This is a genomic window from Deinococcus sp. Leaf326, assembly GCF_001424185.1.
GTDB lineage: Bacteria > Deinococcota > Deinococci > Deinococcales > Deinococcaceae > Deinococcus.
Map to the genome: position 1 here is coordinate 53,865 of NZ_LMOM01000002.1, position 54,823 is coordinate 108,687.

Annotated in this window: 60 protein-coding genes and 1 CRISPR repeat array (2 of these 61 only partly in view); of the genes, 25 read left to right on the plus strand and 35 right to left on the minus strand. The window is 65.1% G+C overall.

Features of this window, described 5'->3' with window-relative positions:
* From ASF71_RS04080 to ASF71_RS04170, 18 genes are all read right to left on the minus strand, one after another.
* Positions 1 to 162, minus strand: partial view of a hypothetical protein gene (locus ASF71_RS04080; protein WP_156372597.1) — the 5' portion only. It extends 183 nt beyond the left edge of the window; the window shows 162 of its 345 coding nt (coding positions 1–162); its start codon is at positions 160 to 162; its stop codon lies beyond the left edge, outside the window.
* Positions 163 to 324: 162 nt separating this feature from the next.
* Complete coding sequence (locus ASF71_RS04085; RefSeq protein ID WP_056295439.1) at positions 325 to 1,623, minus strand: TROVE domain-containing protein; 1,299 nt, start codon at positions 1,621 to 1,623, stop codon at positions 325 to 327.
* A 312-nt stretch (positions 1,624 to 1,935) separates the two neighbouring features.
* Positions 1,936 to 2,502: a VRR-NUC domain-containing protein gene (locus ASF71_RS04090; RefSeq protein WP_056295443.1), complete on the minus strand. Its 567-nt coding sequence runs from the start codon at positions 2,500 to 2,502 to the stop codon at positions 1,936 to 1,938.
* Positions 2,499 to 2,909 (minus strand): hypothetical protein, encoded by a 411-nt coding sequence (locus tag ASF71_RS04095; protein ID WP_156372598.1) that lies wholly within the window; start codon positions 2,907 to 2,909, stop codon positions 2,499 to 2,501. The genes ASF71_RS04090 and ASF71_RS04095 overlap by 4 nt, the downstream gene beginning before the upstream one ends.
* Before the next feature lie 92 nt (positions 2,910 to 3,001).
* Positions 3,002 to 3,583, minus strand: a complete 582-nt coding sequence (locus ASF71_RS04100) for a hypothetical protein (RefSeq protein ID WP_056295447.1) — start codon at positions 3,581 to 3,583, stop codon at positions 3,002 to 3,004.
* Positions 3,580 to 3,831 (minus strand): hypothetical protein, encoded by a 252-nt coding sequence (locus ASF71_RS04105; RefSeq protein ID WP_056295451.1) that lies wholly within the window; start codon positions 3,829 to 3,831, stop codon positions 3,580 to 3,582. Before ASF71_RS04105 ends, ASF71_RS04100 begins: the two co-directional genes overlap by 4 nt.
* 27 nt (positions 3,832 to 3,858) lie before the next feature.
* On the minus strand, positions 3,859 to 4,161 hold the full coding sequence (locus tag ASF71_RS04110) for a hypothetical protein (protein WP_056295454.1): 303 nt from the start codon (positions 4,159 to 4,161) through the stop codon (positions 3,859 to 3,861).
* Between the two features lie 18 nt (positions 4,162 to 4,179).
* A complete protein-coding gene (locus ASF71_RS04115; protein WP_056295457.1) occupies positions 4,180 to 4,458 on the minus strand; it encodes a hypothetical protein in 279 nt (92 codons plus the stop codon).
* Entirely contained in the window at positions 4,446 to 4,880 is a 435-nt protein-coding gene (locus ASF71_RS04120) for a hypothetical protein (RefSeq protein ID WP_056295460.1), read from the minus strand. Before ASF71_RS04120 ends, ASF71_RS04115 begins: the two co-directional genes overlap by 13 nt.
* Before the next feature lie 441 nt (positions 4,881 to 5,321).
* On the minus strand, positions 5,322 to 5,735 hold the full coding sequence (locus ASF71_RS04130; protein ID WP_056295469.1) for a hypothetical protein: 414 nt from the start codon (positions 5,733 to 5,735) through the stop codon (positions 5,322 to 5,324).
* On the minus strand, positions 5,732 to 5,959 hold the full coding sequence (locus ASF71_RS04135; protein ID WP_056295472.1) for a hypothetical protein: 228 nt from the start codon (positions 5,957 to 5,959) through the stop codon (positions 5,732 to 5,734). The genes ASF71_RS04130 and ASF71_RS04135 overlap by 4 nt, the downstream gene beginning before the upstream one ends.
* Positions 5,946 to 6,377 carry a hypothetical protein gene (locus ASF71_RS04140; protein ID WP_056295475.1) on the minus strand — a complete coding sequence of 144 codons (432 nt, stop codon included), beginning with the start codon at positions 6,375 to 6,377 and terminating at the stop codon, positions 5,946 to 5,948. Before ASF71_RS04140 ends, ASF71_RS04135 begins: the two co-directional genes overlap by 14 nt.
* Positions 6,378 to 8,180 carry a hypothetical protein gene (locus tag ASF71_RS04145; protein WP_056295478.1) on the minus strand — a complete coding sequence of 601 codons (1,803 nt, stop codon included), beginning with the start codon at positions 8,178 to 8,180 and terminating at the stop codon, positions 6,378 to 6,380.
* Between the two features lie 339 nt (positions 8,181 to 8,519).
* On the minus strand, positions 8,520 to 9,104 hold the full coding sequence (locus ASF71_RS23440; RefSeq protein WP_056295479.1) for a hypothetical protein: 585 nt from the start codon (positions 9,102 to 9,104) through the stop codon (positions 8,520 to 8,522).
* Entirely contained in the window at positions 9,101 to 9,598 is a 498-nt protein-coding gene (locus tag ASF71_RS04155; RefSeq protein WP_056295482.1) for a hypothetical protein, read from the minus strand. Before ASF71_RS04155 ends, ASF71_RS23440 begins: the two co-directional genes overlap by 4 nt.
* On the minus strand, positions 9,595 to 10,296 hold the full coding sequence (locus ASF71_RS04160; RefSeq protein ID WP_056295485.1) for a Rha family transcriptional regulator: 702 nt from the start codon (positions 10,294 to 10,296) through the stop codon (positions 9,595 to 9,597). The genes ASF71_RS04155 and ASF71_RS04160 overlap by 4 nt, the downstream gene beginning before the upstream one ends.
* Before the next feature lie 14 nt (positions 10,297 to 10,310).
* The gene (locus tag ASF71_RS04165; protein WP_056295487.1) at positions 10,311 to 10,622 is read right to left on the minus strand and encodes a hypothetical protein; all 312 of its coding nucleotides are present in this window, start codon (positions 10,620 to 10,622) and stop codon (positions 10,311 to 10,313) included.
* On the minus strand, positions 10,623 to 10,988 hold the full coding sequence (locus tag ASF71_RS04170) for a hypothetical protein (RefSeq protein ID WP_056295490.1): 366 nt from the start codon (positions 10,986 to 10,988) through the stop codon (positions 10,623 to 10,625).
* A gap of 105 nt (positions 10,989 to 11,093) precedes the next feature.
* On the opposite strand from ASF71_RS04170, the gene xerC reads away from it, so the two are divergent.
* Complete coding sequence (gene xerC, locus ASF71_RS04175; RefSeq protein ID WP_056295493.1) at positions 11,094 to 12,062, plus strand: tyrosine recombinase XerC; 969 nt, start codon at positions 11,094 to 11,096, stop codon at positions 12,060 to 12,062.
* Between the two features lie 180 nt (positions 12,063 to 12,242).
* Here xerC and ASF71_RS04180 read toward each other — a convergent pair whose 3' ends face one another.
* From ASF71_RS04180 to ASF71_RS04200, 5 genes are all read right to left on the minus strand, one after another.
* Positions 12,243 to 12,680, minus strand: a complete 438-nt coding sequence (locus ASF71_RS04180) for a hypothetical protein (protein ID WP_056295496.1) — start codon at positions 12,678 to 12,680, stop codon at positions 12,243 to 12,245.
* Complete coding sequence (locus ASF71_RS04185; RefSeq protein WP_056295500.1) at positions 12,671 to 12,856, minus strand: hypothetical protein; 186 nt, start codon at positions 12,854 to 12,856, stop codon at positions 12,671 to 12,673. Before ASF71_RS04185 ends, ASF71_RS04180 begins: the two co-directional genes overlap by 10 nt.
* Positions 12,853 to 13,305 carry a hypothetical protein gene (locus tag ASF71_RS04190; protein WP_156372599.1) on the minus strand — a complete coding sequence of 151 codons (453 nt, stop codon included), beginning with the start codon at positions 13,303 to 13,305 and terminating at the stop codon, positions 12,853 to 12,855. The genes ASF71_RS04185 and ASF71_RS04190 overlap by 4 nt, the downstream gene beginning before the upstream one ends.
* A 46-nt stretch (positions 13,306 to 13,351) precedes the next feature.
* Positions 13,352 to 14,308 (minus strand): hypothetical protein, encoded by a 957-nt coding sequence (locus ASF71_RS04195; protein WP_056295506.1) that lies wholly within the window; start codon positions 14,306 to 14,308, stop codon positions 13,352 to 13,354.
* Between the two features lie 2,088 nt (positions 14,309 to 16,396).
* Complete coding sequence (locus tag ASF71_RS04200; RefSeq protein WP_056295509.1) at positions 16,397 to 16,693, minus strand: hypothetical protein; 297 nt, start codon at positions 16,691 to 16,693, stop codon at positions 16,397 to 16,399.
* Between the two features lie 272 nt (positions 16,694 to 16,965).
* Here ASF71_RS04200 and ASF71_RS04205 point away from each other — a divergent pair, with 272 nt between their 5' ends.
* Positions 16,966 to 17,154 (plus strand): hypothetical protein, encoded by a 189-nt coding sequence (locus ASF71_RS04205; protein WP_056295512.1) that lies wholly within the window; start codon positions 16,966 to 16,968, stop codon positions 17,152 to 17,154.
* Positions 17,155 to 17,192: 38 nt separating this feature from the next.
* Here ASF71_RS04205 and ASF71_RS04210 read toward each other — a convergent pair whose 3' ends face one another.
* Both ASF71_RS04210 and ASF71_RS23445 read right to left on the minus strand, forming a co-directional pair.
* A complete protein-coding gene (locus ASF71_RS04210; RefSeq protein ID WP_056295515.1) occupies positions 17,193 to 17,501 on the minus strand; it encodes a hypothetical protein in 309 nt (102 codons plus the stop codon).
* Positions 17,498 to 17,770, minus strand: coding sequence for a hypothetical protein (locus ASF71_RS23445; RefSeq protein WP_156372600.1), 273 nt, complete (start codon positions 17,768 to 17,770; stop codon positions 17,498 to 17,500). Before ASF71_RS23445 ends, ASF71_RS04210 begins: the two co-directional genes overlap by 4 nt.
* Positions 17,771 to 17,912: 142 nt before the next feature.
* Here ASF71_RS23445 and ASF71_RS04215 point away from each other — a divergent pair, with 142 nt between their 5' ends.
* Positions 17,913 to 18,488, plus strand: coding sequence for a hypothetical protein (locus tag ASF71_RS04215; protein ID WP_156372601.1), 576 nt, complete (start codon positions 17,913 to 17,915; stop codon positions 18,486 to 18,488).
* A 436-nt stretch (positions 18,489 to 18,924) separates the two neighbouring features.
* On the opposite strand, the gene ASF71_RS04220 is transcribed toward ASF71_RS04215, so the two are convergent.
* Entirely contained in the window at positions 18,925 to 20,391 is a 1,467-nt protein-coding gene (locus ASF71_RS04220; protein WP_156372602.1) for a hypothetical protein, read from the minus strand.
* A gap of 180 nt (positions 20,392 to 20,571) precedes the next feature.
* Here ASF71_RS04220 and ASF71_RS24875 point away from each other — a divergent pair, with 180 nt between their 5' ends.
* From ASF71_RS24875 to ASF71_RS23450, 14 genes are all read left to right on the plus strand, one after another.
* Positions 20,572 to 21,477, plus strand: coding sequence for a hypothetical protein (locus ASF71_RS24875; RefSeq protein WP_056295524.1), 906 nt, complete (start codon positions 20,572 to 20,574; stop codon positions 21,475 to 21,477).
* A 173-nt stretch (positions 21,478 to 21,650) separates the two neighbouring features.
* On the plus strand, positions 21,651 to 22,013 hold the full coding sequence (locus tag ASF71_RS04230) for a hypothetical protein (protein ID WP_235514121.1): 363 nt from the start codon (positions 21,651 to 21,653) through the stop codon (positions 22,011 to 22,013).
* Entirely contained in the window at positions 22,010 to 22,297 is a 288-nt protein-coding gene (locus ASF71_RS04235; protein ID WP_056295532.1) for a hypothetical protein, read from the plus strand. Before ASF71_RS04230 ends, ASF71_RS04235 begins: the two co-directional genes overlap by 4 nt.
* Positions 22,298 to 22,326: 29 nt before the next feature.
* Positions 22,327 to 22,587: a hypothetical protein gene (locus ASF71_RS04240; protein ID WP_156372603.1), complete on the plus strand. Its 261-nt coding sequence runs from the start codon at positions 22,327 to 22,329 to the stop codon at positions 22,585 to 22,587.
* Positions 22,584 to 22,907: a hypothetical protein gene (locus ASF71_RS04245; RefSeq protein WP_056295540.1), complete on the plus strand. Its 324-nt coding sequence runs from the start codon at positions 22,584 to 22,586 to the stop codon at positions 22,905 to 22,907. Before ASF71_RS04240 ends, ASF71_RS04245 begins: the two co-directional genes overlap by 4 nt.
* The gene (locus ASF71_RS04250; RefSeq protein WP_056295543.1) at positions 22,904 to 23,179 is read left to right on the plus strand and encodes a hypothetical protein; all 276 of its coding nucleotides are present in this window, start codon (positions 22,904 to 22,906) and stop codon (positions 23,177 to 23,179) included. The genes ASF71_RS04245 and ASF71_RS04250 overlap by 4 nt, the downstream gene beginning before the upstream one ends.
* Positions 23,176 to 23,793 carry a hypothetical protein gene (locus ASF71_RS04255; RefSeq protein ID WP_056295546.1) on the plus strand — a complete coding sequence of 206 codons (618 nt, stop codon included), beginning with the start codon at positions 23,176 to 23,178 and terminating at the stop codon, positions 23,791 to 23,793. The genes ASF71_RS04250 and ASF71_RS04255 overlap by 4 nt, the downstream gene beginning before the upstream one ends.
* The gene (locus tag ASF71_RS04260) at positions 23,790 to 24,164 is read left to right on the plus strand and encodes a hypothetical protein (RefSeq protein WP_156372604.1); all 375 of its coding nucleotides are present in this window, start codon (positions 23,790 to 23,792) and stop codon (positions 24,162 to 24,164) included. The genes ASF71_RS04255 and ASF71_RS04260 overlap by 4 nt, the downstream gene beginning before the upstream one ends.
* Complete coding sequence (locus ASF71_RS04265) at positions 24,161 to 24,403, plus strand: hypothetical protein (protein WP_056295552.1); 243 nt, start codon at positions 24,161 to 24,163, stop codon at positions 24,401 to 24,403. The genes ASF71_RS04260 and ASF71_RS04265 overlap by 4 nt, the downstream gene beginning before the upstream one ends.
* Complete coding sequence (locus ASF71_RS04270) at positions 24,400 to 24,858, plus strand: DUF6283 family protein (protein ID WP_056295555.1); 459 nt, start codon at positions 24,400 to 24,402, stop codon at positions 24,856 to 24,858. Before ASF71_RS04265 ends, ASF71_RS04270 begins: the two co-directional genes overlap by 4 nt.
* The gene (locus ASF71_RS04275; protein WP_056295558.1) at positions 24,855 to 25,214 is read left to right on the plus strand and encodes a hypothetical protein; all 360 of its coding nucleotides are present in this window, start codon (positions 24,855 to 24,857) and stop codon (positions 25,212 to 25,214) included. The genes ASF71_RS04270 and ASF71_RS04275 overlap by 4 nt, the downstream gene beginning before the upstream one ends.
* Positions 25,211 to 28,705: a ParB/RepB/Spo0J family partition protein gene (locus ASF71_RS04280; protein WP_056295560.1), complete on the plus strand. Its 3,495-nt coding sequence runs from the start codon at positions 25,211 to 25,213 to the stop codon at positions 28,703 to 28,705. The genes ASF71_RS04275 and ASF71_RS04280 overlap by 4 nt, the downstream gene beginning before the upstream one ends.
* 56 nt (positions 28,706 to 28,761) lie before the next feature.
* A complete protein-coding gene (locus ASF71_RS04285) occupies positions 28,762 to 29,337 on the plus strand; it encodes a DNA cytosine methyltransferase (RefSeq protein WP_056295565.1) in 576 nt (191 codons plus the stop codon).
* Between the two features lie 51 nt (positions 29,338 to 29,388).
* Positions 29,389 to 29,535, plus strand: coding sequence for a hypothetical protein (locus ASF71_RS23450; protein WP_156372605.1), 147 nt, complete (start codon positions 29,389 to 29,391; stop codon positions 29,533 to 29,535).
* A 369-nt stretch (positions 29,536 to 29,904) separates the two neighbouring features.
* Positions 29,905 to 36,818: a CRISPR direct-repeat array (repeat unit 37 nt; unit sequence GTTTCAATCCTCGGCCCACCCGAAGGCAGGCCGTGAC).
* A gap of 187 nt (positions 36,819 to 37,005) precedes the next feature.
* On the opposite strand, the gene cas2 is transcribed toward ASF71_RS23450, so the two are convergent.
* From cas2 to ASF71_RS04320, 7 genes are read right to left on the minus strand one after another with little or no spacing between them, the layout of a single operon-like run.
* Entirely contained in the window at positions 37,006 to 37,299 is a 294-nt protein-coding gene (cas2, locus tag ASF71_RS04290) for a CRISPR-associated endonuclease Cas2 (RefSeq protein WP_082505511.1), read from the minus strand.
* Positions 37,296 to 38,324: a type I-C CRISPR-associated endonuclease Cas1c gene (gene cas1c / locus ASF71_RS04295; protein WP_056295568.1), complete on the minus strand. Its 1,029-nt coding sequence runs from the start codon at positions 38,322 to 38,324 to the stop codon at positions 37,296 to 37,298. The genes cas2 and cas1c overlap by 4 nt, the downstream gene beginning before the upstream one ends.
* The gene (gene cas4, locus ASF71_RS04300) at positions 38,321 to 38,932 is read right to left on the minus strand and encodes a CRISPR-associated protein Cas4 (RefSeq protein ID WP_056295570.1); all 612 of its coding nucleotides are present in this window, start codon (positions 38,930 to 38,932) and stop codon (positions 38,321 to 38,323) included. Before cas4 ends, cas1c begins: the two co-directional genes overlap by 4 nt.
* Before the next feature lie 29 nt (positions 38,933 to 38,961).
* Positions 38,962 to 39,852 carry a type I-C CRISPR-associated protein Cas7/Csd2 gene (cas7c, locus tag ASF71_RS04305; protein ID WP_056295573.1) on the minus strand — a complete coding sequence of 297 codons (891 nt, stop codon included), beginning with the start codon at positions 39,850 to 39,852 and terminating at the stop codon, positions 38,962 to 38,964.
* Positions 39,852 to 41,717, minus strand: a complete 1,866-nt coding sequence (gene cas8c, locus ASF71_RS04310; RefSeq protein WP_056295576.1) for a type I-C CRISPR-associated protein Cas8c/Csd1 — start codon at positions 41,715 to 41,717, stop codon at positions 39,852 to 39,854. The genes cas7c and cas8c overlap by 1 nt, the downstream gene beginning before the upstream one ends.
* Entirely contained in the window at positions 41,714 to 42,448 is a 735-nt protein-coding gene (cas5c, locus tag ASF71_RS04315) for a type I-C CRISPR-associated protein Cas5c (RefSeq protein ID WP_056295579.1), read from the minus strand. The genes cas8c and cas5c overlap by 4 nt, the downstream gene beginning before the upstream one ends.
* Before the next feature lie 24 nt (positions 42,449 to 42,472).
* Positions 42,473 to 44,854: a CRISPR-associated endonuclease Cas3'' gene (locus tag ASF71_RS04320; protein ID WP_082505513.1), complete on the minus strand. Its 2,382-nt coding sequence runs from the start codon at positions 44,852 to 44,854 to the stop codon at positions 42,473 to 42,475.
* A 199-nt stretch (positions 44,855 to 45,053) separates the two neighbouring features.
* Here ASF71_RS04320 and ASF71_RS04325 point away from each other — a divergent pair, with 199 nt between their 5' ends.
* A complete protein-coding gene (locus ASF71_RS04325; RefSeq protein WP_056295588.1) occupies positions 45,054 to 45,512 on the plus strand; it encodes a DUF4375 domain-containing protein in 459 nt (152 codons plus the stop codon).
* 194 nt (positions 45,513 to 45,706) lie between these two features.
* Here ASF71_RS04325 and ASF71_RS04330 read toward each other — a convergent pair whose 3' ends face one another.
* Complete coding sequence (locus ASF71_RS04330) at positions 45,707 to 47,458, minus strand: GON domain-containing protein (protein WP_162243080.1); 1,752 nt, start codon at positions 47,456 to 47,458, stop codon at positions 45,707 to 45,709.
* A gap of 518 nt (positions 47,459 to 47,976) precedes the next feature.
* Between ASF71_RS04330 and ASF71_RS04335 the strand changes: the two genes are divergently transcribed.
* From ASF71_RS04335 to ASF71_RS04365, 7 genes are all read left to right on the plus strand, one after another.
* Positions 47,977 to 48,744: a ParA family protein gene (locus ASF71_RS04335; RefSeq protein ID WP_056295594.1), complete on the plus strand. Its 768-nt coding sequence runs from the start codon at positions 47,977 to 47,979 to the stop codon at positions 48,742 to 48,744.
* Complete coding sequence (locus tag ASF71_RS04340; RefSeq protein ID WP_056295596.1) at positions 48,741 to 49,649, plus strand: ParB/RepB/Spo0J family partition protein; 909 nt, start codon at positions 48,741 to 48,743, stop codon at positions 49,647 to 49,649. Before ASF71_RS04335 ends, ASF71_RS04340 begins: the two co-directional genes overlap by 4 nt.
* A 96-nt stretch (positions 49,650 to 49,745) precedes the next feature.
* Positions 49,746 to 50,024 carry a hypothetical protein gene (locus ASF71_RS04345; RefSeq protein WP_056295599.1) on the plus strand — a complete coding sequence of 93 codons (279 nt, stop codon included), beginning with the start codon at positions 49,746 to 49,748 and terminating at the stop codon, positions 50,022 to 50,024.
* Between the two features lie 213 nt (positions 50,025 to 50,237).
* Positions 50,238 to 50,636 (plus strand): hypothetical protein, encoded by a 399-nt coding sequence (locus tag ASF71_RS04350; protein WP_056295604.1) that lies wholly within the window; start codon positions 50,238 to 50,240, stop codon positions 50,634 to 50,636.
* Between the two features lie 109 nt (positions 50,637 to 50,745).
* Complete coding sequence (locus ASF71_RS04355) at positions 50,746 to 51,156, plus strand: hypothetical protein (RefSeq protein WP_056295607.1); 411 nt, start codon at positions 50,746 to 50,748, stop codon at positions 51,154 to 51,156.
* A 445-nt stretch (positions 51,157 to 51,601) separates the two neighbouring features.
* Positions 51,602 to 53,560, plus strand: coding sequence for a hypothetical protein (locus ASF71_RS04360; protein WP_156372606.1), 1,959 nt, complete (start codon positions 51,602 to 51,604; stop codon positions 53,558 to 53,560).
* Between the two features lie 302 nt (positions 53,561 to 53,862).
* On the plus strand, positions 53,863 to 54,768 hold the full coding sequence (locus ASF71_RS04365; protein ID WP_056295614.1) for a hypothetical protein: 906 nt from the start codon (positions 53,863 to 53,865) through the stop codon (positions 54,766 to 54,768).
* 24 nt (positions 54,769 to 54,792) lie between these two features.
* Here ASF71_RS04365 and ASF71_RS04370 read toward each other — a convergent pair whose 3' ends face one another.
* Positions 54,793 to 54,823: the end of a hypothetical protein gene (locus ASF71_RS04370; protein ID WP_056295619.1), read on the minus strand. It continues 596 nt past the right edge of the window; 31 of the gene's 627 nt are visible here — the last part of the coding sequence; its start codon lies beyond the right edge, outside the window — the gene reads right to left on this strand; the stop codon is at positions 54,793 to 54,795.

Sequence of the window (54,823 nt, forward strand, 5' to 3'; positions counted from 1 at the left end):
CTCCAGGGTGCAGTTGCGGGCCTCCAGGTCCTCGGCGCTCCGCGCGATCTTGGCGCTGTACACGCGGCGCTCGATGTTGGGCACACCGGGGCGCGCGCCCTTGCGCCGGATCTCCAGGTGCAGCACCGCGTTGAAGGTCGAGGAGGGGGTGGGGTCAGTCATGGTTTGGGCTCCCACTGGTTGCACCCGAAGTCTCTCGGGGTGGTGACGCTCAGGTCGAAGGGGTAGTACTCGTGAAATACGGTCATGCGCACCTCAGCAACAAAGACGCTCCCCAGACCACTGGGCCTGGGGAGGGAGGAAGCTGAACTGTGAGGAAGGGCCTTAGCCCTGCGCCTCGTGGGCCTGAATCCAGGCCATGACCTGCTCGGAAAAGCCGTCTACGTGCACCCAGGAGCCATAGCCCACGCCGTGCTTGTTCGTCGCCACGTTCACGAGGTAGCCCAGGCCTCTAGGATTGGGCACCGGATCATGGCTCTGCTCGTCGGTGAACACGATCAGGCGGTCGTGTGGGCGGGTGTTGATCTGACGTACGGCAGCGCCCAGATACGTCGCTCCACGTGTAGGTCCCAGCTCGTCACGCAGCGCGAAGCCCCGGCGTGCCCGGTGCTGACGCAGATCATCGCTGAACGTGTAGATCTCCACACTCTCGCAGAGCTCGCGGGCCAGCATCGCCAGCGCCGCCGCCGCGTCGTAGCGGCTGAGCTCGCTCTTGCTGCTCAGCTTCCCAGTCATACTGCCACTGGCATCCAACAGCAGCACAGTGTGCCCTACTAGCTTAGGCATCCCTTCCAGGCCCCGCAACATGAGGCGTTCGAGTTCAGGCTCCAGGGTGGGCGCCGCGCGCGCAGCCGTGATGAAACGGAAGGGCAAGACCCGCTCGGGGTTGGTCTCCTGCAGTGCCCGGCGTATACGGTCCTGCGCCACACCCGCTGCCAACATTCCCCGCAGGTTGCGCAGCAGGGCCAGCGCGCCGAGCTTACGCTCGTCGAGCAACCGGGCGAAGGTCTCGGCCTTGTCCGCCCCCGCACTCAACGCCACTTCCCAGGTATCGGGCGCCGCCAGCGTACCTTCCACCAGTGCCTTCCAAGTTTCCTCCTGAGCCTGGTTCTGCGGCGTGGGGTGGGTCAGAAACAGCACGTCGCGTAGCCGCACTGCGCCGTCGCGGTTGTATTTCGCCAACTGGTAGGCGCTGAACTTCAGGAAGGCGCGCGCTAGGCCCTTCTTGACCTGACCACTCAAGGGCTGCCGGCCATCCTTCCAATAGATCGCCAGGAACTCGGTCAGCTCATCGGGCCGCTGGATGACGGCCGCAAGTGTCTCAGCAACGAGGACGCGGTGCTCAGGCAGCCGGACCATCTCGCGCACGATCAGAAGGGGGACATGCCGCAGCTTCAGTTCAGTGCGTGCGCGGATTGCCGTCTGGGCGGCATATTCGGGAGATACGGCCTTCACGGCCTCCCGGATCTGGTCGGCGACCGTCTGGCCGTCGACATAGAAGGTGTTCTCCCACAGCAGGCAGCTGGACACCAGACGCGCAAGCTGCTGCTCAGGCGTGATGCGGCGCGCGGGGGCGCCCTCGTGCGTGACGTGCTGGGGACGATGTGCGGTGTTCAGTTTCATGGCGGCACCTCCTCGGAGGGCAAAAAAAGAACGCCGGGGGAACAGGCGTTCGCGGTATATCGTGCTCTACCAGTTGAGCTACGGCGCTTGCGCGACCGGCGGGACTCGAACCCGCAACCCCGTCATCCGTAATGAAGTAACCGCGAACTTCGCCACCCGGCGAAGGGTGCACTGAGGGAACGGACGGACACGGTGTTGGTTTCTTGGATAGAGAAGTAACCGTGCCCTTCACCACTCAGGCTCGCTCAGAGTACCGACGTGTGCTGGAAACCCCAATAGCGCTGTTGACCTATACGCGTTGGAGCCAAATGCTTACCTCGCGCGCCTACTGCGCGCATTCAGTGCATAGGGGGGAAGGGTGTGGTGCCGATCGGCGAACCGGGGTGCCCAGCGGTACTCGGTGAACTGCCCGGAGAGGTACTCGAGGGTGAGGCGGCGGGCATCGCGCCAGCCGCGCGCCACGTCGGCGTAGTAGCCCTCCCGACGCAGGCGCACCAGCCAGGGCCGTTGGTTCGTGCTCAGTTCCCCGTCAAGGGCCTTGAGCTCAATGCGCAGCCCATGCCAGTCCCCGACCGCCACGTCGAGCAGCAGATCCGGGTACCCGGCACGCACCCCCATCAGCTGGAGGCGCAGCGCCTCGGGGCTGTACAGGCGGCCGTCACGCCCAGTGCGCTTGGCCCTTGCGCCACCGTTCGGCGAGTGGTGAAAGCCCTCGAGGGCGGGCAGGGTGGGCCACGTCTCGGCCGCCCAGGTGATGAAGCGGATCTGGTGGGCGTTCTCGTCCCAGTGCTCTTCTTGGACCGAATGCAGCTTGCAGGCGTAGGCCTCGTCCTCGGCCACCGCCTGGGCCAGCAGCCTGGCCGCGAGCGCCCGGCTCACCGGCGCTCCTGGGCCAGCAGCGCGTCGGCCACCGCGTCGCCATGCGCGTCGCGCACCCGGCGCAGGAAGGGCGCGAACACCTGGTTCTCCCAGATGGTGTCCCGGCGCTCTACCCCAGCAGGGGTGAGGACGAAGCCCCGCGCGTGGCCGTGCTGCACGAACTCGACATAGGGTTGCCCCCCGGGCGGCCGCTCGATCAGGCGGTTCCAGGCCTTCACGGCCTGGTCAGTGGGGGTCTCGGGTTCCTTCCCCAGAGCGGTGTAATCCGGGTACCGCCCGCGGATACGGCGCAGCGCCTCGATGCGCGACGTGGGTGAGGTGCGGTCGTCGGTCAGGACGTTCAGGAAGTGCAGCTCGAGGGAAAGACGGGCAGGGACGACGGCGAGCTGCGGCAATGTGGGGGTCAAGAAGAAACGTTCTCCAGTCGGGACCTGGTCGAGAGGGCGGAGAGGGAAAGTGGAGTGGGGCCTACCCGCTGAGGCGCAGGCCTGCGCCGTACTCACGCACTGGTGCCCCGACCCATGCCGGTGAAGTCGCGGAGCTTGACCTTGACCTTGCGGCCGTCGGGGTGGTGCCAGACCAGCCCCTCCCAGGTCGGCCGCGCCTCGAGGAAAGCCTGCAGGCCTGCGAAGTCACGCGGCGCGTCCGGGACCGGCAGGTCGGTGTGCGCGACCAGCGTCGGGAAGCCCCGGTGCACGTCCACCTCGGCGCCGCCCTGGATCTTTGGGCCGATCAGCTCGTAGGTGCCGTCCGGGAGGAAGAAGCACTGCCGGTCCCAGGCCTGCACGTGGTACTTGCTGGCCGGGTCCTTGCGCAGCACCGGCACCCAGCCGGGCCAGTGGGTGGTGACCGGGTCGGGGTCCGGCTGGGCAGGCATGAAGTCGGGCGGGGGCACCTTGCCCTTGCCGGCGTTGAAGCGTTTGTAGAACACGCCGTCCTCGACGAGGCAGCAGGTGCCGTCGAGTTTGCGGTGCGCGAGGCCTTCTCCGGCAGCGACCCACTCGCTGCCAGGCACGAGCTCGTCGCGCGCACGGCGGTCGCCCTCGTAGGCACGCCGGAACAGGCTGGGGGTCTTTTTCATGGGGTCTCCGAGAACAGCGAGTACTGGCCGTGGATGTTCGCCAGGCGGCGCTTGCGGGCCGCCTCAGCGTCCTTGGCGTTGCGGGTGTCCTTCAGGTCGTAGAGGGGGGCGCGCCGCCATCCTGCATCCGGGCAGCGGAACGCGTACTCGGCGACCGGGTCAGCGGTGGGCACCAGGCCGCGCTCACGGAGCTTGGTCTTGGTGGCGAGGTGGGAGGGGATGAACTTGTACTCGGGCAGGTGGGGCACGGCACAACCTCCTGGGGGTCAGGAACTTCAGCGGGGCAGCTCGACGACGTGACGGGTGGCGAAGTGGCCGTCCGGGCCCCGGAAGGGACCGGCGATGGTGCCCCGGTACTGGGCGCCGCTCGGGAAGGGCATCCCATTGCGCACGAGTACGAAGGCGCGCTGGACGCGGGGCGTGAGGTCGGCGCGGTCGACACGCACCCAGATCGTCGGGCGGTGCTGGGGGCCAGTGACGCCGACGGCGACCACTTCGGCGTGGAGGGAGAGCGGGAGGGCCAGGGCACTCTCCACGAGCAGCTGATGCTCCTGGATGTGGTGGGGGTCAGGGGTCATGAGGTCCTTTCAGGAGGCCTAGGCGGTCGGCCGCGGCACTTCGAAGATGTGCCAGACGAACGGGCCGTTCAGGACGGTGGCGATGTAGGTGGCGTACAACGGCAGCGGTTGGCCTGTGCCAAAGACTTCGAAGGCGCGCTCGAGCGGCGCACTGTCGGGGTCGACCTGTATCCACAGGCACAGCTCCCCGTTCTGCATGGCGGCCATGCGGGGAAGGGCGAAGCTTGGCAGGGTCAGGACGGTGACCGAGGCCTCGTCCAGCGGCGTGAGCGGATACTTGTACATCACCTGGGGCACGGCGTACCTCCCTCAGCGCGGGTCCAGATGCTGCGCCAGTCACCCCGGTATCCCTGCTTGACCTCGGCGGTGTGCTCGCTGCCAGTGCTGCCGGACTTGATGGGGAGGCTGTGCCGGCTCAACTCGATCCCGGCCTCGGTGGCCGCAGCGCACAGCACCGTGTCGGGGTCGTAGTCCGTCCAGGCGGAGCAGCGGCCATTCCGGCTCAACTGGGCCTGGAAGTGGCGGGCCAGGGCAGCCTCGAAGCGGGCGGCCTCCTCGGGGGTGTGATACTCACGAGCGGCGAGGCCAACCATCAGGACGGCCGCCAGCCCGCCTGTGGCGCTGTCATCGCCGTTGTCCTGGGGGGCGATGCGGGTGAGAAAGCCCGCCCACCATGCAGCCAGGGCGAGCGCGGGGGCAGTGGGTTCAGTGGGGGTCAAGACAAGCCTCCAGGCAATGAGAAGCCCGCCTCGGCGCGGTGGCCGGTGCGGGCAGGGGGTGGTGCAGCAGATTGAGAAGCGGGTTAGGTTAAGGCGCGCCTACAGCGGCATAGAAGATCGGGTCAGCATGAACAGGACAACCGTACAGGTGGATCGCCGACCGGACATTCTGTTCATCAGTCATGTCCAGATCTGCCTCAGGCGTCCACAGACTGGAGAACAACTCCCGGCCCTCCAGATGGAGACCCGGCAAAATCTGGCGGAGCCAAGCCCTGGGCGTGAACTCCATAGGTGCACTGCCCTCAAGCGGGGTCAGGGGGTAAATGAAGGCGACATCGTCCAGCTCAACAGCGGCATACCGTGTGGGACCCAGCGTTGTTTCGAAGCACTTCACCTCCTTAGATTAAGGGATGATGTAGGTTTCTAGGATGAGTCATATTCTCAGACTCGGGGTGTCACACCCCCCATTACCGGCCTAGAAAAGCGCTTCACCACGGACCTCATCTGCGCCCAGCGGCGCCGGCCCCAACCGCCAATATCGTCATCGGACCAGTCCAGCACCGCCAGGAGCTGGCAGACGTCGAACACCACTGTCGTCAGGTGCCCCCCCGCTCCGTTCAAAAGGAACATCCCTGGCAGCAGCAGCAATGGCCCGAAGCGGTACACCATCCCCGCACTGGGCTTGCCCATCCGCCGGCACAGCACCCCGTACCCCATCTGCCCCAGCGCCACGATCAGCAAGGTCAGCAGCAGCGCCCGCACCCCGCCCACCTCGTCGACCAGAAAACTGATGGCCGTGCTCAGCATCACCAGCCAGAACCCCACCATGAACCACTTGCTCTGCCGGGGCGTCACGCGGACACCGCCCGCCCCACGATGGGTTCCGCCTGGTCAAGGCCAAACACGCCGGTCATCCGCTCGTCACAGCCGTCCCGGACCTTGAGCACCCCCCGAGGCAACTCGCCCGGGCGGGGACGCAGGCCCATCGCTTCCAACTCGTCATGGGTGTGCAGACCCGCGGGGGCCTGCTGCCGGTACATCGGCGTTCTGGTGGTCATCGTCACCTCAATCCGCAGCATGGCGGTTCCTCAGCCGGTACGTACTCAGCCCGTGGGTCAGGCTCTCCCGGCGTGCCCCCAGCATCGCCGCCAGGGCGTACTGGGAATGGACCCCCACATCGATCAACTCGCCCAACTGCTCCAGGCGCTCGGCCAGCGGGGCCTTGCTCCGCAGTTGGTGCACCCGCACCAGCGCGGTCGTGAACTCGACCTCCCGAGGGGAGGCCTCCCAGGACACCGTCGCGTCCTTCTCGCCCAGAAACGTCTGTGCCGGCGCCAGCCACGCCATCAGCTCCTCGGGCAGGGCCCCCGAGCCCGGCCACACCACCCCGGCCGGCAGCAGCACCGTCTCCTCGATGCCGACCACCACCACGACCCCCGCCCGCACCAGAAATCCCTGGTCAGGCTTCGGCCCTTCCAGCGTGCGGTTGTAGGTCACCTACACCACCTGCTCGTAGTTCCGCTGGAGTTCCAGAAGGCTGATTTCCTGACCTGTGCTGAGCTTCCGGCGTCCTCCGGTGGTGGCTTCGACCTGGACTTCCTCGCCAACTGGGCCGCCCTTGCCTGTCACGCGCCGCCACGTCGTCCCGGCCGGGACCAGGGGAGAGGGGGCTTCGGGCTCCGGCGTCGTGGCCGGCAGCGGGGCGCTGCTGGCCTTCAGGGTTCGCAGCTGGGCGGCCACCGTGCGGTCCACGTTGCGGCCGTTCCCGTCGTCGAAGCGGATCTTGTACCGCGCCGCGTTGACCTCCAGCACCACCCCGAGCGTCAGGGTGCCCACCTGGTCGGCGACCGTGCAGCGCTGCCCGGTCTTGAGCTGGGGGTCCTGGCTTGCGGCCGCCGCAGGGACGCCGCTCTCGGCCGGCGCCTCGGCTTTCACGGCGCCGATCAGGCGGTCGAGGCCGCGCAGGGCCAGCGTGATCATGTTCTCGCTGCCCACCTCCGCTTCCGCCTGGGCCAGCACCCGGACCCGGTCGATCTCGCCCGGCTCGAGGTGCAACCACCGCGAGCGGGGGAGCTGCCCCGTGCGCGTTTTCTCGCCCAGGTACTTCGTCAGCGACTTCCCAGCCAGCGCTTTCAGGGCGCGGTAGGTCGGGCTGCCCGGCTTAGCCGCCGGGCGGTCCAGCAGCCCGGCTACCGGCACCACGGCCTCCAGCCAGTCCGGCCGCGCCGCCGCCCCGCCGCCCGGAACCTGTTCAAGGGCCGTGGCCTGATCGTCCTGGCGTGCAGGGGGCTGAGTCTCGTCCCGTAGTTTCTGAGGGGGGTCCCCGGACGCGCTAGCGGCCGCGCCGTCAGGCGAGCCCAGGCGGGCCAGTGCCGCCTCCAGCTCTACCGGGTCGACTGGAGCCGTCGGCTGTTCGAGGAAGGGCAGGTCCTCAGCGTGGGGTCCAGGCCCAGCTTCCAGCGTGACCGGGTTCCGCAGGCCTTCAGGGTTTGGGCCAGCGGCCTCCCCCGAGGAGGAGCGTTCCGGTGAGGTCGCGCGTGCGTGTCCAGAAACGTCGTCTACTCCTCTGCTCGAAGTCTCTGAAGAGATCTTTGAAGAGATCTCTGTATTTGTATCCATTCTATTCGGGATACGTATCGCGTCTATTCGGGATAGGGTATCCATTCTATTCGGGATACGTATCCCTTCTATTATGGATACCCCCCCCTCAGCCGGAGCCTCTGCCGGGGCACCCAGTGCCGCAGTCATGACGGCCGTCGCCGTGCCGGATACCACTGCTGGGATGCCCTCAGTGCGGTCCTTCTTGACATTCGGTCTGGGCGACTCCGCGACCCAGAACCAGCCGGGCGACCCCGGTTCGTCCGCCTTGAGCAGGACCTCCAGGGCTTCCGGTACTGGCTCGACGAACATCACGTTCGGAATGGGGCGACCGTTGTTGCCGGTAATGGTCCGGAACTCCCGTGTGATCAGGCCACGGTCGACCAGGAACTTTACGGCGGCCGTGGCCTGGACTTTAGAGATGCCCAGGAGGTTGGCGTAATAGGCGTAATCGCGCTGGAGCTTGTCGGCCGCAAACTTACGGGTAACACGCAACACCTGGCCGGTCATTTCGTCGCGGTGGTAGGTGGGGCGGTACCAGTACAGGTCATCGGCGTAGATCATGATCGACAGGTGCTGGGTGACCCCTTTCTCACTCTTGAACTCGCGGCGGGTGAAGAAGCTGTGCGGGATGATGTTGCCTTCGAGGTGCAGGCGTCCAATGGCCTCCACCGTGGGGGTGGGCCGTTGCTCGCGCGTCATGGCCGGGCCTGCGGGTGAAGGGGACGTGCAGGGCTGGCCGTGCGGCCGCTTTGGCCGCTGAGTTGTTGTTCTGTGGACACTTCGTTTCCTCGGACGGTTCCACCTCTAGGGTGGCGAGGGCCTTCCGCTTTCACGGATTGGGGGTTGTACGATTGACCCCAGCACATAGGCCGTCTAAACTATGTGCAGGCCGCTAACCCGTCTGGGTCAGTTGGTTCAGAGCCCGTTCAAAACTCTGGTAGCTGTTGAAGGTCCTAGTGTTCTCAGGCACTAGGGCCTTCGCCTTTCAGGCCGATGTCATCGGGGCCTTACCGGGGTAGGGGCAGCTTACCAAAATTCTCATGCTAAAGCTGCGGCAATTCGCGCGCGCTTCCAGGCTTGAAGTTGGGGGCCGAATTTGCGTCTGAGCCAAGAGATTTCCTCCAACAGCTCTGCTCGTTTCATTCCCTTCACGACGTCGTCCCGGATGTCCATTCCCCAGGGGCTCAGGCCCGCCCGCCAGGGGGCGGTGCGGTCGACGAGGGCGGCTCGGATGGCGTCGTCAGGAAACTCCGGGTCCTCGGGTGGGGGCGGAGGTTCAGCGTCATCCTTCGCCTTGGCCTTGACTGGGGCCTCGATGAGCGGGGGGTCTTCGGGTTTGAGGACGAGGTACCAGCGGTGGCCGCGTTCTTCCCAGCTCGTGCTCCAGGCGAGCCAGCCGGTGGCCTGGGCGACGTGCTGCCCGTCCTCGTCGGTGGGGCGGCCGCCTGGGCGGCTGAGTGCGATGAACTCGCCCTCGGCGGTGCCCACGCGGAGGCGCAGGCCGTCCTCCAGCGTGTGGGCAGGCTGGGAGCCGTCCTCCCGACTCTGGCTGAGGAGCCGCATCAGGGTCTCGGTCAGCGTCTCCGGAGCCGGTGCACTGGGGGAGGCCTCGAACAGCGTCACGAAGCCTTGCGGTGGAACTCAAGAACGAACTCGGCCTCGGGCAGCGTGGTCGCGCCCAGTGGGGTGAGGCGGATCGTCTTGCGAGCGCTGTCCTGCAGCTCTACGGTGACGAGGTCGAGTCCGGCGAGGGCGTGCAGGGCGTCGTAGGTCTGGCTGAGGACCTCGTGGGGCTGCCGGACAGCGTCCGCGACCGCGCGCAGGGGGGTGGGGTCCGCGGTGACGCCTTTGAGGGCACGGCACAGGCGGAGGGGGAGTGCCGTCTTCAGAACGCGCAGGTAATCGGCGCCAAGCGGGGTGAGGCGGTAGCGTCGGCGTTGGCTGCTGCCGGTCGCACAGAGGTAGCCGTGGGCGACCAGACGTCGGCAGGTGGTGTACAGCGAGCGGATCGGGACGGCCGTCACTGCCCGGCGGCGCAGCTGGTCGGCCGAGTAGGTCTGCTCCAGATCAGCGGCCTGCAGGAGCGCCTGAAAGAGTGGTTTACCCAGGATTTTCATGGGTCTCCCTCCAGCAGCGGTTCGGTGTCCCGGTAGGAGTCGATCTGCTTGTCGAGAAAGTGGGTGGCGTCGTCGTACTGATGGGTGAGGAGGTCGCGGTAGGCGGCGATGCCGAAGCGGTCCTTCAGTCGTCTCCAGGCCTCGGCGTAGTGCGTGCGCTTGCCTCCCATGAGGTGGGCGAGTTCGTGGACACGGCGATGGATCTCCTGAGGCTGACTGCCCTGAATAGGGCGGCTGCCGAGGGCATCGGCAATCTCCTGGCGCAGCTCGGTCTTGACCTCCTCTTTGGTGAGGGTGGCCTGCTCCCGGATGGCCAGGATGGTGTTCCCGGCGAACCGCTGGAGGAAGTCCATGCCCACGGCCCCCTGGAAGGTGGCGGCTGGGGGAAGGGCGCGGCGCTTGAACTCGGCGAATGCTTGGACGAGCTGGCGCTTCATGGGGACGGTGGTGTCGCTGTTGCGGACGAGGGTGAGCAGGAAGTAGCACTGCTCCTCGTTGAGGAAGGCGATTCGGATGGGCTTGCCGCCACCGGGGGCCGGTCGCGTTTCAAACGCGATTGCTCCGATGGTCTGGAAATCGTTCACGTAATCGTCGAGCAGGCTGAGGACGTTTTTGTGGTGATTGTTCATGACGGCCGCGAGGTCTCGGCTGTCGATGCGGGCCTCCCCGTGGAAGGCCTCGATGGCGATGCTGGTCATGGGGGGCTTCTCCTTCAGTCCGGTGACTCCTGTGGGTGGTCTCGGTGCCAGGCGGGGCGGTCGGGTTGCGGACTCCAGCCACTGGCGTGGTGCAGCTGCTGGCGGGCGGTCTCGCGGGCCTGGGCTTTGGCGAGGGCGAGCTGCTGGATCTCGACGGTGGCCCGGAGGGTCAAGGCCTCGTTCTGGTGTTTCAGTCCCAGGGCTTGAGCGTGAGCGAGGTCGTGCTCGAGGTCCTCGGCGCGCTGCTCGGCTGTCCGGGTTTTCTGCCGCTCAGCGAGCGCCCAGACGATCATCAGGAGCGTGAAGGCGGGGAGGAAGGCGTCCACTTAGGCCACCAAGCTCTGGGCTTGACCCGCCCTTGACCAGGTGTCGACGCGGGCGAGGGCAAACTCGACGAGCTTGCGGGTGATGCGGCCTTCCACGGTGAGCTGGGCTTCGAGGGCGGCGAGGGTGCCGGTGCAGGCGCGGCGGAGGGTGTCGAGCTCGTCGGGGCTGAAGGGCGGACCACTGGCGAGTCGGGGGATGAGCTGCTCGATGCGGTGGAGGTAGGCCTGTTGCTCGGCGGGGTTCTGGCGGCGGCCGGTGCCGTAATAGCGAGCGGTGGCGAGGGCGACGTGGAAGGTGTGTTCGAGGTCGGGGGTGTAGGTGCTGGGGCCGGGGCTAGGGGCCTCGGCTGGGGGGGTTGGATTCATGGGGGGTCTCCTCTGTTTTCCTGTTCAGTCAGGTTGGTTGGCATAAGTAGTCTTACGGGAGATCCGCTGATCACCTCCTCACACCACCGCGCTACCCTGACCGCTATGACCTTGGAGCTGATGGCCAGCAACCTCACTCTCCAGGCTCGCGCCGACCGCCTCGCCGCCCTGGAACCCGAAGCCCTGCGCCGCGAAGGCCTCCGCGCCGCCCGCGACGCCGAGTTCGAAGGGCTGTGGGCCCTCACCGAGGCCTACCTCGTCACCCGCAGTGGCCGAGGCGCCCGCGTCAGCAAGAACACCCTGGAGAGCTACCGCATCGGCCTCCAGACCTTCCTCACCTGGGCCGGACCGGCCGGAGTGAGCCTGACCCGCCCCGGCCCCAACATGGGCTTCCGCTACGCCCGGCACTTGGAAGCCAGCGGCCTGGCCCCCAGCAGCGTCCAGACCCGCCTCGCGGCCGCCCGGGCGCTCTACGCCGCCCTGCGCTGGAGCGCCGCTGTGGACGCTGCCCCCTTCACCGACGTGAAGGCTGCACGCGACCCGGTCCCGAAGTGGGAGAAGCGCAAACCCTACGCTGACGAGGATGTCGTCACCCTGCTGATGCATGCCGGGCGACAGGAGGCGGTCATCGTGGCCTTGGGCGCGCACTGTGGTTTGCGGGCCACAGAGATGACCACGCTACTGCGCAAGGACATCCACCTCGACGCCCCGGAGCCCTACCTGATCGTGACCGGCAAAGGCCAGCGCCGACAGGCCGTCCCGCTCTCCCGCACCGCGCAGGCCGTGCTCCGGAGCTGGTTGACCAACACGCCGCACTACGGTCCGCACGTGCTGACCCTCCGGACCCGTCAGGGCGTCGAGAAGGCCATGCAGCGCACCTGCGAGGAAGCGGGAGTGCAGTACGAGGGCCGCGAGGTCCACGGCCTGCGTCACACGGCGGGAACCCGCATCTACACGGAGCAGAAAGACCTGCTGGCCGTGCGCGACCACTTACGCCATGCGGATATCACCAGCAGCGAGGTCTACGTGAACTACTCCCGAGCGGGCCGTAAAAAACCGACGAGCGAGTGGTAAGGACGAAGGGGGGCGGGGCGGTGACCGCTGCGTAACGCAGCAGCTGCGCCTGCCACCAGCGCATGGCGGCCGAGGGCGGGTCGAGAAAGTCCTCGGCGCTCACGTTCCAGCCGCCCCAGCCCCAGCGGCCCCGCGGATGTGGGTTGGCTGGGAGATGTGGCCCGGTCACCAGCTGTGCGGTCAGACCTCCCACGGCCACACCGGCACATAATCGTCGATCTCGCAAAAGCTCAGCCTCCATCTCACCCACAGACGATTCAGCCAGGTATCGGGCAACGTCCGGTCCATCTGACTACTCACCCAGACTGGTGGTCTGGGAACGTGCCGGGTGCGGACGAGAGAAGGCTTTTCCGGCCACTTCAGTTTCAGCCGCCCAGTGGTCAGATCGTCATCGTCCCGGTAGAGCAAGGTGGCGTCGTAATCTCCTTCGCTCACGAGCAACTCCGCGACCGCCTGAGCAAGCTCCGGGGGAAGACGACAGTGCAGCTCGTGGGCCGTGGGGGCGGTCACCGCGACGAGGATGTTCGTGATGTGTTTGGCGTAGCGTCGCACGAGGTCCGGGTCCGGGTCCCGCCCTGGCGGCCCGAGCGCGGTGGCCTGCTCAGCCGTCAGCAACATCGCCGCCCCTGCACGCGCGGCGGCCGCGCCTTCCGGCTCTTGAGGGTCTGCCGGATCTGTCGACCCAGGCGCACCCGCTCCGGCCGGAGCAGGGTGTCCGGCGCCTGCAAAGTCATTCGAGGGAGGGCGTAGGCCCCGGTCAGTCCCAGCACCAGCATCAGCCACGACTTCTTCACTGTTCCTGCCTCCTCTTCTGGCGGGCCTTCTTCTTCGCGGCTTTCCGGGTCTCCGGATTGCCCTTGTTGCGGCGTTTCTTGCCCCTGGGAGGTGACTCTGGAGCGGGCAGTGGGGGCGGCGTGGGGACGGGGCCCTCTGAGGGCGCGTGCTCCCGCTGGCGCCAGACCACCGGCTCCGGTCGCCGCAGCGGCGCGCGGGATACGGTCACCAGCACGCGCTCGCCGTTCGCCACGAACGCCGCCGCGTACCCGGTCACGCCCTCGACGAGCCCCGCCTCACTGATGAGGTCCGCGCGGACCTGCTGGAGGGTCCGCTTGATGTACCCACCCTCCAGGCGCACGCGGTACACCGGGATATCCAGCGCCATCTGCCGGAGCAGCGCGATGCCGGTCGCCGTGTCCCTCTCCCCGAGCGGGTGGTAGAGCCGCTCGGCCGCGCCGTGGCGCATCGCCTCCTCGAGGGAAATGGACCGGAAGGTCAGAAGGCCTCCACCCTCATGGGGCAATGACCTCCAGGTCATGTCCAGGGACCGTGCTCAGGTCCACCTGTCCGTCCGGTTCGATGAGCCCCACACGGGCGCGCACGTGGTACACCGTCCCGCTGGGACTGAGGTTGTCGCGCACGATCTCCCAGAGGTCCTGTCGGAGGCGCTCGAGCGCTCCCTCGGGGCCAGCGCCCAGGGCGACGAAGCGGTGGGAGGCCAGCGCCCTGGCATGCGCCTGTACCACCTCCCCAGGATGTGTGGTCGTGACAGCCGTCGCCTGCGCCAGATGGGTCAAGGGCGGGAGGGGGGCTGGGACGACCGGCGCGCCCTTCGCGCGGTCCACAATGGCCTGAAACTGCGCCTGCCGCTCGCGGGACTCGCTCATCGCCTTGCGGAGATCTCCGAGGCGGTGACCCTCGGCAAGCTCTACGAGGACATCGAGCGTCGCCGGGTCGGGGTCCAGAGCTTCGACCACGTCCAGCAGCAGCTCCAACTCGGCCTCGTCGACCGCCTTGCGCTGCTCGTCCTCGTAGATGCTGATGACCCCACTGGCGAAGTAGCTGGGCTTACTGAGCTTGTCGTTCGTGATGGCGCTGTAGACCTCCGGCACCTCGTTCAGGACGTGGCTGTACACGCCCAGCTCAGTGAGGACGAGGTCCTCGGCGATCACGCCGTCGCGCGTGATGATCGGCCACCAATATTCGCGGACTTTGGCGTCCCAGGCGGCGTTCTCAGCTTTGCTGGCGTGTCGCTCCGGGCCAGCATCCTGACCGCCGATGCGGTGGTCCACGAAGGTGGCCGCCTGCATGACGGCGAGGGCACTGGCCGTCCAGCCGTTGCGCACGCCGTCGCCCAGGGCAGTCCAGGGCGGGGTGGGCTTGCCGTCATAGGTCAGGCCGCCGCGCTCGGCGTTGTACGCGTCGAAGGCGATCTGCCCGAGCGGGCGCGTGTCAGGTTGCTCGGTCATGGGTACCTCAATGGGGTGAGAAGGAAAAACACCGTCCAGCACGGGCACGGCGAATGGGGTGAAATGGGGGCGAAGGCCGGAATCGAACCGGCCGCGTGCCGGGCACGCTGGCCTTATACGCCGCGTTGACCCCCCGCAAGGACGGGGGTGGATTGAACGGTCTAGGGCATCAGGTTTGTCGCATAGGAGCTCCCTCCTGGGGGTGATCTACCGGATTGGCCCCCGGCGGGGCGTGGGGTCGACTCCCCGGCCAGCAAGGTTCGGGTCGTCGTCGCGGGGGGCGGCCGGTCGTGCTGGCAGACGACACGGCAGACCCCTGAGCGAGCTTGTCCTGGCCCACGAGCGGCGCGGGTGGCCGTGCCAGCCGAAGCCTGGGCTGGCGCAGGGCACAGATGCAGATCCGGTGGGGTACACCGGCGACCGGGCGAGCAGGCGGCACCTGCTGGAGAGAAGTCACGCGTGAAGGGCACGCGCACTCTGAGCGCCTGGCCGGGCGCCCGCGGTGACTGGCGTTGCTCTCAACCCACGTCACGGAAGTCACGCTGCACGCCGCGTCGGCGGTCCTGGGGCGGTGTGTGGCCCGGCCGGACAGGCCTGCTGCCTGGAGGGGCAGGTGCTGATGCGCCCAGTACTGGGCGCCTGATATATGCCCGGCGTGCCGGGCCTGTGAGGGAACGTGGGCGGGCCGCTGAGCGACCCCCCGTCCTGGCAGAGCAGCTGCCAGCGCCTGGTGCCCCACGCATTCCACCGCTGCGGGGCCGTCCGGTGCCGCCGGATGCGGTGCGACTGTAGACCCCCGGCCCTATGGGACTCGTCGCGCACTACGGGGGCCACCCAGAACCGGACGCTTGCTCGGCCGCCGTCTGGGTGGAGATCTCTGGCCGGGTGCGTGCCACGGCACCCTCGTTTAGGGTTACCAGCACTGCGGCCCTGGCGGGGCGCTGGTTCCTGACGTCTCTCCTCCCTGGGCCATCAGGGCGGGCGCGGTTCAGGGACTGAGGTGTGTACCAACCGTCTGCACTGGTGGCGAGCGTGCTCCCGATTGACGGGGCATCTGGGAGACGCACAGTCCGCGCAGCCAGAGCTTTGGCAAGCGCGCTGTCTCCGGTCCGGTGCAGGGAGAGGGCTCGCGGGTTGAAGAGGCTGCGGCCGCAGCTCGGGAGTGGGGACGGCGGGGGTCGCACCCGCAAGCTGGGCCATGACTCAGGCCTGTGCCACTACCTGGCACTTCGCGTCCCCACACGGCCTGCTCTGGGGTTGAGGGAGAGCAGGCGATGCCGCCGGCCAATGGCGACCGGCGTATCAGAAAAGTCGGGAGGGCTGGGCGTGACCCCAGCGCGGGCAAGACGCCCCATACGGGCCTCCCCTACGCACCGTCTCGTGGTGCGGACGCCCGATGTGGCCTCGGGACGGACCCGGAACGTTGCTCCTCTTGGCCGTTCGGTGGCCTCACGCAGGCGGCGTCCGCCTGGCCGGTCTTGTGCTCCATGGGGGCCGGTCCCCGAAGATCTGCGGTCGTGAAGTTGGAAAGGAAAGCGTGCAGAAAACCGTGGCACATCGTGGTGGTGCGGTGCCCTTGCCTATGCGCCAGCTCGGCAGGAACCGTGACGACCCTGCACGTCACGGCCCGATACGACCCGTTCAGGCCGCTCGACACCGGGAATTTCTCTCAGCGCGCCCTGTCGCGCCCCAGATCCTTTCGCACCTGGTCCGTACCTTGCTGCTCTTGGCCGCACGGTCAGCCTCAAGCCCAGGGGTGTGGACGTCCTGGGTGCCGCCTCCCCCGCTGTCTCGCGCATGGGGGATCAGGCCCCGCAAGAGGCCAGCGCGCCTGCCCGTCCGGAGCAGGTCGGTCCCGCGCGGGCCGTCCGGGGGTCAGACCGGGCGGGAGTTCGCGGGAGGGGTGTCAGAACGGTTCCTGCGGGCGACCACCTGACCCGGTCCCTGGACAAGCGGACCTCGGCGTGCTGAAGGCGCAGGGCGTCTGACGAGATATTCGGTTGTCATGCGGCGCGCGCTTTCCCGGGTGCTCGAGCGCGGGTGGTCCCCCGTCGTGTCCTGGCAGTCGGGGGTATCGCCGGAGAGGGGTTACGTGCGCTCGGGCCAGTGCCAGGTGCCAGGAAGGGTGCCGGTTTCGTCGTAGGGCACGCTGTCCAGCTGAGCGAGGTAGGCCGTGCGGAGAAACGGCCTGCTGGATTCGGGGAAAAGGCCGTGGCTGTCGAACACGGGCGTTTTGTCATTCAGATCGTTCGTCGCGTCCAGGTTCACCATCACATTGGGCTGGTCGTCTTCGGAGGCGTGGATCACGGTCGCGGGGCGGTGGGCTCCCGTGGCGAGAACGATGTGGACGACGCGGCCGATGGTGGGGAGGGGGTTGGGGGTCATGGGTCTGCTCCTGTGAGGGTGTGAAAGGGCATGGGAAAGCCCGCCTGGGCCGGGGCTCAGGCAGGCGGTGGGGAGGTCGCGCAGGGCGGATAGAGCAAGCCTCCCAGGCCCTTGCGAGCGTCCGCACGGGTCTGAGTAAAATCCGGGTGAAATCCATCTCTCCTCTTGATCAGGTGGAGGAATTCCACACGTTCCCAGGGGTGAGTCGGCAGGGTTGGATTAAGGTGGGCGTTTGTGACGGAAAAGTGGGCAGCCTCTGCTGAGATAACAGCGTGAAGGTCTTCCCTCCCCTGGTTCTTGATGACGACGCGGCCACTGCCTGGATGGCCTATCAAGCCTTGGTTCAGCGCATGACGGTTAACCGGCAGCTGACCGAACCCCTGGGGGAACGGCTGTGCAGTGCGCTGGGGCAGGCGCGGTGGTACAAGGGCTATCAAGTGGAGTGCGCGCGTTTGAATTGAGTGGGCACCTTCCCTACTCCAGACAGCTTGGAGGGTGGTCATAGGACTTCCTGGGGACGGGAGAGAAGTGTCTCTGACGACGAAGTGCAGGGACCGCACAGCCGTGTTCCCAGCGCCGTGCGGGTGTAGGTAATCGGCTCCAATTCGGAGATCTGGATGAAGTGGCCGTCCTGCAATTCCGTCAGGAGGACGCGCAGCCGGGTCGCGTCGATGCGGTGCCCGGCCTGCCCCAGCCGGCGCTCCAGCAGAGGCAGGGTCAGGGGGCTGCTGAGGACCTCGAGCACCTTTAGGTCGTCACGGGGACCGGATAGGGCACTCCCTCGGGGCAGGGCCTGTTTGTGACTCATCCTTGAGCTCCCCAGCTCGGTTGCTCGATGTCCCCTATCTCATCGCTGATGTCCTCAAACGACTTGCTGAGCAGTTCTAATGCTCGCCGCATGGGTTGGTAGAAAACATCACGCGGAGGGTTTCTTCCTTCCCATTTCAGGTAGTTCTGCTTCGTCATGCCGATGGCTTCGGCGAATACCCGCTTGCTCCGATATCCCGCTGCTTTGCGTGCAGCACACAACTTGTCGCCGTTGAGACGGCGGGTTGGGTAAAGGATGTTACCGGACATACCTTAGACGGTAACTCAATGTTACCCGACCCGCAAGGGGAGCCAGCATCACACATGCATCACAGCCCTTGAATGCCCAAGTTCCGGGCCGTTAAGGTAACGCAACGTTACCGACATACCGTCGAGCTTGTAGGAGAATCACATGCCCAAACCCCCCTCAGAACATCGCCCCCAGCCGGCAGTCAATGAAATCAGCCGCCGGGCGATGTTGCATTGGTTGATCGAATACAACGGCGGTATGAAAGCTGTCGAGAAGAACAGCGGGATCTCTCGCCAGACCCTGCGGCGTTATGTCCGCGGCCGGACGAAGTCTGTTCAGGACCCTAACGAGAAAGACCTGAGTATCAGCACCATGACTCCGCCGACACTCGGGAAGTTGCTGGACGCCTTCTCGCTTACGGACAGTCAAGCGCGCGAGCTGTTCGGTCTGCCTGCGGACACCTATCCCCAGTGGCTGACCTACCGCCCTTTCCCTGTAGGAAGCGGCGCCCCCTTGAATCCTGATCTGGAACCCGTTGAGCTATCGACATACAGCATCGAGCTGACTGAGCCACTGCTGGCACCCCGAGGGATGGTCCTCGAGCTGGCCCAGCTCGAAGAGACGACAACAGACGACCCCTGGGTCGTGGTTCGCCTCGGAGAAGCCAGGTATGTATTACGTCACGCGGCAGTGCCGACAAATCTACCGATTGAGGGTCGGTTGGTAGGGTTGAGGTGACGCGTACTTCAGCGCAGAAAGGGCATGCATTGCAGCCCATTTCTGCGCCTCTGTCGGAAGATAAGCATAATAGAAGCCGTCTTCTATCCGAATATCAGCCGCTGTGAACGATTCACAAAATGCCGCCCTGTATTCAGGAGGAAGGGGGGAGGGAAGGCGGTACGGCATGATTCATGAGAGCATGAAAAAGGGGTTGCGACGCTACCTGACGCTGGCTTGCATCACCCACCCATCACAGATTTATGAGAACCGAAGGTAAAAAATTATGCGCAACCAGCGCAGGGGCCACTATCAAGGCGGAACGGTGCTAGAGGGCTCTGGACGGGGGTTTGCGTCGCGGCTGGGGGCGTATTAGCGGTCTGGACGTCCGACGCTTTGGCCGGGGCCAGAACGGTGGTCAAGAGTGCGAGTACTGCGGTCAGCGTTCGCAGGTTATTCACAACATGATCTTACTTCCCAGTCCCATGGAGGCACAGTCCTGCGACATGACCTCTTGCGCTGCTTTCTGGACGTCGTCTCCACATAGCATGGGTAGCAGCTGCGCCGCCTTGTCCCGCCAGTAGGCCGTGTTTAAATGCGTGTGATACGCCGTCAACAGCATGATCTTGAGGAGCCAAGAGATCGCGGTAGACGGCCCAGTGATCTCCAGATTCTTCACACGGCTTTTCTCGAACCGTGTGACTTCCTGAGGATGCCGCGCCGGGGCGCGTATGCCGCGCAGGTCGTCAGCCAGGAGGCAGCTACCTGTCTCGCCGCCCCGGAGCATGAATGTCTTTCCCTTCCAGAACACGGCGTTACCCGTCCAAAGGGGAAGCCCCACCGATGCGTCGACCACATCGACAGGGGACTCAGGAATTGCGGCGTAGAGCAGGAGAAGGAAGGGGGCATGCTCCGTCAGAAAGGAGATGATAGGCACCTGCTTGGTCACACCGGCACGCCCCTCGGTGATCAGCTTCAGGGCTTGATCGAGGTATCGACGAGCGGCTGGAACGCCGGGCGAGATAGACATCATCATCAGTCCCCACCAGATCTTGTGGTCCGGGGACTTAGGCTCAAAACTGACCAAGAGTTGAAAGGCCTGCGGCTGACCGGACTGGCCTATCTTAATCAGTCGCAACGCCTTGATCAGGTGTCCATAGCCCTTTTCCGGCAGATGAATCAGTGTGGGAATCTCGGCCTCTGGATCGCGGAGCGCGCGGGCCAGGGAACCGTAGTCATCGGGCGGGAAGACCCCTGGCCGTCCTCCCCCCAGCACCTCAGCGAAGGTACTGAGTCCGGAGCCGGGCGGCGCGATCAGTTCGGCAGTCTCGTACTCGCCGTAAATCATGTATGTCTCGGCCAGGATGTGCTGTGAGAACTTACGGCGCTGTTCACCGAGATCTGCTTGGGACATCGTGGCGATGATTCGCTGGGGGCTCGCCGTCCCCAAAGCCAGCCTGATCCGCTCAATCTCTAGGTTGATCAGTTGCTCGCGGCGCTCCATTCGGAGAGCTGCATAGAGGGCCTGGGCCGTGTGCATGAAGCGCAGCGCGTCTTCATGATGACCCAGCGCTCCTGCAGAAAGCGCAACTGCGAAGTTGGCGTTCGCCGCATCGAACATGCTCAAGACCCCGATGTCGGTAGGAAACACTTCCTCACCCCGCAGAAGAACTTCCGTGTAGCGGCCCAGGGCCATCAGGCCCATCAGGTGGGCTCCACGGGCCAAGGCATTGTCCGTCAGGCTCGCCAGTGCATGTGCTAGCCGGTCCTTGTCCTGAGATGTGATGAGAGCGAGCAGACGCAGGGAACTGTACTCACGTGCTCCTGAGTCGAGGTTATCCAGTGTTACCTGCCAGCCCTTGAAAATCTTCTGATCCCAGTCAACTGGATCAAAATTCGTCGTCTGCTGCACCCTCAAGGTCATATCGGTCTCCAATATAGGCACCTCATGTTACCTATTGCCTATCGCATCGCAACATGGGTTTACTCGCCTATAGATTTAAGGTAACATAGTGTTACCTTTCGGAGCAATCTAAAAGGCCCGGCCCCTGATCCGCACTCGCCGTTGGAAGCACGCGGATCAGGGGCCAAAGGAGCCGCTGAGATGATACAGAACCCCGTTGTTGCCGACAACACAAGCCCCACGACCTTCCCCCTGGTCTCGGCCGAGACCTGCATCTGCTGCGGGCGCGAGCTGAGCCAGGGGTATGACGTGCCCTATGTCGGCGTGGTCGGTCCCAAATGCGTGCGCAAGTACGCCGCCCTAGCCGCCGCCCTAGCCCGGCTGGACACCCTGACGATCACAGAGGCCGACCCAATGGACGCCCGCCTGGCCGTCAGCAATCTGGTCCTCATCCTGCGCACCCAGATCGGCTACGCGGTCGAGCTGGTCGACAACGCGGACGGCAGTAAGAGCATCAAGGTCGGCGCCCGGACGCGCAAGCACGTCAAGGTGTGCAAGACCTGGAAGGAGCGCCGCGCGGAGTTCGAGCTCGAACTCCAGCTGGCCGAGACTTACCTCGCCGCCCAGGTCCTTCCTCCTGAGGCGCCAGCGCTGACTCCCGAACTGTTGCGCGCACTGACGCCCACTCAGCGGCGCGCAGTGGCTGCCGAGTACGGCGTGACCATCCCAAACGGCAGGCCAAGCAGCAGCGTGACCCTGATCTGGACAGCCATCCAGGCAGTTCAGGTAGCGGAAGCTCAGATGGTCGCGCCAGTTGCCCCGCTAGCCACACCAGAACACACGGTTATGGGGCCGATCTTCCCGCACTCTGCGACCGGACCCTTCTTGCAACTCGAACAACGGCAAATGCAGCAGTCCTCTCGGGGTCTGTCGGCCCCGACACGCATTCGGCTGTCCCTGCCGGAGCGGTTGCACCGACTGGCTCTGGAAGCCAAAAGCCATGAAATCGCAGCCGAGGCAGGCAGCGATGCGCGTCTTCTGCGTGGAGCGCGTGCCGATCGACTGGCGGCTCTGGCCTGGATGGCCCGGCAGGGAGTCCAGGCGTGAGCGCGGCTTCCCTGCTCCCTTTCGAGGACCAATGCGGCATCTGCCTCGCCCTGCTCCACTCTGGGCGGTGTCCGGTGTGCGATTTGGTGCCTGTGAGGGTCTCCCCTGCCACGCCTGACCTCGCAGTCCTGTTGACTGGGACTGAGCCCCTCTGGAGTGGGGCCGCCTACGTCGTGACTACCCCAATGGGCGAGATTACGCTCCGCGCTGGCGAGGGCAACCTGCGCCTGGACGTCGAGCGCTTCGGAGGGGCAGTCGCGAGCGCCTTGCTGGACGAGGCGGTCACGCTCGATCTGGTCACCGACCTTCTGCTCGTCCTGCGGCACGGCGCTGAGGGCCTGTGGGCGAATGGGCGCCAGGAGTTTCCTCTGCCGACTGGCTTGGCGACCTTGAGTGCCCTTCCCGCAGGCGTTCGCCTGATGGTCGACCGGATAGGCGGTGCCGTGGCCTGGGTTGATCTGGACCGCGATGCGGTTGGCGACCTCGCGGCGCAGCTGATGCTCAGCCTGCGGCGTCGGCACTGGGGGGCGGCATGACGCGGCTCCGGCACACCCTGACCTTGCTCATGCGTGGGCAACTCGCTTTGGTCTCCACGGCGCCGGTCACCGAGACCGTGTTCCTGAACGAAGAGGAGCGGATCATCGTCGATTCGCGCTGGAACCGCGAAACCCACGAAGGCCGCGTGATCACCAACATGAGCCGCCGTGTCGCGGCCGAGGTGCACAGCGACCTGGGGCGGGTGCCTGATCCCAGCTACAGCACCGAGAAGTACGCCGAGGGACTCGGTATCGTCCTCTACCCCAGCGGAGGGAAGGCGTGACCCTCTCCCCTACCCCTTTGGAGTCCACCATGATGCAGAACCCCGCCGCTGCCGTTGCGCCTCGTCCCTTGCCCTCCTGCTCGGCGGGGATTGCCCGGGCACTGCGGCTGTTGGGTGCTGTGCTGCTGCTCGCCAGTCTCCTGGCAGTGGATAGCCTGCCGCTGGCGACGTGTCCCCTCCTCCTGCTCCCGGCTGGAGCGGGCGCCTGGCTGGTCCTGGTCAGCCTGCATCTACGCGGCTACCGGCTGAGCGACGTGATGGACCTCGGCCCCATCCGGTGGTACCTGTGACCTCCCCCAGGTGGCCGGTGAAGGTCAGCCTCGCTCACCGACTGATCGCCGATGTCGCCCGGGCCACGGGCCAGCGGCCCAAGGCCTGCCAGAAGGCGGTCCGGCAAGACGGCCTGGACACGCCTGCCGGGCACCTGACGGCGGAGGGCAGTGCGTTCTTTCTGCGGGACGCGAAGCGGTGCTCGTGCGTCGTCAAGCACTTTGCGGCGGACGGCGAGCCGTTCTTCGTCGTGGAGTTCGGATGCCAGTACTGCCGGGGCCAGGGCTGGGTGCCCTGCGCCGGGCCTGACGCGCAGCTGCTGGCCGAGGTCCTGGCATGACCACTCTGCCCATCACGCAGGACCGGACCCCATCACAGGCGCTCCAAGCCCTGGGCATTGGTCAATTCGTGAAGGTGAGCGGTCCCGAGGTGGAATTCGGACGGCAGGTCGAAGGGATCTACGGCGTGATCGTAGACGAGGCCTCAGGGTCAGTCGTCACGGAAGACCCCCGGGCACTGTGGGTGGTCTACCTGTACGGCGACGAGCAGGACATCGAAACCTTCGCCGAGGACGCCTTGACCTGGGTTGCCCGCGAGGAGGCGCTGACATGACCGGCCTGCTCCGTCCCCGTCACGACGCCTGGGTCGAGATGCACTCTGGCACCGCCTTTGACCTGCTGGCCCCCACCGTGGACATGGTCCGGCTTGGCGACGTGGCGCACCACCTCGCGGGCATCAACCGCTTCACCGGCCGCTTCGACTACACGGTCGCGCAGCACAGCATCCTGGTGGTCGAGCTGCTGCGCGCGAAGGGTGTGACCGACCCGCTGGTGCTCCTGCAGGGCCTGGTGCATGACTCGCCGGAGGCGTACACGGGCGACCTCAGCAAGCCCCTCAAGCGCCTGTGCACGGGTTTTCAGGAGGTCGAGGAGCGGGTGTGGCGGGTCTGCTCCCGCTATTTCAAGGTGCCCGAGCTGTTGCACCAGGTCGTAAAAGACGCCGATTGGCTGGCCTGCCGCTTAGAGGCGCACTGGTACGGCCAGCAGGTGCCGGTGCACGGGTGGGCTGGTGGGGACCCGCAGTCGAGCGTGTCGGCCGAGGTCCTCGGGCACCTGCGGGCGACCGGCGACCGGCAGACCTGGACCCGGCGCTGGCTCACCGCGCTGGCGTTCCTCCAGAGCGCGGCCGCCCAGCGCACGCCGGTTAAGGCGGTGAAGTACGCATGAAATTCACTGTTGCAGCCCCAGACAACGGGTACTTCATGCGCTGGACCTCAGACACCGGCCGCTGGGAGTTCGGATTCCGGCAGATGCTGTTCGGCGTGCGGGTGAGCGCGAACCCGGTGAGCGGCTCGTGGGGCGACTACGCCGTGATGGATTACTGCGCGGGCCCCAGCGAGAGCGCGATCCGAACGCTGTTCATGCTCACCTGCACGATTCTCGAAGGCCAGCCGGAGAGCCTGACCAGCGACGAGTTGCGCGCCATGCTGCCGGGCTACGAGGTGCGGCCGGTGGTCAACGACCCGGCCTGCATGGCCGCACTGACGGCACTCGCGGTCGACACGCTGAAGCGGGCACATGTGGCAGGCGCAGCATGAGCCCGCGCCGCTACAAGGCTGAGAACGAAGGCCCGCGCACGGCCGATGAACGCGAGAAGGCGATTCGACTCGCCGGTTGGGAGAACCGAGTCAGCGGGAAGGGCTGCTACGTCCTGACCTGGACACGCGGGACGGTGCAGCGCGTGTTCGAGGGCGGGAGCTACGACAAGGCGATTCACGCGAGCTTCGAGGGGCTGTCGGAGTCGGGAGAACTCCAGCCGGAGAAGGTGGGCGGATGAAACGGCACCAGATGGCCCGTGTCGAGGGCGTCACGCCTGCCGGTGAGCACCACCAGGTGCTGCACCTGCGCGGGGGGGGCGAGGGCTACCAGAAACGTCCCTGCGCCCAGTGCCCGTGGCGCGTCGACGCGGCTGGGCTGTTTCCGCCCGAGGCGTTCCTCGCCAGTGCGGGTACCAGCTATGACGCCTCAATGGAGGAATTCGCCTGCCACAGCAGCGTGAAGATCGTGGACGCCGCCGAGGGCGAGGAGCGCAGCGCCCCGCGGACGTGTGCGGGGTTCATCCTGCGCGGTTCGACGCACAACATGGCCTCGCGCCTGACGCAGATCGTCCGCGGGATGTACCGGGTGACGGACGGTGGGCACGCGCTGCACACGAACTACCGCGCGATGGCCGTGGCGAACGGGGTGCCGGCCGAGCATCCAGCCCTCGTGGCCTGCCGGGACGACGTATGACCCTCGAGTACTTCGCGCAGGTGACCTATACCCTGCCCAAGCCGCCGCCCGGGCGCAAGGTCAAGCCCAAGCCGGGCAGCGTCGCCCCTTCGAACCAGCCCGACTGGGAATCCACCCTTGCCCCCGCCGGCGACGGCCGCTGGATGGTCATCTGGAAAACCGCCGCGATGGGGTCAGTGTCCTTCAGCCACCACGACACGCTCTGCGGCGCTTGGCGGCTGTTCATGGAACACCGGGAGCGCATCCAGTGGCTCGCCCGACCCTGGCAGGAGATCCGCCGCGAAATGATCGGGATTGAGATCGCCCGGCATCAGCAGGACCTCGCGCGGTTGCAGGCCGAGCTGGCGGCGCTGTGACGGCTGCCGCTGCCCACGACGTCGCCCTGGCGCTGACCGGGTGGGTCAAGGGCAGCCCCGATCGGCAGGCCTCGGATCACTGGGCGGTCGGCGGCCGGGCACTGTGTGGCACGGCCGTGCCGGTCGGCGCCCAGGTGATTTCCGACCGTGGGGTGAACCCGAACGCCGGCGCCCACCTGGACCGATGGGTTCGGGCCTGCCGGGCCTGTCAATCCGAGGTGCTGCGCCTGGCCTTCAATCTGCCGTTCCGCGTCGGCCAGCGCGTGGTGAGCCGAGCACGCGGCATGACCCTGCGCGGCGTAGTCGTCGAGCTTTTTCCCGATCACAGCGGGCAGCCCCTGCTCAACATCACCCGTGACCGGTCCCGACACCCCACTCCGGAGGACCTGGAGTTCGGCCTGCTTCTCACCGACTGGTACCGCAGCCCCGCCGAGTGCGCGCTGCTGGAGGATGGTATGACCGCAACTGCAACGAAGACGCCCCACAAGGGCAGCAAGAAAGCCGCGCCCAGCGCCGCGCCCGCACCGGCCCCCGCGCAGGCCTCCACCAAGCGCCCGGCGACCTTCGACCTCGGGCCGCTCGGGGTAGGCGACTACGTCACCGTGCGCGCCAAGGGCACCACCCTGATCGGCGCCCTCCTGCGCCACGGCGACGAGGCGGGCACGTGGCACGTCCTGACCCGCGACGGCGAGGGGATCGTCGAGACGAGCAGCCTCGAGGGCCGCGACGACTATCCCCCAGCCGTGCCGCTGCGGGTGGGCGACCGGGTGCTGATTCCGATCAGCCAGCGTCGCCACGAGCGCTACGAAGTCTTGCAAGAAGTTGCTCTGAACGATGCGGTGCCGCTGCGCAACCTCGGGGACGGCGAGGATCACCCCGGCATCCTGGCGAGTGGCGTGCGGGTGCTGACGCGGACCCAGATCGAGGACCTATACGCCGATCTGCACCTGACCAAGTTCCTGCCCGCCGCCGCGGCGCCAGCCGTGGTCGAGAGTGTCGATAAGAAGGCCCGGAAGGGCGGTAAGAAAGGCGCGGCCAGCGCAGCCGTGGCAAATGCGGACGTGCAGGCCTCCGAAGCCGTGGCCTGGCAGCCCGGCCAGTTCGTGACGGTCCGGGTGGCGGAGCTGGGCGCGGTGTGCTCCGGCGTGGTGCTCGCGGCGAGCGGGGCAGGCTGGTGGGTGCGCTACCGCCACCCGGACGGCCTGACGACGCTCGCCGGGGTGGCCTTCGACGAGGACATGACCGAGCTGCACGCCTGGTATGCCCCGCGGGTCGGCGCGCTGGTCGGCACGCAGGAGGCTTCCCCGCGCCGGGGCGTGATCACGACGGTGGGCGAGGGGCATCAGACGACCGTGAAGCTCCGGGATGGGTCGGAGCTGACCCTGGACGCCCATGCAGAGGACCTCCAGACCTATGGGTACCAGGACGTGGACGTGGCGTGCCGCATGCTCGGCCTGTCCGTGCCGGAGGAGGCCTCCGCGCCGGCCGAGGCGCCCGAGCTGTCCAAGCGCACCTTCGAGATCCCGCCCTTCGAAGCCCCGACCCTCGGCCTCCAGGCCATTCCCTGGAACAAGATCCTCCCTAGCACCCTCAACCCGAGGAAGAAATTCGACCCGGCCGCGCTGCGCGAACTCGCCATCAGCATCCACGCCAAAGGCCTCCAGCAGAACCTCGTGGCCCGCCCCCACCCCGAGCGCCACGGCATGTACGAACTGGCCGCAGGTGAGCGCCGGTACCGCGCCATCGCCCTGCTCACGGCCGGTCTTGCGGGCGAGGGTGACGTGTGGCTCGAAGTGCCCCAGGATTTCCCGGTCAACGTCCTGGTCCAGGACCTCGACGACCTGGCGCTGCTGGAAGTCGCCACCAGCGAGAACGTGCACCGCAACGACTTCAGTCCTCTGGAGGAGGCCGACGCCTACGCCGCCCTGATGGACCACGGCGCGACCGTGGACGGCCTGCACGACCGCTTCGGCCTGGGCAAGCGCACCATCCGGCGCCGGGTCCAGATCGCGCGCCACCTCATCCCCGCCCTCCGCGAGCTCTACGAGAGCAAGAAGCTCGCCCTCAACCAGGCCGAAGTCCTCGCCCTCGCTACCCCGAGCGTCCAGGCAGGCCTGCTCAAGAGCCACCTCCGCTACAGCGCCCAGACCTCGCCCGCGGACCTGCGCAAACTCATCAGCGAGCGCGTGTTCCTGGTCAGCCGCGCCCAGTTCCCGCGCGCCTGGTACAAGGGCAAGACGGTCAGCGCCGACCTGTTCGGCGAGCTAGCCGAGCACTTCGCGGACTTCGACGAGGCGCTCGGCTGTCAGGTGCGCCACGCCGTGGCCCTCGCCAGGAAGGACGTCGAGAAGGGCGCACTGTGCGCCGAGGTCCGCGAGGGTCCCGAACTCCAGCTCTACAAGTACATCGACAGCCCAGACGGCGGCCCGGTCTACTGGGTCAACAGCACGACCGGCGACCTGAAGCGCTACGAGAACAAGCGACTGCGCACGGGCTACGAGCCGAGCGAGTACTACTTCGAGCGGGCCAAAGCGGTCTCTCCCCACGAGACGCCGGCCCCCGCCCTCGCCCCGGCCAGCGCGCCGTCCACCCCGGCCTCCACTCCGGAGGCCCCCAAGAAGTACGAGGCCGTCTCACCCGCCCAGGCCACGGTGCCGACGCGCGACTACCCCACGTACCCGGACCCCTATCTGGTCAGCCGCTGGGGCACCGATCAGGCCCTGCTCCAGGCGGCCGCCACGCCGCAGTTCCTGCACGCCCTCGTGATCCTGGACGCGCTCGATGACGGCTGGTCGTTCCCGATCCCCGCCCGGGCTGCCTGCCGGGTCCTGGCCGAGGCCTCGGGCGGTGCCCTGGTGCTGAACGCGCAGGAGGATCTCGCTCTGCCGGAGGACCCCTCCGACATGGATGTCCCCGAGATCCAGGCGCAGCTGCGCGCGGCCCTGCAGGCGCTGGAGGCGGCCCCTGCCGACGCGCTGGCGACCGTATTCACCTTCCGCGTGATCGAGGGGCTGCGGCCCAGCCTGAACGAAGAAACCCGCGACCTGCTGGTCGAGCGGCAGCCCTTCGTGCTGACCGAGTCCTACCTGAAGGCCTGCAACCACGAGGCGCTGCTGGAGATGTGGACGTCCGCCGGGCTGCCCGAGGAGCCGAACGCGGGTGACGAGTACTTCCGCGCGATGTTGCTCGAAGAAGCCCCGGCGCTGGCCGCGCGCGGCTGGCTCCCCCTGCCCCTGGTCCGCGACGCGGCGGCCCGCTCGGCCTACGAGATCCCGTTCGATGGGCTGTACGAGGCGGCCGGCAACCTGATCGACAAGCTGACCCTGCCGCAGCTGGTCACGGTCATCGCGTCGATGGACGCCGACGAGGCGCGCGAGGCCTCCCCAGAGGCCGCCCGCCACGCCCTGCACGACGTGCTCGGCCAGATGGAAACCGATCACATCCGCACCTGGACCGCCCTCTGGCAGTTCCACACGCCCGAAGTCGCCTGACGCTCTCACTCCGGGGGCGGCACTGGGCTGCCCCCGCCCCTCCAGGACGGTCCACCATGCATACCGAAACTCCGCACCATCCCAAGCCCGCCCGGCAGTTCCGCCCCGGCCGCCCCCGTCAGCCCCGGACCCGGCGCCCGGCGCCCCCCTCACGCGAGACCCTGTTCAGCTACCTGCTGGGCAGTGACGACATCGCGGGCAAGAAGATTGTCGACCTGTTCGCGGGCGGCGGCGGCGTCAGCATGGGGATCGAGCAGGCGCTCGGGCGCAGCCCCGACGTGGCGATCAACCACGACGAAGAAGCCATCGCCATGCATCAGGCGAACCATCCCAACACGCGGCACTACCGCAGCGACGTTTTTGAAGTGGACCCGCACGAGGCCGTGGGTGACAACGCCGTGGCGCTGCTGTGGCTCTCGCCAGACTGCCGTCACCATTCCCCGGCCAAGGGCGGCGCGCCCATCGACCAGAAGATCCGCTCGCTGGCCTGGGTCGGGCTGAAGTGGGCGGGCAAGGTCCGGCCGGACGTGATCGTGCTGGAGAACGTCCCGGCCTTCGTGACCTGGGGCCGCCTGATCGCCCGGCGCGGCATCATCGGGGCGAACGGCAAGAAGATCAAGCAGCTGCCCTAGCCGAACAAGCCCCAGCGCCGGGGCAAGAAGTGCCGTCGCCACAAGCGCGGCATGCCCGCCCAGAAGCCCCCACGCGGCCCCGTCATGCTCGACGAGCAAGGCCAGCAGCAGTTCGTACAGGTGCGGGCCGCTCACGAGCACGACCTGGCTGTGCAGGCCGCCCGGCTCGGCGAGGAGAACGCGCTCCGCAAGAGGTAGCTCGACCAGCAGCGGGAACAGATCAGCTTCGAGCGCCGCGCCCTGCTGGGGAAGGAGAAGTCCTGGAACCGCGAGCGCGGTCAGCTGGAGCGCGACAAGAAGACCGCGCAGGGGCTCGTGGCCACTCTGAATGCCGCACTCGAAACGAAGGACCAGGAGATTGCTGCCCTGCGCGCCAAACTCGAAACGCTGCGGGCCGCGCCCGCTGGTGATCACCATGTTGCCGGACTCCCCCACCACCCCCCTGTCGGCCGAGCAGCTCACCCCGGCCGACGCGCTCGGCCTGCGTGCCTTCCTCATCGCTTCAATCCGTCCAACCGAAGGCAGGTTGTGACTGTCACTCGGGGTCTTGAAGCCATAGAAGCTCACGTTTCAATCCTCCGCCCACCCGAAGGCAGGCGACACGGATATCGCTAGGAGAGCGACACCGTACAGGAGTTTCAATCCTCGGTCCACCCGAAGGCAGGCCGTGCCGGGTAGCGCACGGTGTAGGTGACGGTGCAGCGCCCGTTTCAATCCTCGGCCCACCCGAAGGCAGGCCGTGCCCCGCGCCAACGTTCTCACCTGCGCCGGATACCTGCTGTTTCAATCCTCGGCCCACCCGAAGGCAGGCCGTGCCCTGCGGGCGTCTCGCCAGCGCCGGTCAACACTCGTGTTTCAATCCTCGGCCCACCTGAAGGCAGGCCATGCCGTGCCGTTCCGGGTGGACATAGCCAGCGCCCGATGGTTTCAATCCTCGGCCCACCCGAAGGCAGGCCGTGCCCGGGTAGATACGCAGAATCCTATCTTTCCGTCATTGTTTCAATCCTCGGCCCACCTGAAGGCAGGCTGTGCCGGCGGTCGGGCTGATCAAGCGGATCATGGTGTTCCAGTTTCAATCCTCGGCCCACCCGAAGGCAGGCCGTGCCCCGGCTGAGTGCTGTTCACCGGCTCTACAGTGTTTCAATCCTCGGCCTACCCGAAGGCAGGCCGTGCCCGGTCACTCATGGGTGCCCTCCTGGGCTGGGGCGGGTTTCAATCCTCGGCCCACCCGAAGGCAGGCCGTGACGTGCCAAATTAGCACTTGCGGAAGCTACCGTAAAGTTTCAATCCTCGGCCCACCCGAAGGCAGACCGTGACGACCTCATCACCCAGCCCCAGCGCACGGTCACCCATGTTTCAATCCTCGGCCCACCCGAAGGCAGGCCGTGACCAATGCTGTTGTCATCAGCGGCCAGCGCTACCGTTTCAATCCTCGGCCCACCCGAAGGCAGGCCGTGACATGGAGCGTGCTGGGCCGTGCAGTGCAGTGCAGGGTTTCAATCCTCGGCCCACCCGAAGGCAGGCCGTGACGCGCGCCGATGTTGCGGCGGGGAAAGTGAAGAAGGGCGTTTCAATCCTCGGCCCACCCGAAGGCAGGCCGTGACGGCCCATTTTTGACCATCCGCCTTATAGCCCTTAGTTTCAATCCTCGGCCCACCCGAAGGCAGGCCGTGACTCCGGCGCGCAGTGACGCTGTGGACCAACCCTGGTGTTTCAATCCTCGGCCCACCCGAAGGCAGGCCGTGACCTTGGGGCCGTAGGTGTAGGTGTGGCCCTCGACGTTTCAATCCTCGGCCCACCCGAAGGCAGGCCGTGACCAGTTGGTCGGGGGTGAGGCGGCTGACAGGGGTGTTTCAATCCTCGGCCCACCCGAAGGCAGGCCGTGACGTCGATCCGCCGTTGGAAGCAAAAGACGCAGGTTTGTTTCAATCCTCGGCCCACCCGAAGGCAGGCCGTGACGGTGCTGACCGGCCACGTGGTGCCGCCGTCCGCGTGGGAGTTTCAATCCTCGGCCCACCCGAAGGCAGGCCGTGACACCGCGTGCGGGGCGTTGGCGCCAGCGCTGCTGATGTTTCAATCCTCGGCCCACCCGAAGGCAGGCCGTGACTTCGACCAGCTACTCCGGGGCCATGTGCACTGGGTTGTTTCAATCCTCGGCCCACCCGAAGGCAGGCCGTGACCAACAGTCAAGGTTAATTTCAAGGAGGCAGGACATGTTTCAATCCTCGGCCCACCCGAAGGCAGGCCGTGACCAATGGTTCTCGGAGATGCGCTACGGGATGGGCGTGTTTCAATCCTCGGCCCACCCGAAGGCAGGCCGTGACGAGGGGCAGGGGAAGACTGGCCTCATCGCCGTGTTTCAATCCTCGGCCCACCCGAAGGCAGGCCGTGACATGGCTACGCGGTGCGCCTCCCGCCCGAACAGCTAGTTTCAATCCTCGGCCCACCCGAAGGCAGGCCGTGACGCGCAGCCTCACCGAGACCGGCCTGGTCACCTTCGTTTCAATCCTCGGCCCACCCGAAGGCAGGCCGTGACGCAGTCACCAGCTCGTACCGGGTCGGGAGAATTTTGTTTCAATCCTCGGCCCACCCGAAGGCAGGCCGTGACGTGAGCGCATGGCAGAAGGTTTTGGTAGCTAAGGTTTCAATCCTCGGCCCACCCGAAGGCAGGCCGTGACGCGTCGAACCCTGACACGAGCGCCCCTTCGGTCTTGTTTCAATCCTCGGCCCACCCGAAGGCAGGCCGTGACGCAGGCGGCACCGTGAACACGGGCGACTACTGGCATGTTTCAATCCTCGGCCCACCCGAAGGCAGGCCGTGACGCGCCGCGCCCGCTCCAGCGCATTCCCGATCTGGTTTCAATCCTCGGCCCACCCGAAGGCAGGCCGTGACACAGCAGGTCGAACAGTTGACGAACACGTGTGTTGTTTCAATCCTCGGCCCACCCGAAGGCAGGCCGTGACGTTTCGGATCAAAATGGGCGGCCACGCGCCGTATGTTTCAATCCTCGGCCCACCCGAAGGCAGGCCGTGACCAGACCATTCAGGACATTTCCAGCTATGCCGACGTTTCAATCCTCGGCCCACCCGAAGGCAGGCCGTGACTCATTTACCAATCCGACTAAACAGGATTCCCAGAAGTTTCAATCCTCGGCCCACCCGAAGGCAGGCCGTGACGGGCATCCAGGGGCTTGTTCAGCCCTACCAGCATGTTTCAATCCTCGGCCCACCCGAAGGCAGGCCGTGACATGCGGTGTGCCCAGGTCATTGCTTCTTGGCTTGTTTCAATCCTCGGCCCACCCGAAGGCAGGCCGTGACGTCAGTCACAAGACACCGACTCCGAAAGCAAGGTTTCAATCCTCGGCCCACCCGAAGGCAGGCCGTGACGCCAACTTCTCGGGCAGGTATTCCTCCCCGCGCCAGTTTCAATCCTCGGCCCACCCGAAGGCAGGCCATGACTGGACATGTTCAGTCATCTGCCGGAAAACCCACTGGTTTCAATCCTCGGCCCACCCGAAGGCAGGCCGTGACTCGCCGTAGTCGTTCGTCTTTGTCCCCCAGCAGTGTTTCAATCCTCGGCCCACCCGAAGGCAGGCCGTGACATTCCGCTGAAGATAACTGGCACTGCCTGCGGGGGGAGGTTTCAATCCTCGGCCCACCCGAAGGCAGGCCGTGACTCCCGGACGTGATTGACGGCCTCTACACCCCGGAGGTTTCAATCCTCGGCCCACCCGAAGGCAGGCCGTGACGTCGAAAGGGTACGGCGTTCCGGGCCTACAACGCCTGGTTTCAATCCTCGGCCCACCCGAAGGCAGGCCGTGACTAGAGGGCAGCAGGAGGCGCACCACGGGGGCGGGCAGGTTTCAATCCTCGGCCCACCCGAAGGCAGGCCGTGACGCACCGACACGATTGTCGGCGCGCGAATCAAAGTTTCAATCCTCGGCCCACCCGAAGGCAGGCCGTGACCTGATGGGGACGGTTTTAGTGATTGTGTGGAATTTGTTTCAATCCTCGGCCCACCCGAAGGCAGGCCGTGACGCGCAGGCGCACGAACGCGCCGTACCCGGTGGGCGTGTTTCAATCCTCGGCCCACCCGAAGGCAGGCCGTGACAGTTGCCAGAGGTCAAGGTCACGAGCTTCACCACAGTTTCAATCCTCGGCCCACCCGAAGGCAGGCCGTGACATGCTCCGGCAGGCTGACGGCCAACCCGCCCAGGTGTTTCAATCCTCGGCCCACCCGAAGGCAGGCCGTGACGCCGGTCGGTAAGAGCATGACGGTGCCAGTCGGTCGTTTCAATCCTCGGCCCACCCGAAGGCAGGCCGTGACTTGATAGGCCAGCGGCTCACGCCTCAGCTCGCCGTTTCAATCCTCGGCCCACCCGAAGGCAGGCCGTGACACGTTTGTTGGCGCTCAGATGACTCAGGAGACGTGTTTCAATCCTCGGCCCACCCGAAGGCAGGCCGTGACGGGTCGTCTTAGGTTCAGGGGGCAGGGTCAGCATGTTTCAATCCTCGGCCCACCCGAAGGCAGGCCGTGACCCGCCTGCGTGCCCGGATCAGCGTGATGACCAACGAGGTTTCAATCCTCGGCCCACCCGAAGGCAGGCCGTGACCCCAGCTCGAACACGCCCGGCCGCCCCATATCCCAGTTTCAATCCTCGGCCCACCCGAAGGCAGGCCGTGACGGCAACAGCACTAGGAGCGTGGCGAGAATTGCCTTGTTTCAATCCTCGGCCCACCCGAAGGCAGGCCGTGACCTGTGATGTGCGCATCTGGAACCCCGATCGTTGGGTTTCAATCCTCGGCCCACCCGAAGGCAGGCCGTGACGCCGGCTGCTTCTCCCCTCTGCTTGAAAACAGTAGTTTCAATCCTCGGCCCACCCGAAGGCAGGCCGTGACGGGACATGCAGGGCTCGAGATGCACGGGCCTACCGCTGTTTCAATCCTCGGCCCACCCGAAGGCAGGCCGTGACGCCGCCTATATGCTGGCGCAGGTCGGCGAAGAAGTTTCAATCCTCGGCCCACCCGAAGGCAGGCCGTGACCGCGGCGCAGGCGGGGGTACGGGTGGCCGCCAAGGTTTCAATCCTCGGCCCACCCGAAGGCAGGCCGTGACCCCCGAAGGCCTGGGCGAGCGCCTGCGTACCGTTGTTTCAATCCTCGGCCCACCCGAAGGCAGGCCGTGACCAGGGCCAGCCCCTACCGCCTCCCAGCCCTCCGCAGTTTCAATCCTCGGCCCACCCGAAGGCAGGCCGTGACCGGCCATCTGATTGGTAGGGCGGTGCTAGGAAGGTGTTTCAATCCTCGGCCCACCCGAAGGCAGGCCGTGACGAGTCACGGCGGGCACGGATAGCGAGCGCCGAGGTGTTTCAATCCTCGGCCCACCCGAAGGCAGGCCGTGACGAGCTTGCAGGACTACCTGCACTAACACGCCAAGTTTCAATCCTCGGCCCACCCGAAGGCAGGCCGTGACCCGCGCCGCAGTCCTCACAGAGCAATACCCAGGTGTTTCAATCCTCGGCCCACCCGAAGGCAGGCCGTGACTCCGGTGATCGCGTGGCCGGCGCTCTGTGGGCCGTTTCAATCCTCGGCCCACCCGAAGGCAGGCCGTGACGTGTCCGCCGCCGCCGCCGCCATGATGCTCCAAAGTTTCAATCCTCGGCCCACCCGAAGGCAGGCCGTGACCTCGCGCTGGGCAGTATCGCCGCAGTGCAGGGGGGGTTTCAATCCTCGGCCCACCCGAAGGCAGGCCGTGACGCGCGCGGTACGGCCCACAGCATCTCTCAGCATCGGTTTCAATCCTCGGCCCACCCGAAGGCAGGCCGTGACATCAGAGCGACGGCAGAGGCCCCACGAGTCCGAGTTTCAATCCTCGGCCCACCCGAAGGCAGGCCGTGACCTTGCGCTCGTGGATCTTCCGGCCGCAGACCTCGCAGTTTCAATCCTCGGCCCACCCGAAGGCAGGCCGTGACTGGATATGACCCAGATCATCGGCGTGATCACCAAGGGTTTCAATCCTCGGCCCACCCGAAGGCAGGCCGTGACCAGCCGCCACGAAACGCTCCGGGGCCGGCTCGGGTTTCAATCCTCGGCCCACCCGAAGGCAGGCCGTGACTCGGGGGGCGCTGACACCTTCTGGACTCTAGTGAAAGTTTCAATCCTCGGCCCACCCGAAGGCAGGCCGTGACATCGCTGCCCGGCTGAAAATCACCTGTCAGATTGTTTCAATCCTCGGCCCACCCGAAGGCAGGCCGTGACGCCGTGACATGCGGCGATTGTCGCGCATCAGACGTGTTTCAATCCTCGGCCCACCCGAAGGCAGGCCGTGACCGGGCCAGGCATTGCTCATGGTGTATCTCCTGTGCTGTTTCAATCCTCGGCCCACCCGAAGGCAGGCCGTGACGAGGTGGGCCAGCACCTTCTCCTGCACCTCCTCCAGTTTCAATCCTCGGCCCACCCGAAGGCAGGCCGTGACGTAATGACACCCTGTAACCAGCCAACAAGCCGCGAGTTTCAATCCTCGGCCCACCCGAAGGCAGGCCGTGACGCGGCGCTCAGGAAGCCGTCGCCAATGTGCGGCGCGTTTCAATCCTCGGCCCACCCGAAGGCAGGCCGTGACTCGGACTTGCTGCTGACGCCGCTTCGAAGCTCAAGTTTCAATCCTCGGCCCACCCGAAGGCAGGCCGTGACTCCGGCTTTGACGGAGTGAATCTCGTGATCGGCGCGGTTTCAATCCTCGGCCCACCCGAAGGCAGGCCGTGACGCGGGCCGCCCACGAGCGCGACTTGGCCGCGCAGGTTTCAATCCTCGGCCCACCCGAAGGCAGGCCGTGACAAGTTGCCCGTCTTAGGCAGCTCGGGAATCTTGGGGTTTCAATCCTCGGCCCACCCGAAGGCAGGCCGTGACGCCCTGATTAATGGCTGCACTGCCATTGTCAACGCTGTTTCAATCCTCGGCCCACCCGAAGGCAGGCCGTGACTCGGGCAACTTGGTAGCGGTGGCTGTCGAGGTCGGTTTCAATCCTCGGCCCACCCGAAGGCAGGCCGTGACTTGTCCTCGCCTGCCTGCTGCTCTATGTAGGTCTTGTTTCAATCCTCGGCCCACCCGAAGGCAGGCCGTGACCGGAGGCCTGGGGGGTAGCCGTGCTTGATCCGGAGTTTCAATCCTCGGCCCACCCGAAGGCAGGCCGTGACGTCAGCCTGGTCGACACGCCGGCCCTTGCCGGTGACGTTTCAATCCTCGGCCCACCCGAAGGCAGGCCGTGACGTGGGTAGATCCCGGCACCAGTTGTGCGCCGTGCCGTTTCAATCCTCGGCCCACCCGAAGGCAGGCCGTGACTACCGGATCTTCACCTGAAATGGCTTCCCTTCATTCGTTTCAATCCTCGGCCCACCCGAAGGCAGGCCGTGACGGCGGCGTGTAAGTCGGAAGGAGCAAGGTCAGACCGTTTCAATCCTCGGCCCACCCGAAGGCAGGCCGTGACAGTTATGGTACTCGAGCCGTACTGAGACGACGTTTACAGCCCATATTCTGCGAACCTACTGTGAACCACTTCAACTTCTAGGCATTCCTTTCTTTATGTTGTCATGCAACGCGTCCCAGACGCTTTCCTGGGACAACGCGAACCCCCCGGCATCTGTCCGTCGCGGGGGGTTCGCACAAGAGACGACCTACAGGATCAGTGCGTCAGTAAAGTCCACATACTGGTCACGTCCGAACGCCTCCACAAATTTCTCACGGGGCTGACGCAGACGATAGATACGGATACTATCCTCCATCGGATTCAGAATGTCGAGCAATTTTCCACGCAGCGTCAGAAGCTGGACGTCAGTCACGCTGACCTCAAAAACGCTGTTCTGCACGCGCTGACCGTGTGAGGTACATACCTTTGCCACGCGACGCAGACGCCGGCGGCCGCTTTCAGTTGTCGTTCCGACGTCGTAGCAGATCAGCAGATCAATCATCGATGTAGGTAAGGCGGATAATGAGGCCGATCGCCACGCAAATGCTGAGCCAGCAGACGCGCCTGGACGTGTGGCACGAGTCCCAGCGGCGTCTTGCGGGCAGTCAACGGATGCGTGACTTCCTCCTTACGGCGCTCAGACAAATGCGCCAGGATCAGTTTGCGGCCATCCTCCCGGATGGTCACCGTGTTGCCCTCATGGTGCACGAAATCGCGTGGGGTGAGCTGCTGGCGGTTGATGAGCGTCACTATCGCTCGATCGGCGACCACCGGGCGCAATTCCTCCATCAGATCCAGTGCTAGGCTGTTGCGTCCTGGCCGAAGTGCGTGCAAGAAGCCCACCTGTGGGTCAAGGCCCACTGACTGACATGCGCTTGCGCAGTCGTTCGCCAACACGGTATAGACGAAGTTCAGAGTCGCGTTGATCGCGTCACGCGCTGGACGGCGGCTGCGCTCAGTTAGCCTGAAGAAGTTGCGGTTGGCTTTCAGCATCAGCGAAAAGACCTCCCAGTAGGCGCGGGCCGCTGTCCCCTCGATACCACGCACCTCGTCCATCGTCTGCGCGAGGGGTAAGAGGGCAACCTGGGTGTTGATGTCGCGAGCAGCTTGCCGAAGGAGGAGTGGATCATTACTCTGCGCTTCACGAGCGGAGCGCATGAGCATCATTTTCTGATTCTGAAGTTTGCCTGCTGCTATGTATCTGGCGACCTCTAACGTGCGCTTCTCATCACAAGCGCAGCCGTGCTGAGCGACACGTAGTAAGACATTGCCGCTGATGGGAGTTTCAGTACGTGCCATGAAACGACCAGACTCAGTCAGCCAGGTCACAGGTTTGTGCTCACGGGCCAGACGGTGAATCAGGAACGGCGAGAGTAGTACATTCCCAAATACCGTTACCCCTTCAACGTGGTGCAGCGGAATCATGGCCTTGCGTTCTCGCTCAACCTCCACGCGGATGTTGTCGGTGTCCAGGTGCAGGTAGGTGCCCTGCGTCTGGATGTACAGAGTGTTCAGGAGTTGTCTCATGCCTCCTCCAGGGCCGTGCTGAACGGGTCGTAGCCACGCGGAAAGTTGCGGGCCGCGAAGGGCTCGCACTCGTCGTACAGACTGCACAACTGGCAGCGATTATCGGCGGCAGGTGGAGGCAACACACGCACCCGCAGTAGCTCACGCACGCCGTCACGGGCGTCCAGCACGGACTGCCGCAACTCAGGTGTGAAGGCCACTACCCGCCGTTTATGACTCGCCGCGTGATAGATGAACCCTTCGGGAATGGTCACTCCGAACATCTCCTCCAGGCATAGGGCCTGGGCACAGAGTTGTACCTCGTCAGCCAGCAGGGGCTTGACCTTGCCCGATTTGTACTCGACCGGGCGCGGCGAGCCGTCCGGTAGCAGTTCCACCACGTCCGCCACTCCAGTCAGGCCGTACCGTTGCGAGATTAGGGGCAACGCACGCAGTGTTCGCATCCCTCCGCGTTCCTCTGTGCCGCCAGCATGGGCGCGGTCGTGGTTCTGCTGGCCTCTGACCGTGTAGACATTTTCCGCCCACGTCTGTTCAACATGGATCAGGGCACAGCGGCGCGGACAGAATGTGTAGTGCTGGAGCGCCGAGAGCATAATCTCCTCGTCCATAGACACCTCGGAGTGAAAAGAACAGAAGGCTATTCCACCAATCGCGTCAGGGTCACGCCCTCAGGCAAGACGCTTTCATCGATGGTCAGCTCGTAGTCCTCATAGGTGCGGGGCACGGTCACCTCTCCCCTACGCTGCACCTTCACCCGGCCCAGAAGCTTGTGGGCCGGCGCATTACCTAGCGGCGAACTATGACTAAAAACGTATAGCCCCCGACAGGCGGTCAGGCCACGAGAAGCACTGCGGTCGAGGTCCCACATGTTCTCCAGCGCCTGCCAGAGCACCTGCAGGTCAGTGTCATCGAAGCCCGTCAGCTTGCCAAACGAAGGCACGTAGAAGCCATGCGCCACATATAAACCGTAAGGGATGTACGCCTTGCGGCCCATCGTGCCGCTGCGGGCGGTTTCATCCTCGGCAGCCTGCTTGGGGTCGGGCTTGGTCAAGGCCACCCGCGTGATCGCCGCATCCAAACCCAAAATTGGATCGGCGCTGCGAGCAAAGGTGAGCTGCACTGGGCCGCGCACCTGCCCGGCGTTGACCTCGGTGCTCATCACGGCCCCGAACGTACGGACATCGAAAAAATTGGCGCACATCCACTGCCGGGCTTCGTTCACATCCTTCTGGTTGGCCTTCTTGGGATCTTTACCCAGTGCCGTATATGCCCGCCCATGCTGGTTGTTCAGGATTGCGCCCTGCTGCACGTAGATCTTGAATCGTTCTTCCTGACCACGCAAGGCGTCCACGTAGTTGCGAATCTTGCGTTTGAGAGCCACGTCGGTCACGATGCCCAAGCCCGTCTCGGGGTCGACACGCGGTAAGTTGCCGGCGTCCGGATCGCCGTTGGGGTTGCCGTTGGTAACATCGAATAGCAGAACGAACTCATGGCGGTTGGCAGCATTCAGGTGGGCGGCGTCGGGCATCAGTTGGCTCCTTCCAGAAGGGTGGGGTGGGGGGCAGGTGTTGAGGCTTTGGCGGCTTCCCGCTCTTTCTTGGCAGCGCTGCGCTCGCGGATACCAGCGCTGATCTCAGCCCTCTGGTGGTAGTAACCCAGGGCGAACAGCGCCTGCTGCGGCGTGGTGAGCGGTTTGGCCGGGATGTCACGCAGTCGCGTCATTACGTCTTCCAGCTCGCGCTGCTTGGCGAAATATGCGCCCTCGTTGTCCTTGCGGAGCTTTTGCAGGTGAGCCTGTGACCCCTGGATCAGCCGCCCCACCACCGCGTAGGGCGTGGTGCTCATTGCGCCGTAAAAGCGGTCGACCAGGGTTGTATTCGCCTTCATGACACTGCTCTGGATATCGTCCAGCACGGCCAGCAGGCGGCCCAGGTGATAGGCGGGTTCAGGGCGACTCGTATCCAGGGCTTCCAGGTGATCATCCTGCATTCCGTACTCCTTGCGTGAGAGCAGCACCATCTTGGTCAAGACGGCGCGGGGGCGGGTGACGCGGTTTGTGTCGGCACGGCTTCGCGCTGCCAGACGGACCAGAAACACACTAGGGAGAGGCTGACCACTCAGGGCAAATTGCATCAGTGCATCCACGTCTGGGGCAATGTGGGCCTTGCTGGGGTCGCGGTACATCGCCCCAACCAGGGCGTAGAGATCGAAAGTCTCGTGGTCGGGGAACTTGCTGTCCTCAGGATTGATGGGCGCGAGCGATTGCGCCCCGAAGTAGTCGGCCAGATGGTTGACCGCGTCTTGCACGGTGCTGCTCAGGTGGGTTCGTACAGCGATTCGGCTGCCACTGGGAGTAAACCCTGCTGCATAGAAGGCTGCGCCTGCTTTGAGGGTGGGCAACTGTCCGGTCAAAAGGCTCCACAGCGACTGCCGGACTTCCTCAGTGCGGGCCTGCTTCTCACGCTTTTTCGCTGCGCCGTATTTGCTGAGTCCGGTGGGCGGTTCCTTCAGGCTTTTGCTTACCAGTGGCACAGCCCCCTCGCCTGTCCAGAAGGCGTAGGTCACACCGCCCAGCTTCAGAGACGTGTTCGGGTCGGCCAGCAGGCGGTTCAGGCCACGCGCGTATTCCTCGGCCACCTCCAGCCGCACTGGGGCGATATTCGATGCCCTCAGTCCGTACGACTCAAATGCCTGCGCGTTGGCGCTAATGAAGTTCATGCCCGCCATCTGCCCGCCCAAAATGCCCTTGATCTTGACCGGTTCTATTCGCATCACGGGGCCAAACTTGCCTGTGATGAGACATTCCGCCTGCAGAGCCTCATCGTCTGTAAACTGCTCCGCCCAGAACTGCCTCACACGGGTCAGGTCCAGCGGGTACTCACCCTCGACAGCGAAAGTCACGTTAGTGTCCGGCGCAAAATCGGGATAGGCAGCCAGATGTTCTGCCCGGAACGTTTCGAGATCATAGCCGTCCAGAAACGTGGCGACGGCCCGCACGCTCGGCTCGTCTGTGGCCTCGGCGGCGGCCAGTACCAGCGCCCGGAACGCTTCATGCCGTCCTAACGTGTTCTTGTCACCCTCTTTGCGAGCTAGGCCCAGCACGTATTCGGCGTTGTCCATCAGCAGCTTAGCCTTCGTGGCAGCGCGTACCAGCTCCGGCGCGGCCATCGGCAATCCCAGATCCTTGCCCTTCGTCTTACCGCTGCTGCGCGGCTGCACATCCCTGACCGTACCGTCTGCCTTGAGATTTACGACCCAACGTACAGGCTGCATGGCGTACATGAAGGGCAGGGCGTCGTCTGCCGGGACGGCCTCGATGCCGCTGGAAACAGACTTTTTTCCCTCCTTGCGCATCCGCAGCTCATACTCGCGCAGCTGGTAAAGCAGGCTCATGCGTCCATCTCCCCGTACAGTTGCCTGGGTACGTCTAACACCCCCTTTCCTGTCAGTACAGCATCGAAGAACCGTGGCGTAGCGCTGCCATCCACCCAACGTCCTCCCGCAGTGTCATGCTGGCGGTACTTCACGCGGCCCTTCTTGCCCTCACGAAACTCTAGGTCGAAGAGCATGCGGCCTAAGCTGAGCAGCCCCGCCCGCTCCGCGTACTCGCCGCCCAATTGCCGCACCACGTTAGCAGGTTGCTCATCCCCTTCTGGCAGTGAGAAGAATGCAGTGAACTCCCGGTTGCCCAAATAAGGCTGAGCGAACGCTTGCCCCTTTTCGGCGCGGCGCCGGAACATGGCCTCATATTTGGCAAGGGGATCACTGGTATGAGGCCGCAGCACCATGTCGGCCTTAATGACGTAACTCACGTCCCGCAGAATCAGCGCGTGCCGCTGCGAACGGTCGTCCTCAGCATTGAAACCGCCGCCGTCCTTGGCCCAGCCACGCGCCGAACGCTCGGAGGCTAACGTATTCACCTCGTTGCGCAGGATGCTATGTCGCTGTACCGGCTTCAGCACCATGATCTGCCGCACCCGCCACTCAAATTCCGGCTTCCAGAACACTGCCTCCAGCACGCCTCGGGCCGCCGAGGGAGTCATCACGTCATAAGAGACGCGCTCAGCCTTGTTTTCGGGGCGGGTGAAGCAGGCGTAATCACTCCAGACCTTCAGCTCTAGCACATGGATTCCTCCCAGTGGATTGCTTCACAGACTCGTAAACACGTCATCGTTCCCCTCCGCCACAATCCCCAACTTGTCGTGATACTTCGCTGTCTCGGGCCATTCCCAGATTATGGGGAGTTCCATGCCCAAGTAGCTGGCGCGGCGCACTAACTCCGGCACAGGGGCCAGCAGATGTCCTAGCTTCTCGGCCTGATGCTGGTACACACTGACCGTGAACTGTTGCAGGGCGCGCCACGCCTCCTGCCGCTCAGGCTTGCTGCGACTGCGCTCAATGGTGACGAGCAGAGCGTCCACCTTCGCCTTGTCGTACCCTCGCACGATAATGGGCACGGTGTCGCCATCAATCATGCGGTAGGCGTCAGCCACCTGCCCAAAATACAGGCCTGCGTGCGCCCTGAAAAACTCCATCTGACCGTCAGCCACGCGAACCTCTGGTGCAGTACGGACGTTTCGGTACACCTGCCGGAAATATGGGGTGAACACGGCGGGATGGTGCAGGTTCGCGTTCTCGCGCAGTTCGGTGCTCGCCAGCCGTTCGCGCACCTCATAATCGCCTCTGGGCAGCTTGTGGGCCTCCGGCACGAATACGACGACATGACCCATTGCCAGCCTCCCCTCACGATTGCATCGCCCGGCGGCCTGCACAATGGCCTCCAGTGGCCCCATCGCCCGGTAGACACGGGGAAAATCCACATCTATCCCGGCCTCGATAAGCTGGGTGGACACCACGCGGCAGGGCAGCCCCGCTTTCAACCGAGCCCGGATAGCGTCCAGCTCCCGTTTGCGGTGCGCGGGTACCAGATTGGTTGAGAGGTGGAAGGTCGCCTCGTCCTCGCCAAGCAGGGTATAGAGGTCGTGCGCCTGCGCGCGCATGTTCACGATGCATAACACCTGCTCATACCCCTTCAGTTCGGCGGCGAGATCGGCCCAAGGGGTTGGCTCGGCGATACGGAAATCGTACTCCACGCGCTGGAGCTGGTCGAAGTAGTGCGCCGCCTCCGGCACAAGGTCACGGATGCCTGCCAGCGACGGAAAGCCCAGTGACTCGTCCAGCGCGGGCTGCGTGGCCGTGCACAGCACCACGCTGCATCCGGCGTAGTTCACCAGAAATTGGAGCGCGTCCAGCGTGGGCCTCAGTAGGTGTGCAGGCAAGCTCTGCGCCTCGTCCAGCACGATTACACTGCCCGACACGTTGTGCAGTCGCCGCAGTTGCGCAGTGCGCGTGCCGTACAGCGCCTCCTGGAAGAGCCGCACGGTGGTAGTCACGATCACGGGCGCGTCCCAATTCTCTGTGGCGAGGTCGGGGGCGGTGGTCTGGCGCTCCCGACCTTCTCGTTCTGGTACTTCCAGGTTGCTGTGGTGCTCCAGCACTTTAAACTCGCCAGGCCTCTCCAACACGTCCCGGAAGACCTTCGCTGTCTGGTCGATGATAGTCGTGAACGGCACAGCGTAGATCACCCGCCGTAGTCCGTGCTTCTGCGCGTGAGCGAGCGCGAAGGCCAGCGAGGCGAGCGTCTTGCCGCCCCCGGTGGGCATAGTCAGGCGAAAGAAGCCCGGGGTGTCCCCGGCGTGCGACAGGGCTGAGGCGTACATCTCACGGCGCAATACGTTGATGGGCTGAGGGTTGACGGCATCTTGAGCGGCTTTCTTCGCCTGCTCGGTCTCCAGACGGATCAGTAGCTCAGCCATCTCCTGCGGCGCGGCGCGGTGTAGCTCGCGTAGTTCCGCCTTGCCAGGGCTACCGTGAGCCTCTGTATCCAGGCGGTCGGCATCTACCAGGGCCCCCAGTAGAAAACGGATTAGGAATGCGCGTTCGGTGCCGTTCAGGGGCAGGTCGGGCAACTCAGTAGATAGCAGCTCAGCCAGTTCGGGGGTGTCCTGCACAGCAAGGTCCACCAGCGCCTCCACTTCGGCCAGTTCGGTTTCGTTCATCCGCCCGTTTAGGGTGTCCACGTCCCGCAGTCGCCCGTGGTGGTTGGCGATCACGAAAGGCAACTCGTTCCCGACCTCACGGTCGGAGTCCAGACAATGCTGGATGAATCGCGCTCCCGCGTCGCTGTGGGATACGGGCCGCTCACCCAGGGTCTTATCCTCGCGCTCTTCATATGGGTGCCAGTTCAGGCGGTACATCTGGAAGTCGTCGCGGTATTTGCCAAGATCGTGCAACAAACCTGTGAGACGCGCATAAACAGTCAGATGCGCGATATTCGAACTCAAGTAGCGAAGATGATGTTCAGTGAAACGGGCTACCCCTTCCGAGTGAGATCTGAGAGTTTGCCAAGTGGGATTTTCTTGGCTGGGACTGTGACCCATATAGAGACTCATAGGCTTGGCACCCCCATACGAATCCATCCTAAAGAGGCATGTCTGATAAATCTGCTCATTTGTGGTACGGGGGTGCATACCACATCTCTGGCCGCAGCCCCCCGAAACTCATCAGTTGGCAGGCACATCAGAGCTATTTGGGTTCAAGCCCAACCATTCGGGTCCATCCAGCGGCCGCGCGATGATGCCAGATATTAGCAGTTAAAGACGTCCAGCACACACAATCCTTACGTCTAAGACACACCTGTTTGCCCGCGCACAGAGCAAACATAGACTCATGAACGAAGCGAACGCCGCTATCCTCGAAGCTCAGTACAACGCCTACAGCACGGCCCTCTGGCACCGCCTGCCCGACACCCGCAGCCAGATGCCCGCCTTTCTGGACAGCCTGCCTCAGCGCGACCGGCACGCGCTGGTGCTGGAGGTCTTCGACGGTCAGGTCTGCAATGGCGGCTTCTCGCAGTGGGAGGGCAACGGCTACCTCGCGGAGGATCAGGACACCCTGCTGCTGGCCCTCCCCCGCCTCAAGGCCAGCGTGCAGGGCGAGGACGCGACCGTGGTCGCCTTGGTCGAGGAGCTGGCCGGTCTGGCGATCCGCCACGTCGCCAACTGCGACGATCCCCGGCACCTGAACGACGAGGAGTACGAGTATCTCGGCGGGCTGGACGACCGCTACTACACGGTGAATGAGCGCTTCCGGACCATCTACCAGGGCTACTTCCTGGCCTGGGCCTGAGCCGAGGGGGATATGCTCCAGCTCTCCCCTATTCCTTCTACTCGGCGCTGCACAGGGAACGAAGGAGGGGTACATGACGTGAGCAGCTCACACAGCGGAGAGGGCCACTTACTGCCGTACCCCAATAGCAACAGAAAAGAGTGGGAGAGGCCGAGCATCTACGCCCGGCCTCTCCCACCTGTCACCTGCTGCCTTTAGCTCTGAGGAAGCTGGAGGCGAATCTGACTGGGCTGGGTCGACGAGCAGAACCCATGGCCAGAAGTGATGGTGTACATCTTCTTGTCCGCAGAGGGCGTCGCCGTGCCCTTCTGCCGCTGATCCCAACCATTGCTGGAAAAGCTAGTCGCCGTAGTGTTGAAGATGAATGGGGTATAGGTCAGATCCACCATCGCCACTGCCGTGAGAGCCTCATCTTCTGGGCGGCACTGACCGGCCACGCCCAGCGTGATGCTGGGGGGCGGGCCAGCCTGGTCGTTGCGCACTCCATCGCGGACCAGGAACCCGGTGCTGCTGGTATAGGTCACGTCATTGGGGTTGACGATCAGGGTGCTGGGATCGATCTTCACCCGGGTGAAGGTGGTGGTCTGCTTACCATCGAGCTTGGCGCCCGTATCACCGGACTGCTGCGAATCGGTGTAGTCGACAACCGATTGCGTATTGTTCTGGGTGCCAAGATTCAGGTAATCGAGCGGCGTGTTGCCTGCCGCCATATCGCGGCAGAACAGCTTATAGGACTTGGTAATGTCCTGGTCGATGAAGACGGTGTAGTCCTGATCGGTGTACTGCTTGTACAGGCTCTGCTGATCGCCGCAACTCGTAGGAAGTTTGGCAGTGATGTCAGGAAGGGCACTCAATGCGGCCGTAAGTACTTGGTACGTAGGCAGTGGGCCGTAGCTCGCCTCAGCTCCCGCTTCGGCGCCGCTGCTGGAAACGGAGCTTGGGACGCAGGTGGTGATGTCCTGGTTGCAAGCAACGATGGCAGCATTGATCCCAAGTTTCCAGCTGGGGGCACTAGCGATAGCTCCTGCTACAGCGCTTCGAGCAGCGGGATCATAAATGGCTGGGTTGAGCGCAATCACCTTCGCGCTCCCAAGAAGGTTCTCCACCAGATTGCCGCGCACGACCAGAGAAGTCAGTTCGGCCGAACCCGCATTGATCGCCGCGACCGACTTGGTATCGGGGGGACCAAAGAAGTTGACGTACGCATTGAACGTCGCCGACTTGACGCAGCTCTTGAGTGCGTTCACGTCGGCGCAGGTAGTCAGAACTTTATCGGCGTATTTCTGCGCGTCATCAATCAGAGTATTGAGATCAGTGCTCGGAATCCCAGGAATAGCGGTCTGGAAGGTACTGACCTTGAGTGTCGATGTGCTGGCGAGCGATTGCATCTTCTTACTGAAATCCGCTGAGATCTCAAATGGCCCGGAGGAAGCCGAGAGTTTAGCGGAGATGCTTTCCTTCTGGGCCTTGCTGTAGGTCGTGAAGTTGAAGAAAGCTGCGTAGCGTCCACCGAGCGTGAACGTGTTCAGGAAGTAGTCACCGCACGACTCTTTGAAAGCCTTGTAATCGGTGTCGTACAGCTTCTGCATGGCATCGGTCAGAACCGGCTTGGTCTGGGTGTCGTACAGCGAGTAATTCTGCCCCACAGCATCGGCTTTGAGAAGAACGCCGACGCTGTAGCTGTTGGTGTCCTGACTTTGCGCGAACTGAGCACTCGCGCTGACTTTGGTCACCCCAGAGTTGTAGGACGCCTTGCCGCCAACATCCAAGGAGTCCGAGAGATCCGATTTGCTCTCAATCTTGGTCAGGCTGAAAGACTGCTGCAACCTGGAAGGTGTAGCCAGCGTCGGTTCAGCTTGGGGTTTCAGGCAACTGGTAGTGCCAAGGAAGCCGCCGGTCGTCGAATCGTATCCGCTGGCAAACTGCATCCCATCGATAAAGCTCAAGCTCACCGCAGGAGACGAAGTCAGTAGGCCGCCTCCAGGCTGTTGGCCCGTTGAGGGAGCAGGAACGGCGGTATTGGAGCAGGCGGTGAGACTGGCAGCCAGGAGCAGAAGAGAAACGGAGTGAGATCTGGACATGCGAGGTACCCCTTGAGCTGGTGAGGAATAGCGGCATCTGCCGGAGTTGAAGTTCTAAATTAGAAAAGTATGAAACAGATATGATGTACCACCGGTGAACTCACGGGGTTCTGACAGATATGAATGAAGAGCCTGAATCAGCCCCCTGCTCTCTCTATCCTAGAAAGACGCCGAAATGACTTTCGGGGAAGGGCTGCATCACAGGCGGTCGCGTTTAAACGCCCGAAGTAGTCACTGGTTAAGCGATCTGCATATGACGCTTCGTGAGGATCGTACCGGTACGAAAGACACTCCTCTGGCCTGAATCATACCGGTACGATCCAGTGCTTCCTCACTTCGGCCGAGCCAGTTCGTGCCGGTACGATTTGGGTTATCGTACCGGTATGATCACGCTCACAGTGTTCAATCACGCCGGCGGTGCGGGCAAAACCAGTCTCGCCCGCGACGTCGGCTACGAGCTCGCGCGCAGCGGTCAGCGCGTGCTGCTGATCGACCTCGATCCCCAGGCCAACCTCACCGGCTGGCTGGGCGTGGACGGGGTTGAGATCGACCAGACTATCTACCCGGTCGCGGTGGACGGCGCGCCGCTGCCCAAGCCGGTTCAGGTTCACGGCCTGTCTCTGATCCCCGCGCATGTGGACCTCGCATCGGCTGAGGCGCAGATGCTCGGCCAAGTCGGGTCCATCCTGTTTCTGAAGCAAGCGCTCGTTGCCGTGGCTGATCAGTACGACGTGGTCCTGATTGACAGCCCACCCAGCCTTGGGCAGCTTGCCACTCTGGGCGCCCTGTCGGCCGACCGCCTGATCGTGCCGATGCCCACCCGTCAGAAAGGCCTGGACGCTCTACCCGGCCTGAACCGGGCGATGGGGATGTACCACCGGCTGCGCCCGGAGTTGCGCGTGGCGCTCTACGTGCCCACCATGCATGACGCCCGACGACTCCATGACCGCGAGGTTCTGGAGCAGCTGCGCGGTCACCTCAGCCCGATGTCGGATCCGGTCCCCCAGCGGGAGGCTGTATGGCTGGACAGCACCACGGCTGGGCAACCTGTAGGCGTCTATGCCCCACGGAGCCCAGTACATGCTGACGTGGTCCGGTTGACCCAGGCCATTGCCCGGGCAACGGGGCTGCCCTACGAGGTGACGGCGTGACCCGCAAGCGCCCGACCAACCCGCGCGGTGACATCAACGACCTGCTCGGTGCCTCGGCGCAGCTTGCCCGCGCTCCTCAATCTGGCCATACCCTCGCTGTGGCTGAACTGCGCCCGGGCGCACACCAGCCCCGCCGCGTATTCGATGAAGCAGGGCTCGCCGACCTGGCTCGCAGCATCAACGAGCAGGGCGTGCTGCAGCCACTGCTGGTGCGCCCGGCGGACGGTGGGCACGAGATCGTGGCTGGCGAGCGCCGCTGGCGGGCCGCGCAGCTCGCTGGCCTGAACGAGGTACCCGTGATCATCCGTGAAATGACCGACCGCGAAGCGCAGGCGGCCGCCCTGGTCGAGAACCTGCAGCGGGAGAACCTGAACGTCATCGATGAGGTGGACGGGAAGCTCGATCTGATCGGTCTGGCCCTGGGCCTGTCCCGCGAGGAAGCCCGTGCCCGCCTCATCCAGCTGCTCAAGGAGGAGCCAGGTGATGACCACGCGGCCCTCGACACCCTGTTCGGGCCGCTACGCGAAACCTGGGCGTCGTTCGCCAAGAACAAGATTCGCATCCTGAACTGGCCTCCGGCTGTGGTCGAGGCGATGCGTCAGGGGTTGCCCTACACCCACGCGGCCGTGATTGTCTCAGCTCCGGACGAGCATCAGGCCCGTCTGATCGCGCTGGCGGCTGAAGGCAAGTCCCGCTCGGAACTGCGTGACGAGGTCGAGGGACTCAAGGCGGCCACATCTAAAGGCAAGCCGCCGATGCACCGCGTCCTTCAGGTGGGTAAGGGCTTGGGCAGCCGCCGCCTGCTGGCCCGGCTGGAACCGGCTGACCTCAAGGCTCTTGACCGCTGGCTGGACAAGATGCCGCCCGGCGTCCGGGCCATTCTCGAGGGTGAAAACGCCGAATGATCCGCCGCCCTTCGGGGCGGTTTTCTACGTTCTGCACACACAATCCCCACGTCTTTGACACACCTGCTCGGCTCCGGACAGAGCGAACATAGACCCATGCACGAAGAAGCGACCGTCCGCAACACCAGCCCCTTCCACACCATCGACTTTGCCACTGTGAGCGTGGGCGACGACTGGATGCCCCACCACGCCGTTGAAATTGCTGACGAGGACGGGGCGACCAGCCAGCTCCGCGTCCACCCCGGCGTCTCCGCCGCGCTGCGCCGCGCCGCTCTGCTCCAGCCCTCCGGCCTGTGCAGCCGCCTCCGGGTGGACGTCCACGAAGGCGGCGAGCACGTCGGTCTGGAAAGCGTCGGGGTCTACTGGGAAGGCTGAGCCCCTCCGCCNCGGCCTGTGCAGCCGCCTCCGGGTGGACGTCCACGAAGGCGGCGAGCACGTCGGTCTGGAAAGCGTCGGGGTCTACTGGGAAGGCTGAGCCCCTCCGCTCCGGCCCCCGCCTCCAGGCGGGGCTTTTTTTGCCGTTCCGCACACACAATCCGCACGTCTGCCGCACACCACCCGGCCCGCAAACGGAGCGAACATCACCCTATGAACGCCGCCGAACAGCTCAGCCCCGAAGCCCAGAACCGCCTCGACCGCCTCGTGCGCGCCACGCAGCCGGAGATGATCCGCCCCTCGGGTGCTGCCCGCCTCGGCGCCGGCCACCCCAAGCGCCTCTACCGCCGCCTCCGAGCCGCCTGGTGGGCGACCCACGAGCTCCTCTCCGACTTCAGCTTCGAGAAGAAGTTCGCGTCCAGCGACGTGATCGCGGCGGTCCGCAACCACGAGCGCGCTCAGAGCCTGCTCGCCCAGGCCCGCCGGCTGCCCCGGACCTATCTCGGGGCGAAGGCCCGCGCCCAGGCCCAAGACAACGCCGACGTGGCACTGGAGGTGGTGGCGCTGCTCGCCAACGAGGCCAACCGCGCCCCGGCCCTGAACGGCCGCTGACCCCTCCGCTCGCCGCGCCCCTCCGGGGGCTTTTTTTGGCTGTCCTGCACACACAATCCGCACGTCTTAGACACACCATCCGGCCCCCAAACAGAGCGAACATGACGCCATGAAGAACTACTCCAGCCTGCTCGAAATGCTCACCGACCTCGCCGCCGAAGGCCTCACCTCGGTCTCCCTGAACGGGGTGTCCGGTTTTTCCCTGGAGGGCGAGTACCGCGCCTACGAGGTGCGCTGGGGCAACTGCGAACTGGCGGTGCTCGACCACGCCGAGGGGTGGATGCAACTGGGCTACGCTGCCCACCCCAGTGGCCTCCCCACTCCGCCCGCTGGCGCCTACTTCGGGCACCTGCCGCAGGCCTTCTCGCTGGCTGAGGCCCAGGCCCTGCGCGCCGAGTACAGCCTCTACCACCCCCACGTGATCGTCCTGGGAGACGCTGAGCGCGAGCAGTACTGGATCGTGACCGAGGCCGAAGCCACCCGTCTCGCTGCTGCCGGATACGATCAGCACGCCGACTGAACCACAGCGCCTAACAGCAAAGCCACTAACGGCTCATTAACGCTCCGCGCTTTATCTTCAGCCTGAGTCCCTGGAGCTCCGATCAGACGCGCCCCAGGGAAATAAGCAGGTGAGCTCCAGCATTGCCTCTGACTGACTCTCTACCCCTCGAGGTCCCTATGTCCCTACCGTCCAAATCAGTTGTCCCCGCCCACATCTCGTCTCCCCAGCAGGCGTACACCCCGCCCCAACTCACCCCCCTGGGGAAATGGACTGCCGTCACTCTGATCACAAGCATTCCCATGGGACCTGGTTCCAACATGTTCAACTCGGATTCCAGCTGGAACAAGTTCTGATGCGCAGCGTTCCAGGCCCTGGAGTGAGCCCCACCCGCCTCGTTCTGCTCACCGGTATCCTCGCCCTCACCGCCTGTTCCTCCACCCCGACCCCGAGTGCAGTTGCGCCCGTGGCCACCCCACCCACCCAGGCCGCCCCCAAACTCGGCCTTGTCGAGATCGAGTTCAGGGGCGTCGGCACGCAGCTCCAGGCCCGGGCACTCCAGCCCCTCACCTCGCAAGCGCTCACGGATACCGACCGCCCCTGCGTGGTCATCGGGTCCAGCCTGTCACAGAGTACGGTTGACCTCGGCGGCAAGCGCTATATGCAGGCCACTTTCCCCGTCACCAACAACTGCGCGACCAGTCTGCAGAACCTGACCTACGTCGCTGTGCGGCGTCTCGGCACCAACGCCACACTGGGTGACTCGGCCATTACCTCCATGAAAACCTTCGGTGCCACCGACGCCGCCGTCGCGATCGCCACACAGATCCTGCCTACCCAGCCCGTCTACGTCTCCCGCAACACGATCAAGGTGGATCAGGCTACCGCCTCCCTCCAGGTCTTCGACGAGACGACGGGCGGTGAACTCGCCACCTTGCAGGCTCAGGTGGACGCGAGCCGGACCACCTATGACCTGCTGCCGTACGGATTCGTCACCACGACCAGCAGTGGCGGCCGGGTGATCCCTGTGGGAGAGACCGGGCAGGTGACCTTCGCGCTCTCGGTGCCGCTACAGGCCAGCGCCGCGCAGGACGTGTTCAGCTTCAGGATGCTGGCCAATGCGACGACGAACAGCGTCACGACCGTCACCCAGGGACTCGAAGAGCAGGACGTAGCGGGGAAGGCGGCCGTCGAAGCGCGCGCGGCGGCGTTGTCCGGGTCGGAGATTCGCACCCTGCTCGGCCCCACACTAACACCTGAGAATCTCGCGCTGAACAGCTCCGCCGTGTGCCGGGTCCGAACGGCTGGACCGAAGGACGCCCCTACCGCAACACTCGTGAACGCCCAGGGGACCTTGACCGTCAGCCCTCCGAAGACGCCATTGATCGTCGGTGGGACGCAGCTTCAGCCGATCCCGACGCTCACGGTCAACGGGAAAGCGTTTAGGACGGGACTTGTCATACAGTCGCTTAGCCCGGCCAGCCTGAGCGTGACCAACAACCTGGTGCATCCGGTGCCGTCGTTTCCCCTGACGCGGCAGAGCGGAACGGTCCGGCTCAGCACTTGCCAGCAGACCGCTGACGTTGTGATGAGGACCTCGCCCGTCGTTTCCCTGAGCGCTGGGGGCTATCACACTTTGGCGGTGAAGCCGGACGGCACCGTGGTTGCCTGGGGTCAGAACACCTACGGCCAGACGAATGTGCCGGCGGGGCTCAGCGGTGTGGTGGCTGTTTCTGCAGGAACCTTCCATAGCCTGGCGCTGAAGTCGGATGGCACGGTCGTGGCCTGGGGTCAGAACACCAACGGCCAGACAAACGTGCCGGCGGGACTCAGCGGTGTGGTCGCCATCTCTGCGGCGAATAGTACGAACTGGGCGCTGAAAGCGGACGGAACGGCCTTCTTCTGGGGGGGGTATGCGCCAGATGGGCTTAATGCTCTGAGTGACGCAGTCTCTATTTCAGCAGGATCCAGTCACGAGCTCATCTTGAAAGCCGATGGGACGATCAACACTTCAGGCAGTAACAGTTATGGCCAGCGGACTGTGCCGGCCGGACTAAACAGTGTGATCAATGTTGCGAGCGGGAATATGCATAGTGTGGCCTTGCGAGCGGATGGCAGGGTGTTTGCCTGGGGGCGAAACACCAGTGGTCAGACGAGTGTGCCTGCAGGTGCATTGAGCGGTGTGGTCATGATTGCGGCAGGAGGGGAACACACTGTGGCCCTGAACTCGGACGGCAAGGTCTTTGACTGGGGGGACAGTCAGGCGTCTGTCCCTTTTGGGACGGTTTTGAGCGGTGTGGTAGCTATCTCGACTGGGATGTATCACAGCGTGGCGCTGAACCCGGACGGCACGGTGTACGCCTGGGGCCGGAATGCCGAAGGGCAGCTCAACATGCCTGCGAACCTGAAGGTCATGCTGCCCTAACTGGCCTGCGCCGGCTTGGGCACCTCGGAACTGGGGACGCCTGCCTCGTTCGGTATGAATCGTCTTCTCCCGCTCCCAAGTGTTTGACCTGAGGGGAGCCAAGCTTTGAAGAAGATCTACTTCAAAGCTTGGCCCCGCTCCACCTGCTGCCGCCCTTCCGGGGGCGGTTTTTCGTGGCTGCCGAACAGGGGAGAGCCACACACGATTCACGGGGGGAACGCCGTTTTTCTACGCCCAGCACAGTGTTTTTCCGCACAGAATGAACACACCTGTTTGCCGGGAAACAGAGCAAAACTGACGTCATGAACGAAGCCATGAACGCCCTCGCCGAAGCCGTCACCGCCGCCGAAGAAGCCCTCGAAGCCGCCAAGGCTGGCCGCTGGGCCGAAGCCCGCACCCTGCTGGGCATCATGGACAGCGCCCTGGAACGCGGCGAAGGTGGCAACGCCACGCACGCCTCGCGCCGCCGCAAGATCCTGCGCCTCGAGGCCGAGGTCCACGAAGCCCTCAAGGCCGAGCCGGTGGCCGAGGTTGTCCCCGCCGAAGCCCCTGCCCAGCCCGAAGTCGCGGCCGAGCAGCCCGCCCTCGAATTCACCGGGTCGGAAGCCGCCCCGGAAGTCCTGAAGGTCACCCCCGCCGCCGAGCCCGAACTGCCCGCCGCCGAAGTGGACGCCCCTGCCGAAGTGGCCCTGCTTGCCCCTGAGCTGCCCGTGGCGGACCTGGAGAGCGAGAAAGCTCCCACTGCCTCGGGGGCCGCTCCTGCCCCCGTACAGCCCGACGCCGCCCCGGTCGCCGCCAAGGCCCCCCGCAACGTGGCCCCCCCCAAGGAGCTCACCGCCGAGGCCTGGAACCGGGTCGGCACCGCCCTGCGCCTCCAGGGCATGGACGCCGCCGAGCGCGCCGCCGCGCTGCCTGACCTCCAGGTCGCGCTGAACGAGGCCAAGATCGCCCGCAATACCCACGGCACGAAGGTGGCCGAAGCTGCCCTGCTCCAGGCCCGCGTGGACGTGGCCGCCCTTGAGGGGGACGTGGACGGCGCGAACGCCGCCTGGGACCGCCTGTTCAACGTCACCACCGGCCTGCGCGGAGCGGCCCAGAAGCTCCAGCGTGCCGGGACGCCCGACGCCGCGAAGACTGCCGCCTACGAGCAGGCCCGGCAGTTCAACCTGCGGGTCAGCGCCTGGGGCCGGGGCGTGAACGCTGCCTGAACCACCTACGGGGCCAAGCCCGCTTCACTCGACGCTGCCCCGAACCAGAAGCAGA

Excerpts from the sequence above, each read along its gene's own strand:
- ASF71_RS04085 (WP_056295439.1), bottom strand. The coding sequence starts at position 1,623 with ATGAAACTGAACACCGCACATCGTCCCCAGCACGTCACGCACGAGGGC.
- ASF71_RS04100 (WP_056295447.1), bottom strand. The coding sequence starts at position 3,583 with ATGAAAAAGACCCCCAGCCTGTTCCGGCGTGCCTACGAGGGCGACCGC.
- ASF71_RS04110 (WP_056295454.1), bottom strand. The coding sequence starts at position 4,161 with ATGACCCCTGACCCCCACCACATCCAGGAGCATCAGCTGCTCGTGGAG.
- ASF71_RS04135 (WP_056295472.1), bottom strand. The coding sequence starts at position 5,959 with ATGCTGCGGATTGAGGTGACGATGACCACCAGAACGCCGATGTACCGG.
- ASF71_RS04145 (WP_056295478.1), bottom strand. The coding sequence starts at position 8,180 with ATGACGCGCGAGCAACGGCCCACCCCCACGGTGGAGGCCATTGGACGC.
- ASF71_RS04155 (WP_056295482.1), bottom strand. The coding sequence starts at position 9,598 with ATGAAAATCCTGGGTAAACCACTCTTTCAGGCGCTCCTGCAGGCCGCT.
- ASF71_RS04160 (WP_056295485.1), bottom strand. The coding sequence starts at position 10,296 with ATGACCAGCATCGCCATCGAGGCCTTCCACGGGGAGGCCCGCATCGAC.
- ASF71_RS04170 (WP_056295490.1), bottom strand. The coding sequence starts at position 10,988 with ATGAATCCAACCCCCCCAGCCGAGGCCCCTAGCCCCGGCCCCAGCACC.
- xerC (WP_056295493.1), top strand. The coding sequence starts at position 11,094 with ATGACCTTGGAGCTGATGGCCAGCAACCTCACTCTCCAGGCTCGCGCC.
- ASF71_RS04180 (WP_056295496.1), bottom strand. The coding sequence starts at position 12,680 with ATGTTGCTGACGGCTGAGCAGGCCACCGCGCTCGGGCCGCCAGGGCGG.
- ASF71_RS04190 (WP_156372599.1), bottom strand. The coding sequence starts at position 13,305 with ATGCGCCACGGCGCGGCCGAGCGGCTCTACCACCCGCTCGGGGAGAGG.
- ASF71_RS04195 (WP_056295506.1), bottom strand. The coding sequence starts at position 14,308 with ATGACCGAGCAACCTGACACGCGCCCGCTCGGGCAGATCGCCTTCGAC.
- ASF71_RS04200 (WP_056295509.1), bottom strand. The coding sequence starts at position 16,693 with ATGACCCCCAACCCCCTCCCCACCATCGGCCGCGTCGTCCACATCGTT.
- ASF71_RS04210 (WP_056295515.1), bottom strand. The coding sequence starts at position 17,501 with ATGAGTCACAAACAGGCCCTGCCCCGAGGGAGTGCCCTATCCGGTCCC.
- ASF71_RS23445 (WP_156372600.1), bottom strand. The coding sequence starts at position 17,770 with ATGTCCGGTAACATCCTTTACCCAACCCGCCGTCTCAACGGCGACAAG.
- ASF71_RS04215 (WP_156372601.1), top strand. The coding sequence starts at position 17,913 with ATGCCCAAACCCCCCTCAGAACATCGCCCCCAGCCGGCAGTCAATGAA.
- ASF71_RS04220 (WP_156372602.1), bottom strand. The coding sequence starts at position 20,391 with ATGACCTTGAGGGTGCAGCAGACGACGAATTTTGATCCAGTTGACTGG.
- ASF71_RS24875 (WP_056295524.1), top strand. The coding sequence starts at position 20,572 with ATGATACAGAACCCCGTTGTTGCCGACAACACAAGCCCCACGACCTTC.
- ASF71_RS04235 (WP_056295532.1), top strand. The coding sequence starts at position 22,010 with ATGACGCGGCTCCGGCACACCCTGACCTTGCTCATGCGTGGGCAACTC.
- ASF71_RS04240 (WP_156372603.1), top strand. The coding sequence starts at position 22,327 with ATGATGCAGAACCCCGCCGCTGCCGTTGCGCCTCGTCCCTTGCCCTCC.
- ASF71_RS04250 (WP_056295543.1), top strand. The coding sequence starts at position 22,904 with ATGACCACTCTGCCCATCACGCAGGACCGGACCCCATCACAGGCGCTC.
- ASF71_RS04255 (WP_056295546.1), top strand. The coding sequence starts at position 23,176 with ATGACCGGCCTGCTCCGTCCCCGTCACGACGCCTGGGTCGAGATGCAC.
- ASF71_RS04260 (WP_156372604.1), top strand. The coding sequence starts at position 23,790 with ATGAAATTCACTGTTGCAGCCCCAGACAACGGGTACTTCATGCGCTGG.
- ASF71_RS04265 (WP_056295552.1), top strand. The coding sequence starts at position 24,161 with ATGAGCCCGCGCCGCTACAAGGCTGAGAACGAAGGCCCGCGCACGGCC.
- ASF71_RS04270 (WP_056295555.1), top strand. The coding sequence starts at position 24,400 with ATGAAACGGCACCAGATGGCCCGTGTCGAGGGCGTCACGCCTGCCGGT.
- ASF71_RS04275 (WP_056295558.1), top strand. The coding sequence starts at position 24,855 with ATGACCCTCGAGTACTTCGCGCAGGTGACCTATACCCTGCCCAAGCCG.
- ASF71_RS04285 (WP_056295565.1), top strand. The coding sequence starts at position 28,762 with ATGCATACCGAAACTCCGCACCATCCCAAGCCCGCCCGGCAGTTCCGC.
- ASF71_RS23450 (WP_156372605.1), top strand. The coding sequence starts at position 29,389 with ATGCCCGCCCAGAAGCCCCCACGCGGCCCCGTCATGCTCGACGAGCAA.
- cas2 (WP_082505511.1), bottom strand. The coding sequence starts at position 37,299 with ATGATTGATCTGCTGATCTGCTACGACGTCGGAACGACAACTGAAAGC.
- cas1c (WP_056295568.1), bottom strand. The coding sequence starts at position 38,324 with ATGAGACAACTCCTGAACACTCTGTACATCCAGACGCAGGGCACCTAC.
- cas4 (WP_056295570.1), bottom strand. The coding sequence starts at position 38,932 with ATGGACGAGGAGATTATGCTCTCGGCGCTCCAGCACTACACATTCTGT.
- cas7c (WP_056295573.1), bottom strand. The coding sequence starts at position 39,852 with ATGCCCGACGCCGCCCACCTGAATGCTGCCAACCGCCATGAGTTCGTT.
- cas8c (WP_056295576.1), bottom strand. The coding sequence starts at position 41,717 with ATGAGCCTGCTTTACCAGCTGCGCGAGTATGAGCTGCGGATGCGCAAG.
- ASF71_RS04320 (WP_082505513.1), bottom strand. The coding sequence starts at position 44,854 with ATGCACCCCCGTACCACAAATGAGCAGATTTATCAGACATGCCTCTTT.
- ASF71_RS04325 (WP_056295588.1), top strand. The coding sequence starts at position 45,054 with ATGAACGAAGCGAACGCCGCTATCCTCGAAGCTCAGTACAACGCCTAC.
- ASF71_RS04335 (WP_056295594.1), top strand. The coding sequence starts at position 47,977 with ATGATCACGCTCACAGTGTTCAATCACGCCGGCGGTGCGGGCAAAACC.
- ASF71_RS04345 (WP_056295599.1), top strand. The coding sequence starts at position 49,746 with ATGCACGAAGAAGCGACCGTCCGCAACACCAGCCCCTTCCACACCATC.
- ASF71_RS04350 (WP_056295604.1), top strand. The coding sequence starts at position 50,238 with ATGAACGCCGCCGAACAGCTCAGCCCCGAAGCCCAGAACCGCCTCGAC.
- ASF71_RS04355 (WP_056295607.1), top strand. The coding sequence starts at position 50,746 with ATGAAGAACTACTCCAGCCTGCTCGAAATGCTCACCGACCTCGCCGCC.
- ASF71_RS04365 (WP_056295614.1), top strand. The coding sequence starts at position 53,863 with ATGAACGAAGCCATGAACGCCCTCGCCGAAGCCGTCACCGCCGCCGAA.